The sequence below is a fragment of the Cupriavidus sp. HMR-1 genome, from assembly GCF_000319775.1.
In the GTDB taxonomy this organism is placed as follows: Bacteria; Pseudomonadota; Gammaproteobacteria; order Burkholderiales; family Burkholderiaceae; genus Cupriavidus; species Cupriavidus metallidurans.
In genome coordinates this window covers 57226-113617 of the sequence record NZ_ANKP01000049.1, presented here as the reverse complement: position 1 = coordinate 113617, position 56392 = coordinate 57226, and the positions used below count along the sequence as shown (strand labels likewise).

The window sequence follows — 56392 nt, the reverse complement described above, 5'->3', positions numbered from 1 at the left end:
CGCTGCTGCAGCGCCCGGCCTGGCACCAGCGCGTGCATGACGTGGTCATCGCGCCGCTTGCACAGGCCCTGACCGAACGCGCGGCCCACCAGGCCGCCACCGCCGCGCAAACGCGCGTCGAATTCTTCACGATGGCCCGCGGAGAGGATTGAGATGCCATCCACCCAGTCAATGACCACCGCCCCCGCCACCTCGCTGCTGCCGGGTTTCGATAACCCCGTGGACGACGCGCAACAGGTGTTCCGAGCGGCGCTCGAAGCATTCGCCCATCCGGGCCGCCTGGAAACGCTGCCCGTGACGAGTGGCCAGCCCGAGGGGCTGTCCCCGGCGCTGACCGCCCTCCTGCTGACGCTGGCGGACCCCGACACCCCGGTCTGGCTGCCCGCCGATGTGCCCGCTGCCGCGCGCGCGTTCCTGCGCTTCCATTGCGGCTGCCCGCTCGTGGACAACCTGGGCGAAGCCACCTTCGTCTGCATCCCCGCCGGCCATGCGATGCCCGCGCTCGCCGATTGCGCGCAGGGCTTGCCCGCCTACCCGGACCGCTCCGCCACGCTGCTCGTGGAAGTCGCCTCGCTGCACGCGGGCGACACGCTCACGCTGCACGGCCCCGGCATCGAAACCACGCAATCGCTGTGCGTGACCGGCCTGCCCGCGGACTTCCGCGCAAGCTGGCGCGCCAACAACACGGGCTTTCCGCTCGGCGTGGACCTGCTGCTGGCCAGCGGCGACGAATTCTGCGCGATGACGCGCACCACGCACGTGGAGGACTGAGATGTACGTAGCCGTCAAAGGAGGCGAACGCGCCATCCTGAACTCCTACCAGATGCTCGACGCCTATCGTCGGGGGGACACGTCGGTACCGGAAATCACACTCGAACAGATCCGCGAACAGATGCCGCTGGCGGTATCGCGCGTGATGGCCGAGGGTTCGCTCTATGACCCACGCCTGGCCGCGCTCGCGCTCAAGCAGGCTGCGGGCGATCAGATCGAAGCGATCTTCCTGCTGCGGGCCTATCGCACCACGCTCGCGCGCTTCGGTTATACCCAGGCGCTGGATACCGGCAAGATGCGTCTGCAGCGCCGGATCTCGTCGACGTTCAAGGACGTGCCCGGCGGGCAAGTCCTCGGGCCGACCTACGACTACACGCAGCGTCTGCTCGACTTCACGCTCGAAGCGGGCCGCGACCCCGCGCCGCTAGCGCCCTCGCCGGAACCGCTGGCCCCGAACATGCCGCGCGTCACCAGCTTGCTGGAAGCCGAATCGCTGGTGGAAGCCGACGCGATTCCTCCGGGCGACCCCGCCCCGCCGGACCTGACGCGCGAACCGTTGACGTTCCCCGCCGAGCGGCCCGCACGCCTGCAGAACCTGGCGCGCGCCGATGAAGGCTTTCTGCTGTCGATGGGCTACTCCACGCAGCGCGGCTATGGCAATTCGCACCCGTTCGCCGGCGAGATTCGCTATGGCAGCACCGAAGTCGAGATGTTCATCGAGGAACTCGGCTTCACCATCACCATCGGTGAAGTGGAAGTGACCGAATGCCAGATGGTGAGCCAGTTCGCCGGCAACGCCGACGAAGCGCCGCGACTCACGCGTGGCTACGGGCTCGTGTTCGGCTACAACGAGCGCAAGGCGATGTCGATGGCGCTGGCCGATCGCGCGATGCGCGCGGAAGAGCTCGGCGAGGCAGGTGACGCACCGGCCAACGATATCGAATTCATGCTGTATCACAGCGACAACGTCGAAGCGTCCGGCTTCGTGCAACACCTGAAGCTGCCGCACTACGTGGACTTCCAGGCCAACCTCGAACTGCTGCGGCGGCTGCGCGCCGAGCAACAGGGCGCGGCCACCGATGCGCCGGCCGAAGACCAACCCCAGGAGGAGTCGCTGGCATGAACGCCACCGCTACAGTCGCGCGCGACGAACACTACAACTTCGCCTATCTGGACGAATCGACCAAGCGAATGCTGCGCCGGGCGCTGCTCAAGGCCGTTGCGATCCCCGGCTACCAGGTGCCGTTCGGCAGCCGAGAAATGCCACTGCCGTATGGCTGGGGCACGGGCGGCATCCAGGTGACCGCCGCGATCATCGGCCGCCAGGACGTGCTCAAGGTCATCGACCAGGGATCGGACGACACCACGAACGCGATCAACATCCGCCGCTTCTTTGGCCGCGTGACCGGCGTGCAGACGACCGAACGCACCACCGACGCCACCATCATCCAGACCCGTCACCGCATTCCTGAAACGAAGCTGAGCGCAGGCCAGACGATGGTCTACCAGGTACCCATTCCCGAGCCGCTGCGCTGGCTGGAGCCGAGCGAAACCGAAACGCGCACGATGCACGCGCTGGCCGAATATGGCTCGATGCACGTGAAGCTCTACGAAGACATCGCCCATCACGGCCATATCGCCACCACTTACGACTACCCCGTGATCGTCAACCAGCGGTACATGATGCGGCCTTCGCCGATCCCCAAGTTCGACAACCCGAAGCTCGACCGTAGCCCCGCGTTGATGCTGTTTGGCGCCGGGCGCGAGAAGCGCGTCTATGCCGTGCCGCCGTACACCACGGTCAAGAGCCTCGACTTCGTCGATCATCCGTTCACCGTGGAAAAGTGGTCGAGCTGCTGCGCGCAATGCGGCGCCACCGACAGCTATCTCGACGAGATCATCACCGACGATGCCGGCACGCGCATGTTCGTGTGCTCGGACACCGAGTACTGCGCCGACCGCCAGGCCGCGCAGGCTGTGAAGCAGGCCGCAGGAGGTGCCCAATGAACGCAACGCCTCTGCTCTCCGTACGCGACCTGACGCACACCTGGGACGGCGTGCATGGCTGCCACGATGTCAACTTCGATCTCTATCCGGGCGAAGTGCTCTGCGTGGTCGGTGAATCGGGCTCGGGCAAGAGCACGCTGCTGCAAGCCCTGTCGATGCAGGTCAAGGCGCAGCGCGGCAGCGTCAGCTACGACATGCGCGAATCGGGGCTGACCGATCTGGCCGGACTGTCGAGCGCGCGGATGCGTCTGCTGGCCCGCACGGACTGGGGCTTCGTGCGGCAGCACGCCCGCGATGGCCTGCGGATGCAGGTGAGCGCCGGCGCCAATATCGCCGAGCGCCTGATGGCCGTCGGCAATCGCCACTACGGTGACCTGCGCGAGATCGCGGGCGCCTGGCTCGAGAAAATGGAAATCGACCTTGCCCGACTGGACGATGTGCCGACCACGTTCTCGGGCGGGATGCAGCAGCGTCTGCAGATCGCGCGCAACCTGGTCACACATCCACGCCTGGTGTTCATGGACGAGCCGACCGCATCGCTCGACGTCTCCGTGCAGGCCCGGCTGCTCGACCTGATGCGCCGCCTGGTCACCGACCTGGGCCTGGCCGCGATCCTCGTCACGCACGACCTGGCCGTGGCGCGCCTGCTCGCGCACCGCACGCTGGTCATGCAGGGCGGCCGCGTGGTCGAACAGGGCCTGACCGATCAGATCCTCGATGACCCGCAGCATCCGTACACGCAGTTGCTGGTCTCCTCCATCCTGCAGGGATGATCATGATGCAATCCAACAACCAGAAACTGATCGAGGTCCGCGGCCTCGGCAAGATGTTCACGTTGCACAACCAGGGTGGCATTCGCCTGCCCGTGCTGCGCGCCATCGACTTTGACGCCTCGCGTGGCGAATGCCTCGTGCTGTCCGGCCGTTCCGGCACCGGCAAGAGCACGCTGCTGCGCTGCCTCTACGGCAACTACCTCGCGACCGAAGGCACGATCCGCCTGCGCGACACGAGCGAGGCCAGCGAGCCATGGGTGGAACTGACCAACGCCCCGGAGCAGCGCGTGCTCAAACTGCGCCGCGATGTGATCGGCTATGTCTCGCAGTTCCTGCGTGCGATCCCACGCGTCTCCGCGCTCGACGTGGTAGCCGATCCACTGCAGCAACGCGGCGCCAGCCACGAGGAAGCCCGCGCCCGCGCCGCGACGCTGCTTGAACGGCTGAACCTGCCACGCCGCCTTTGGGATCTGCCACCCGCCACGTTCTCCGGCGGCGAGCAACAACGCGTGAATATCGCGCGCGGCCTGATCGGGGGCCATCCGATCCTGTTGCTCGATGAGCCCACTGCATCGCTCGACGCCGACAACCGGGCGGTGGTGATCGAACTGATCCGCGAAGCGCTGGCCGAGGGCCGCTCGCTAATCGGCATCTTCCACGACGAGGCCGTGCGCGATGCGGTGGCCACGCGGATGCTGCCGCTGCAGCCGGCTACGGCGCTTGCCTGAACCTGAACTGGAACCGGACATGCCTACCACTTACCTCACGCACGCGACGCTGGTACTACCGGATCGCGTCCTGCACGACAGCGCAATGCTGATCGCCGATGGCCAGATCGCCGCCATCGAGCCAGCTTCCGCCCCGGCCGACGCCGAGGTCATCGACCTGCGCGGCCACACCGTAATGCCCGGACTGATCGACGTCCACTGCGACGCCATCGAAAAGGAAGCCGAGCCACGCGCCAATGTGCTGTTCCCGCTCGACTTCGCAGTGGCGCAAGTCGACCGCCGCAATGCCGCGGCCGGCATCACCACGCCGTACCACGCGTTGTCGTTCGCCAGCAACCAGTTCGGCGTGCGCAACAACGAGACCGCCGCGACGCTGGTGCGCACCGTGGCCGCGTATCGCGCGCACAGCCTCGTCGACAATCGCATCCACTGCCGCTATGAAGTCACCGATAACGCCGCCGTGCCGGTGCTCGAGATGCTGATGGCCGAAGGCGTGGTCGACCTGCTGTCGGTCATGGACCACTCGCCCGGCCAGGGCCAGTTCAAGACGCTCGATGCTTACCTGTCGTACATGATGGGCAATCACGGCATGAGCCGCGAGGAAGCCGCCGATGCGGCTGCGAAGAAGTCGGCCGAGTTGGCCGGCGCGACCGAGCGCGTCAACCGTCTGGTCTCGAAGGCGCACGAACTCGGCATCCCCACGGCCAGCCACGACGACGACTCTCCACAGCGCATCGCCGCGATGCACGCGCTGGGAGTTCGCATGAGCGAGTTTCCGATCAACGTGGAGACGGCGCAGGCCGCCTCGGCCCACGCGCTCCCGACGATCCTCGGCGCGCCGAACGTGCTGCGCGGCAAAAGCCAGAGCGGTTCGATGCGTGCGATCGATGCGATTCACGCCGGCGTCGGCCACATCCTCTGCTCGGACTACCAGCCGTCCACACTGATCGCGGCGGCATTCGCCGCATCGCGCCTCGCCGATCTTCCGCTCGACCGGGCGCTGGCGCTGGTCACGTCCAATCCGGCAGATGCCTGCCTGCTGGACGATCGCGGCCGGCTGGCGCCGGGCAAGCGCGCCGACGTCATCGCCGTGGGCAGCATTGCCGGGCAGCCGATGGTCACCCATACATGGTCAGCCGGACGCCTGGTGTTCGCGGCGGGATATCCGATGGTGCAGCCTGCCGCATCACGCGCCGCCGAGATGCGAGCGGTGGCCTGAAATGTGATCGGCCAATGAGAGGCCTCGCCCTCTCCCCCAGCCTCTCGCCCGCAGGCGGGAGAGTTGCGGGGCAAGAGGGCGGGTGCCCCCCGACGCGGACACATCCGTTGAGTATAGGTTCCGCTCCACCACCCATACGCTAGGACTTCCACGGAACATATCCTGCTGGCCTTTGCAGCGGCATCCCCTACAGTAGATGAGCGGGTCGCGTGAAGGGGGCCAATATGACGTTAAGAAATGCAATGCCAGCCATGCTGGCTGTTTTTTTGTGCGCCGCCTGCGTCGAAGCGTTCGCTCCGAAAGGGCCGCCCACCTACACCGGCCAGCTTCCCGCTCCCTACGCCTCGAAGACCCCCGAAATCGCCGTGCGCGCCACACCGATCGCGGCGCACGAGATCGACATCTCCGGCATCTGCCGACGCACCGAGGAAGATGGTTTCCGCGAGGACGCGACAGTGCGTGTCTCGCACAATGCCGTGGAATCGCTGACCTGGAAGCTGTGGGTATCGCGCCGTGGCTGGTGCCACTTCGACCTGTCGGAATTCAAGCAGGTACAGCAGACGCCACACATCGAACTGCATGCGATAGATGGCAGCGGCTGCACGCTGATGGTGTGGCAGGACCCGCGCCGTATTACGCTGGCTCATGCCCGATGCGAGAAGCACTGCACGCCGGGCATCTACGACCAGGCGTGGCCTGTGCTGTTCGACCCTAAGAACGGCGGCTGCGCGCAGATCCGCTGAGCCCCTGAACCGCTGAGCCGCCGAATCGCCCTACTTGGCCTTCGGCACGCGCCCCATCAGGAAGAACTGCTCGTTCGGACGCATGCCGATGGTGTTGGCCATGCGGTTGGAGAGCCCGAAGAACGCCGTGATGGCGGCGATGTCCCACGCGTCCTCGTCGTCAAACCCATGGGCGCGCAGTGCCTCGAAATCGGCTTCGCCGATCGTATGCGAGTCCGTGCAGACCTTCATCGCGAGGTCGAGCATGGCGCGCTGGCGCGGCGTGATATCTGCCTTGAGGTAGTTCACCGCGACCTGATCGGCCACGAGCGGCTTCTTCTCGTAGATGCGCAGGATGGAACCGTGGGCCACCACGCAGTAGAGACACTGGTTTACGCCCGACGTGGCCACCACGATCATCTCGCGGTCGCCCTTGGTCAGGCTGCCGGTCTCCTTGAGCATCAGCGCATCGTGATAGGCGAAGAACGCGCGGCACTCGTCGGGACGATGGGCCAGGGCCAGGAAAACGTTGGGAACGAAGCCGGCCTTCTCCTGGACTTCGAGCACGCGCTGGCGGATGTCGTCCGGCAGGTTTTCGATGGCGGGAACCGGATATCGGCTGATGGGTTGGGTCATGTCTGTCTCCTCAGCGGGGTATGTTCCCCTGTTGGTACATGCCCGGCCGTGACCCCACGTCACGGCCGTTGAATCACGAACAGCTTATGCCTGTGACGCGAACTGAATGCGATGCAGGCCCGCGTACAATCCGTTCTTGCCGATCAGCTCGGCGTGGCTGCCCTGCTCGGCTACGCGGCCCTGCTCCAGCACCACGATCCGGTCGGCGTTCTCGATCGTCGACAGGCGGTGTGCGATCACCAGCGTGGTGCGACCGACCATCAGCGATTCCAGCGCGGCCTGCACCTGACGCTCCGACTCTGAGTCGAGCGCCGAAGTCGCCTCATCGAGGATCAGGATCGGCGCATCCTTGTAGATCGCTCGCGCGATGGCCAGACGCTGGCGCTGGCCGCCAGACAGCTTCATGCCGTTATCGCCGATGTTCGTTTCGAGCCCTTCCGGCAGGCCCTTGACCACGTCGGTCAGGTAGGCAGCCGCCAGCGCGCGTTCCACGCGGGCCATGTCGATTTTCTCGCGCGGATGCACGCCATAGGCCACATTGGCGGCCACGGTGTCGTTGAACAGCACCACATCCTGGCTGACGAAGGCGATCTGGCGACGCAGGTCGGCCAGCGCGAAGCGGTCGATCGGCTGACCGTCGAGCAAGATGTGACCCTCGGTCGGATCGAAGAAGCGCGGCACCAGGTTCACGAGCGTGGTCTTGCCGCTACCCGACGGCCCCACCAGCGCCACGACCTCGCCCGGCGCAGCACGCAGGCTGACACGGTTCAGCGCGGCGCGCGCGGCATCGCCATAGCGGAAGCCGACGTTGTCGAACACCAGATCGCCACGGGCCCGCTCCAGCGGCAGGCCACCGTTCTGCGGCTCGATCGGCTCGTCGATCAGGCCGAAGATCATCTCGGCCGCGGTCAGGCCGCGCTGCAGCGGCTGGTTCAGGTCGGCCAGATGCTTGAGCGGCGAGATCAGCAGCAGCATCGCCATCACGAAGCCGGTGAAGCCACCGATCGTGGTCTGGTTGCCCTGCGCCTGGATCATCGCGATCGTCAGGATCACGGACAGCGCCAGCGATGCCAGGAACGCCGTCACGGGCTGATTCAGGCCACCGGCCACGGCCATACGCATCGAGTAGCCGCGCAGCCGCTCGGCCATCGCCTCGAAACGCGACATTTCGTACGCTTCGCCACCGTGCAGCTTGACCACCTTGAACCCGCCCACGGATTCCTCCACCACATAGGCGGCGGTGTTGGTCAGCGCCTGATGCTCACGGTTCAGGCGACGCAGGCGGCGGTTGACCTTCGACATCACGAAGCCGATCGCCGGCAGCAGCACTGCCACCACCAGGGTCAGCTTCCAGTTCGTGTAGAACAGGTAGATCAGCAGCGCCACCACGGTCAGCGAGTCACGCACCAAGGTGATCAGCACGCCGGTGAGGATCTGCATCACCTGGTTCACCTCGAAGATCACGGCATTGATCAGCGAGGCAGCGGTATTGCGGTGGAAGAACAGCGCCGGCGCGTGCAGCATCCGGTCGAACATCTGCATCCGCATCTTCAGCAACACGCCGTTCGAGATCTGCGAAAGCAGGTAGCCAGAGGCGAACTGCGCCAGGCCGCGCACCAGCGCCACGCCCACCAGCAGCGCGGGCACATGCCAGAGCTTGCCGGCGTAGCTGCCGCCGAAGCCCTTGTCGAGCAGGTCGTTGACGACCTTCGGAATAATCCCTTCGCTGGCCGCCACCAGGCCCATGGCGATGATGGCCAGCACGAAGTTGCGCTTCTCGGGCTTCAGATAGGCCCAGACGCGCTTGAGGGTATCGGATTCCTGGGGCGTTTGTTGTTTGTTGTCGGTCACGTTCGCTCCACTTGCCAACGGGAAAGGGACGCCGGGGCGACTGCCGCTAGAATGGCGGGCAGCGTCGGCGTGCGGAATCCCATTGCAAGCATCTCTATGAAAATCTCTGTCGTACTGATCACTAAAAACGAGGCACACAATATCCGGGAGTGCCTCGAGAGCGTCTCCTGGTGCGACCGCGCGATTATAGTGGACTCCGGCAGCACGGACGGCACGGTGGAAACAGCCCGCGCCATGGGCGCGGAGGTCCACCAGACCGCGACGTGGCCCGGCTTCGGTCCACAGAAAAACCTCGCCCTGTCCAAGGCACAAAGCGAGTGGGTACTCTCCATCGACGCCGACGAGCGCGTCACGCCGGAACTGCGCGATGAGATCCTGGCAGCCATCGCATCGGGTCAGGCCGACGCCTACGACATGCCCCGCCTGTCACGTTTCTGCGGCCGCTTCATCCGGCACAGCGGCTGGTACCCCGACCGCCTGACCCGCTTGTTCCGCGTGGGAAAGGCCAGGTTCACCGACGACCTCGTGCACGAAAACGTCGTCACCGACGGCCCGATCGCGCACCTCCGGAATCCGCTGCTGCACTACACCTACGACGACTTCTCGCAGGTGCTGCGCAAGGTCGACCAGTATTCGACGCTGGGCGCCACGCAGGCATTCCAGCGTGGCAAGACCGCCACGCCGGCCAGCGCGTGGCTGCATGGCAGCTGGGCATTCCTGCGCACCTACCTGCTGCGTCGCGGATTTCTGGACGGCCCGCAGGGCTTGGCCATCGCGTTGATGAACGGTCAGGCCAGCTACTACAAGTACATCAAGCTGTGGCTGCTGCAACAGCCGGCACGCCAGCCCGCCGCATCAGGCGATCCGCAAGCACGCTGAACGCCTGGGCCGTCGGCCTGAAGCCCATCTGCTCGATATGGGTCGCTGCGTGGGCCAGCAGTGACTCGCGCAGCGCAGCGTCCTGCAGGCCACGCCTGATCGCCGCCGCAAGCTGCGCGGCATCGCCCACCGGCACCAGCAGCCCGGCGCGGCCATCGTCGAGGATCTCGCGCGGCCCCGTCGGACAATCGGTGCTGACCACCACCTGCCCTACCGCCAGCCCTTCGAGCAGCACATTGGGCAAACCTTCCATCTTCGAGCTGAACGCCAGGAGCCGTGACTGGCGAATCCAGGCATGGGGGTTCGACTGGAAGCCAGCAAAGGTCACGCGATCGGCGATACCGAGCGATGCGGCCAGCGCCTCGAGTTGCGGCCGCGATGCGCCATCGCCGACCAGCACCAGATCCTCGTCGATACCTTCCTTCGCAAGCTGCGCATAAGCGTGCAGCAGCGTCGTGAAATCCTTTTGACTCTCCTCGAGCCGACCGACGGACACGATGTACGGTCCCGCCGGCTGCGCAGAAGCATCGAGCGGCGCGTTCGCCCTGGCGCGGATGCTGTCGAGGTCGATGGTGTTGTAGAGCCGCACGAGCTTGTCCGCCACATCGGGAATCAGCGCCCGCGCATCGTTCAACATGCTGTCGGTCAACATCACCACGGCCGCGTAGTCGGTGCGGCACTGGTGCCGAAGCTTGCGCAGCTTGCGCCGATGACCCCGCTCCAGGTGCGCCACGCTGAAGTGCTGGTATCCCATCATCGGGACCGGCAGCGGACCGGTGATGCGCGACAGCGACATGTCGTAGTCGACCACCACGTCATAGCCCTGCGCCAGCACCTGCCGGAAGCGGCGATTCATCAGCGGCTTGCGCACGGGCGGCAGCAGCACTTCCTCATAGATCTTTCCAAGCGGCCCGAGCTTGCGCGCCTTCTTGAGCTGGCGGCAATGCGAAAGCCAGCGTTCGGGCGCCAGCACCTGAAGCTTCACGCCGACCGGCAGCCGCGCGCGGAAATGGGTCTCGAGCGCCTCGGACGGATACGTCACCGTCAGGCCGATCTCGAACCCTTCCCGATCCAGCGCGTTGATCAGCGACACCAGCGACGTTTCGATCCCGCCGTGCAGGAAGTGCGTGACGTGAAACAGGACGCGCGGCTTGCGCTCGCCCTGCACGACCGGCGCCTTCGTCGGATCAGCCATACAACACGCGCACGGTATCGCCCAGGGCGGTACGCAGGCTCGTCAACGCTTCCTCCGAAGGCGTGATCTGCCATTGGTCGCCCAGCATCGCCTCGCACTGCGCGGTCTTGTTGACATAGCTGATGCGAACCGGCACGCCGGGGGTCTGCGACACGTGGGCCAGGTACGGCGTCAGCAGCTCGCGCAGGCGCTCCGTCGAGGCATTGCCGTTGAAGCCGAGGCACACGGCATCGGCGTAGCGGGCGCGCGCGGCAACGAGGTCCTGCACCGAATCCGCCGTAAAGCGCACGCCGCCTGTGAAGGTGTCGTGGCGCGCATTGCCCTGCGCGATCAGCAGTTCGTCCTCGCGGAACATGTGACGGTTGGCGTCGTACAGCTCGTTGAACACCGTCATTTCGATCTGCGCGGTGCCATCGTCAAGCAGCACGATGATCAGCTTGCCGCGCTGGGTCATCTGGGTACGGATGCCGGTGATCACGCCGGCAATCACCTTGCCGCGCACGTCGCGGCCGTAGCCACCGCCATTGCCCTGCACTTCCTTTTCGAGCGCGGCAAGCGTGCCCTTGACGAACCGGCGCACCTCGTCGCGCGACGCATCGAACAGGTGACCGGAGAAGTAGTAGCCGAGCGCCTGCTTCTCTTCCTGCAGCGTGCGCTTGGGCGTCCAGCGCGGCTCATCCACCAGTTCGGGGCGATGCGACGCGCCGGCGTCATCCATCAGGTCGAACAGCGACACCTGGTTGGCCGACTCGGCCTTCTGGTCGGCCGCCTCCATCGCGATCGATACCGAGGCCAGCAACTGGGCGCGATTGTCGTTGAGACTGTCGAACGCGCCGGCGCGAATCAGCGCCTCGATCGTGCGGCGATTGACCTGGCGGCGGTCCACGCGCTCGCAGAAATCAAACAGGTCGTCGAATGGCCGCTCTTCCCGCGCGCGCAGGATGTCCTCGATCGCCCCCTGGCCCGAACCCTTGATGCCACCCAGGCCGTAGCGGATGGTCTTCGCATCGGTCGGCGCGAAACGGTACTCGCTGGCGTTGACGTCCGGCGGCAGCACTTCGATCTTGTTCAGGCGGCAGTCCTCATAGAGGATCTTGACCTTGTCGGTGTCGTCCATGGCCAGCGACATGTTGGCTGCCATGAATTCGGCCGGATGATGCGCCTTGAGCCAGGCCGTGTAGTAAGCCAGCAGCGCGTAAGCGGCCGCGTGCGACTTGTTGAAGCCGTAGCCCGCGAACTTCTCCATCAGGTCGAAGATGTCGTCGGCCTGCTGGGCGGTCAGCCCGTTCTTGTCGGCGCCCTCGCGGAACATGTCGCGGTGCTTGGCCATTTCCTCGGGCTTCTTCTTGCCCATGGCACGGCGCAGCAAGTCGGCGCCACCCAGCGAGTAGCCGCCGATGATCTGCGCCATCTGCATCACCTGCTCCTGGTAGACCATGATGCCGTAGGTCTCCTTGAGCACGGGTTCGACGCGCGGATCGGGATATTCGACCTTCTCGCGGCCGTGCTTGCGGGCACAGAAACTCGGAATCAGGTCCATCGGGCCCGGACGATACAGCGCCACGAGCGCGATGATGTCCTCGAAGCGGTCAGGCTTCGCGTCCTTGAGCATCCCCTGCATGCCGCGGCTTTCCAACTGGAACACCGCCACCGTGTTGGCGCTCTTGAGGATGTCGAATGCGGGGCTGTCGTCGAGCGGAATCTGGCTGCAGTTCCAGTCGGCCTTGCTCGGGTCGAGCCGGCGGATGTACCGCTCGGCCCAGTCGAGGATCGTCAGCGTGGTCAGGCCCAAGAAGTCGAACTTGACCAGGCCGGCCGCTTCCACGTCGTCCTTGTCGTACTGGCTGACCACGCCGCTCATGCCGTCCGTGCCCTGCGTGTAGAGCGGGCAGAAATCGGTCAGGCGGCCGGGGGCGATCAACACGCCACCAGCGTGCATGCCGACGTTACGCGTCATGCCTTCCACACGCTGCGCCAGTTCCAGCAACTGGCGCACTTCCTCTTCCGTGCGCTCGCGTTCGGCCAGCGCCGGTTCTTCCTTCTTCGCTTCCTCCAGCGTGACCAGCTTGCCGGGCTTGAACGGAATCAGCTTGGCCACGCCATCGACAAAGCCGTAACCGAGATCCAGCACCCGGCCCACATCGCGCACGGCCGCCTTGGCGGCCATGGTGCCGAACGTGGCGATCTGCGACACGGCGTCCTTGCCGTATTTCTCCTTCACGTACGTGATCACGCGATCGCGGCCGTGCTGGCAGAAGTCGATGTCGAAGTCGGGCATCGAGACCCGCTCCGGATTCAGGAATCGCTCGAACAGCAGCGCGTACTTGAGCGGATCGAGATCGGTAATGCCAAGTGCGTAGGCCACCAGCGAACCCGCGCCGGAACCCCGGCCCGGCCCCACCGGCACGCCATTGTTCTTGGCCCAGTTGATAAAGTCCGCCACGATCAGGAAGTAGCCCGGGAAACCCATCTTGATGATGGTGCCGGTCTCAAACTCCAGACGCGCGTAGTACTCGGCACGCTTGCTCTCGCGCTCGGCTTCGTCCGGGAACAACACCAGCATCCGCTTTTCGAGACCCTCCTTGGCCATGAACACAAGGTAGTCGTCGAGCGACATGCCATCAGGCGTCGGGAACAGTGGCAGGCGTGGCTTGCCCAGCTCCAGCGTCAGATTGCAGCGCTTGGCGATCTCGACGGAGTTCTGCAGCGCCGACGGGATATCCGCGAACAGCGCGGTCATCTCGTCCTGGGTCTTGAAGTACTGGTCGGTGGTGAACTTGCGCGTGCGGCGCGGATTGGCGAGCAGTTCGCCCTCCGCGATACAGACGCGCGCCTCGTGCGCCGTGAAGTCGTCCGGCGTCATGAATTGCACCGGATGCGTGGCGACAACCGGAAGCTGCATTGACGCGGCCAGTTGCACGGCCTGCGGCACGTAGGCGTCGGTGCCAGGCTGGCCGGCACGTTGCAGTTCGATGTAATAGCGTTGCGGGAACACCCGGGCCCAATGCTCGGCGGCACGGCGCGCCGCCTCGACATTCCCATTGGCCAACGCCTGGCCGACATCGCCACCCATCGCGCCTGAGAGCGCGATCAGGCCGGTGGCCAGCGGCAGGCCTTCCTCGCCCGGCTCCTCGAGCCAGCCGGGCTCGAACTCGGCGCGGCCACGATGCTGGTTGCCAAGCCATGCGCGCGACAGCAGCGTGCACAGGTTCAGATAGCCGATGCGGTCCTGCACGAGCAGCAACATGCGCGCGGGCTTGTCGCGATCTTCGGCATTGGTCAGCCAGACGTCAGCGCCCACTACCGGCTTGACGCCCCCACCACGGGCCTCCTTGTAGAAGCGGATCAGGCCGAAGGCGTTGGCGAGGTCGGTCAGTGCGAGCGCGCCCATCCCATCGCGGGCGGCGGCCTTGACGGCATCGTCGAGGCGGACGATGCCGTCCACGATCGAATACTCGGAGTGCAGGCGGAGGTGTACAAAGCGGGGTGCGGACATAGGGCGCCATTGTACCGGCTCCCCCATCGCCGCACTTGGGGGTTTTTGCGCAGGCGCAATGCGAAGCGCCCCCGAAGAGGTGTCGGGATGCGGCCTGAGGGGCTATAATTTCGCCTTTCCAATCAGGCAGTTATCGAGCACCCTCGTTTCGGGTGCCCGGCCCTGGCAGCGTCACCCATGCAGATCGTCAATATTTCCGCTTACAAGTTCGTCACGCTCGAAGACATCGAGACCCTGCGCCCCGTCATGCGCGAGCGCTGCGACGCGGCCGGCCTGAAGGGCACGATCCTGCTCGCGCCGGAAGGCATCAACATGTTCCTGGCCGGCACGCGTGAGCAGATCGACGAATTCATGGCATGGCTCCACGCCGATGCCCGGTTCGCGGACATCGCGCCGAAGGAAAGCCTGTCGGAAAATCAGCCCTTCAAGCGCATGCTGGTGCGCGCCAAGAAGGAAATCATCACGATGAAGATGCCGCTGATCCGCCCCGAGGCTGGACGCGCGCCTTCGGTGCGCCCCGTGGATCTGAAGCGCTGGCTCGACCAGGGACATGACGACGAGGGACGCCCGGTAGTGATGCTCGATACGCGTAACGCATTCGAGGTGGCGGTTGGCACCTTCGACAAGGCGGTGGAGTACGGTATCGACAAGTTCAGCGAATTCCCGCCAGCCGTGGCGGAGAACATGGCCGAGTTCGAAGGCAAGACCATCGTGTCGTTCTGCACCGGCGGCATCCGCTGCGAGAAGGCCGCCATCCACATGCAGGAAGTGGGAATCGACCACGTCTACCAGCTCGAGGGCGGCATTCTGAAGTACTTCGAGGAAGTCGGCGGAAGCCACTACAACGGCGACTGCTTCGTGTTCGACTACCGGACCGCGCTGAATCCGAACCTGGAACCCGCGGGGCCGGTTCAGTGCTTCGCGTGCCGCGCAGTGGTCACGCCCGAGGAGCAGCAGCACCCGAAGTACGTGGTGGGCAAGAGCTGCCCCCACTGCACCGACACCGCAACTCAGGCCGCGGCCTGACGAAGACCGATGGAGCGGGCGGCGGCGCGGCTCAGGCCGCGAGCAGGTGGTAGAGATTGCGCAGCATGCCCGCCGTCGCGCCCCAGATAAAGCGCTGACCGCCGCCTTCGCGCGGGTAAGGCATGGCGTAGAACATGCGCTCGCCGCCTTCCCAGCGGAACAACCGGCGCTCATGCCGGGCAGGGTCCATCAGGAATGCCAGCGGCACTTCGAAAATATCGGCCACCTCGCGCTCATCGGCACGGAGCGTGAACCCTGAATGCACCAGTCCGACAACAGGGCTGACGTGATAGCCGGTACCGGTGATGTAGTCCGGTAGCGATCCCAGCACTTCGACGTAGTTGCGGGTCAGCCCGATCTCTTCCTCGGTTTCGCGCAACGCCGTGGCGATGCGATTGGCATCGTAGGTTTCCTGCCCGCCTCCCGGAAAACTGATCTGCCCGGCATGGGCATTCAGATTCGCATTGCGCTGGGTAAGCAGCACCGTCAGACCATCCGAACGCTCAACCAAGGGCACCAGTACCGCCGCTTCACGCAAGCCGCGGGTCCGGTCGTACACACGGGATTCATCGGTCAGTTCGGGTTCCCACGCCGGTGGCGCAAGCAGACGATGCCGGATGAAATCCGGTCTCATGCGCGGCGTGGAGAGGGGGGCGTGGCGGCTATCGGTCTCGATGATCGGTAGCGTTTCAGGATCGAATGTTGGACGCATAGCGCTTTCAAGTATGACAGAAGCGCGTAATGTTGCACGGCAGCAAGAACGCTTGGCGTTGCGCCGCCGCCAAACAAAAAGGACACCCGAGGGTGTCCTTCGCAATCCGGCACAGCGCCAGTTACCCGGCGCCTGACAGGGAAAGCTTATTCCGCGGCAACGGCGGCCGGCTTGGCCTTCATCACCAGCTTTTCCTTGATACGTGCCGACTTGCCCGAGCGCTCGCGCAGGTAGTACAGCTTCGCGCGACGCACGTCACCGCGACGCTTCACTTCGATGCCAGCGATCAGCGGCGAGTACAGCTGGAACGTACGTTCCACGCCTTCACCCGACGAGATCTTGCGCACGATGAAGGACGAGTTCAGACCACGGTTACGCTTGGCGATCACCACGCCTTCGTAAGCCTGCACGCGCTTGCGATTACCTTCAACCACGTTCACGTTGACGATAACGGTATCGCCAGGCGCGAATGCGGGGATGGTCTTATTCGCGGTCAGACGCGCGATCTCTTCCTTCTCGATTTGCTCGATGATGTTCATCGTTTTCTCCATAACCATCGTGCCAGCGTTGGATGCCCCAGACACTTGCTGGGCCCCGGCAGAGGATGGGGTTTTCACTTGGCGGGAGCGAACTCCTGCCCTGCTTTCGCCGCCAGTTCCGACAAGAACTTCTCGTCGGCCTTGGACAACAATCCTTGCTCGCGCGCGGCCACGATCAGGTCGGGACGCTTGCGTGCGGTATTGGCCAGCGCCTGCCGGCGCCGCCACTTCTCGATCTCGGCATGATGGCCCCCGAGCAATACATCGGGCACCCGCACACCTTCATATTCTTCCGGCCGCGTGTAATGCGGACAATCGAGCAGGCCATTGACGAAACTGTCCTGGACCGCCGACTGCGCATCGCCCAGCACGCCAGGCAAATGCCGCACCACCGCGTCGATCAGCGCCATCGCCGGCAATTCGCCACCCGACAGCACAAAATCGCCGAGACTGATTTCCTCGTCCACGCGACGATCGATCAGACGCTGGTCGATCGCTTCATACCGGCCGCATAACAGCACCAGGCCGGGCCGTTGCGACAACGCCATGACCTTCTCGTGCGTCAGCGTCGCGCCTTGCGGCGACATCAGCACCACGTGCGGCCTGCCAACACCCGCATCCGACTGCGCCGCGGTGGCGGCGTCGATCGCATCCTCGAGCGGTTTGGCCAGCATCACCATGCCGGGGCCGCCACCATAGGGCCGATCGTCAATCGTCCGGTAGTTGTCCACGGTGAAATCCCGCGGATTCCAGGTACGCAACGCGTAGCGCTGCTGCTTGGCTGCCCGGCTGGTGATGCCCCAGTCGGTCAGCGCGCGAAACATCTCGGGAAACAGCGTGATTACATCGAACTGCATCCGCGCCTCCCCTGACACTTCAGTAATCGAGCCCCCAGTCCACCACGATCCGCCTGGCCGGTGTATCCACCGTCCGCAGGAACGCGTCGACAAACGGGATCAGCCGCTCAGCGGCCTTACCGTCCGGCAGCTCGTAGGCCACCTGAAGGATCTGATGGGCGCCATTGTCGATCAGGCCGGTCACCTCGCCGAGCGATTCGCCCTGCTCGTTGACTACGGCACAACCAATAAGGTCGACCCAGTAAAACTCACCCTCTTCCGCCGCGGGAAAATCCGCGCGCCGGACCCAGACACGACGCCCCTTGAGCATTTCGGCCACACCGCGGTCCGAAACGCCGGCCGGCTGCGCAACCACGGTACCGCTGTGTTCACGCGACTGGGAGATCTTGATGCTGACAGCCTCGGCCGACTGCGCCGGCGCCGACACCACGCCGGCCGGCGGCGCGCGAAGCAGCCACCAACGGCGGGCGTGGAGCAATGCGGAGGCGTCGTCCGCATGTGGCTGGACCTTGATCCAGCCCCGGATACCATAAGCCGCGCCCACATAGCCGACCTCGACCAGATCGTCGGGCAGGCTGTCCGTAAACAACAGCGCGGCGGGCAGTTTTTCCTGCCGGCCGGAGACACCGCCTTGCGTGGCGGCCAGATTCAACGGCTTGCGGCCGGGGGCATTGCCAGTCACTTTAGCGGTGCGTCAGTTCTGCATCGGCGGGCCATACGGGCACGCCGCGCAAGACCTATCAGGCTGCAGCCTTGCCGGCTTGCTTGACCAGGCGGGCAACGGTCGGCGACAGTTGAGCGCCAACGCCTTGCCAGTAGGCCAGACGGTCCTGCACAACGCGCAGGCCCTCTTCCTTGTCGGAAGCCAGCGGGTTGTAGAAGCCAATACGTTCGATGAAACGGCCATCGCGACGGTTGCGCGAATCGGTAGCAACGATATTGAAGAACGGGCGCTTCTTGCTGCCGCCGCGAGCCAGACGGATTACGACCATGTTAATTCCTCGAAAAAACGGGAGCGTGCGAACACGAAACGCAAGAGTATAGCCCACTTCCCGAGCCCAAACAAACACTTAGGACTTTCCCGCCCTGTTCGGCTCCATCGGTGCGCTTTTGACGCAACATGCGGCCAGCCAGACCGTGGCGAAAACCGTGAACCGGAGGCATGACATGCGGCCAAATCGGCACATTGCGAATTACCTCGCGAAATTCCTCTGCAGGCTGGCGCTACTGGGTGCCGTCTGGTCTGCGGCGACGGCGCAGGCCGCCCTGCCGATCGACGAGATCCGGCTGCCGCCGGGCTTCAAGATCGAAGTGCTCAGCGACGCCGTGCCCGGCGCGCGAGCCATGACGCTGTCGCCGAAGGGCACGTTGTTCGTGGGCAGCCGCGCGGAGGGCAAGGTATATGCGTTGGAGTCGCCGCTCGGCCCACATCCGAAGACGCGCGTCATCGCGTCCGGACTCACGATGCCCGTGGGCGTCGCCTTTCGCGATGGCGCATTGTATGCCTCATCGACGTCGCGCATCGTACGGCTCGACAACATCGAGGGCCGTCTTGACGACCCGCCGCGCCCGGTCACTATCAGCGACAAATTCCCGACCGAAACCCATCACGGCTGGAAATTCATTGCATTTGGACCTGACGGGTATCTCTACGTGCCCGTCGGCGCGCCATGCAATATCTGCGCGCCGGATGAGAACCGCTACGCGAACATCATGAAAATGAAGCCCGACGGTTCCGACCTGCGCGTGGTGGCCCGGGGCGTGCGCAACACGGTTGGCTTCGACTGGCACCCCATCACGCACGAACTGTGGTTTACGGACAATGGGCGCGACTGGCTCGGCGACGACCAGCCCGACGACGAACTGAATCGATTGACGCGTGAAGGCGAGCACTTCGGCTTTCCGTATTGCCACGCCGGCACAATTGCCGACCCGGAGTTCGGAAAACAGCGCCCGTGTTCGGCGTTCACTCCGCCAGTCGCCAAGCTGGGGCCACATGTGGCCGCGCTCGGGATGCGCTTCTACACCGGCACGCAGTTTCCGCCGGAATACCGCAAGAACAACATCTTCATCGCCGAGCACGGTAGCTGGAACCGATCCACTGCCATCGGCTACCGGATTGCGCGGATCGTGCTCGATGATGATGGGCGCGTCATTCGCCAGGAGATCTTTGCCGAAGGATGGCTGCGCGACGGCAAGGCGTGGGGTCGCCCGGTCGACGTGCAGGTGGCAAGCGACGGTTCGCTGTTGGTTAGCGACGACAAAGCCAATGCGATTTATCGCATCCGCTACGCGCCCTGAAACCGCTTCGATACCGCGCCAATGCTGGCCTGGCGCGGCATCGAAGTAGACGCGCCAAAGCTGACAAATTTGACGAAACAATCCGTTACACCGGTAACGGGATTGGCATTGGCGGTCACACGGCCCCTGCGTACCATGAACCCAACTCCTGACTTCTCTCAGCAACAGGACCTTGGGATTCCGCATGTTTACCCGCCCCCTCCTGCGCCTTATGGTGGCTGGTACCGTGGCTGTTGCCAGCCTTGGCGGCAGCATTGCAGTCAGCCACGCGCAAGTCGCCTTCTGGCATCACAACCGCACCGATCGCACGGTGCAGGCGGTGCGTTCTGCCAACGGATGGGAGATCGCCAGCGTGCGGGCGGAAAATCGCGATCATGTGCAGGCACAGATTGATCGCATGGAAGCAAGGGCCCGTAACGACGACCGTCTGAGCGGGCGCCCCGCCAGCCCCGGCGGGCGCGACGACGAGCAACGCGCACGCCAGCCCGGTGGCGGCGATCGCAACAGCCCCGGCGAAGCCACGCTCCGAAATGCCGAAGCACACCCCGGCAATGTTGGCCCGGGATGGCAGGCGCGCGGACGGGACGGCGGACGCTAGCCGCGACGATGGCTTGTCACGTAACCGGAACTTCCACGCGCTCCCCTTTGTCTCTACATTTGTGCGTGCTGATTGACGCCGCACAGGCTGCCGCCCGGCGCTGTCCGGAGTCGCACAGCGTGCCGTCGTTGCGCAGACGGCAACCGACCTGACCTGCCTCTGCCCGGTACCCACTGATCGACACCAAGGTCGGGCGCAGCCTCCACAAGACATCCCTGTCGAGGTTCATCATGTCCCCGCTTTTTTCGGACCTGGCCCGGCACGCGGGCCATTTGTCATTGTCAGTGCTGTTCATGCTGCTGCTGACGCTCGTGCTGTACAGCGAAACGCATATCTCCGTGCTGGTATCCGGCGTTCTGGCCTCCGTCTGGCCGTTCTGACCACTGGGGTATCGGTCCGGGCCCGGCGTACAATGTGCGACCACTGCCCGCCATGGCGGCCATACCGTCTCCGTCCCCATACCGATGCCTGCAGCCAGCCAAGCCCCCGCCATCGCCACTGAAGCCCGCAACACACGCGGCAAATCGAAACTGGCCACCGTTGCGCTGGCCTTCCTGCTCGGCAGCCTTGGAGCGCATCGCTTCTATCTGAAAGGGCTGGGCGACAAGTTCGGCTGGGTCCACCTGCTTTGCACCGTAGCAGGCGTGCTCGGTATCGCCTCGCTGATCCTCGGCACGGGCAATACCGCACTGAACTGGGTCTTCGCAGTGGCCGGCGGCGCGTCCCTTATCAGCGCCTTCCTGACGGCCATCGTGTTCGGGCTGCGCCCCGACGACAAGTGGGATGCGCAATACAACCCTCATGGCACGCCCACGCGCTCGGGCTGGCCCGTGGTCATCCTGATCATCTTCTCGCTGATGATCGGCACCGGCCTGCTGATGGCAGGGCTTGCCATCAGCTTCCAGACGTTCTTCGAATCGCAAGTCGAAGCAGCCAAGGCGCTCTCGCAGGAATAGCCGACGGCCTGGCCCCACTTCGCGCGCCAACGATGCCGTTCGACCTGACCGATATCGCGGTCTTCGTGCGCGCGGCGGCGCTCGGCAACCTGTCGGCGGCCGCACGCGATCTGGGACTGTCGACATCGACTGCCAGCGCCCGGCTCCAGCGCCTGGAGGATCGGCTAGGCACCCGCCTGCTACATCGCACAACGCGCCGCCTTTCGCTCACCGGTGATGGCGAGCAGTTCCTGACTCATGCCGAGCCATTGCTGGCCGCATCGGAGGTGGCCGCGCAATCCGTGGGCCGAGGCGCGGAGGTTCCACACGGCCCGTTGCGTGTCACGGCGCCTGCCTCGTTTGGACGCCAGCATGTCTCGCCGGCGATCCCCGCCTTCCTGTCCACCTACCCGGGCATCACACTGGATCTGCGCCTGAGCGACCAGATCGTCGGTCTCGTCGATAGTGGGATCGACGTCGCGCTCCGCATGGGCGCGCTCCCCGATTCCTCGCTGGTCGCCAGGCCGCTCGCACCCAGTCATCGCGTGATCTGCGCATCGCCGGAATACCTCGCGCGGCACGGCACCCCTCGGCACCCGGAAGACCTGCGCAATCACAACTGTCTGATCCTTGGCGATCAATCGACCTGGCGCTTCGATACCCCAGTCGGCGAAAGCGCGGTGAGCGTGCGGGGCACGCTACGCGCCGATAACGGCGAGGTGATTCGCGACGCGATCATCGCGGGCATGGGCATCGCGCTGAAGTCGACCTGGGATGTGGCGCCATACCTGCGCCGCGGCGAGTTGGTCACCGTGCTGGATGAGTACCCGATATTGCCGGTCGTCTCGATCTGGGCGGTCTATCCGAGCCGGCATCTGGTTCCCGCCAAGACACACGCCTTCGTCGACTTCTTTGCCAACTGGTTCGGCTCCCCGCCCTACTGGGATCGCGACGACGCACCTCCCTTGGCCACACCTACCGTCTGACCGGATCTGAAGCCCGTCGGAGGTTCAATCCCCAGGGCGCACATTCCATCAGGGCGCTGAGCAGGGCACTGGTATCTCGCCGGCAATACTGTATATTTATACAGTATTGGAGATTGTACGAGTCAAGAGCCCCCATGACGTCACTACCCGATGGTTTCCGCAAGGGAAGAGGCGCGCTGTCCAACACGGAATCGCGTTTCGACAGCCTGTCCCGAGAGGCGGATGCGGCCATGCTTGCCGATCTGGAAGCCTTGCACGGCGAGTCTCCCGCGCCACGGACAACGATCGCGATCGAGCCAGCCAGGACGATCATCTCGCGCAACCAGTCGCCCGATGTTCCGTTCGACCAGTCGATCAACATGTACCGGGGTTGCGAGCACGGATGCTCGTACTGTTTTGCGCGACCGAATCATGCCTACCTGGGCCTGTCGCCCGGCCTCGACTTCGAGACGAAACTGTTCGCCAAGCCAAATGCCGCTACGCTGCTCGAGCAGGAACTCCGCAAGAAACACTACAAGCCGAGCGTCATCGCGCTCGGCACCAACACCGATCCGTACCAGCCGATCGAGCGGAAATTCGAGCTCACGCGCGGCATTCTGGAGGTGCTGGAACGCTTCCAGCACCCGGTGGCCATCACGACCAAGTCGTTCCTGGTGACGCGAGATATCGACATCCTTGCCCGCATGGCCCGCAACGGGCTGGCGCGCGTGTTCATGTCCGTCACGACGCTCGATGCCGATATCGCCAGAAAGATGGAGCCGCGCGCCAGCACTCCAGCCAAACGGATCGAAGGCATCCGGTTGCTGGCCGAGGCCGGCGTGCCGGCCGGGGTGCTCTTCGCCCCGGTGATACCGGCGCTCACCGACTACGATCTGGAAAACGTGCTGAAGGCCTGCAGCGAAGTCGGGGCAACGTCGGCTGGCTTCGTCATGCTGCGCCTGCCGCTAGAGGTTCGTGGCATCTTCATCGAATGGCTCGAGCAGCATTTCCCCGGCCGCAAGCAGCATGTGCTGAGCATCATCGAGGACATGCGTAACGGGAAACACAACGACGCGGCATTCACGAGCCGGATGCGCGGGACGGGCATCTTTGCCGATCTGGTCCGCAAGCGTTTCGAGCTCGCGTGCCGGAGGTTTGGGCTCAATCAGGAACGCCATTCGCTGCGCACCGATCTGTTCCGCGTGCCGCCCGAGGACTCGCCGCAGGGCTCTCTTTTCTGAGCCGGCAGGCCTGGAGCCGCGTCAGCCTGGCTGACTGCGCTCCTTCTCGTCCACGGCGATCGCCAGCGTCTCCTTGATCTCTTCCATCACCACGTAGCTTTTCGACTGCGCCGCGCCCGGCAGTTGCAGCAGGATGTCGCCGAGTAGCCGGCGATATTCGCCGATCTCGCGGATGCGTGCCTTGATCAGGTAGTCGAAATCGCCCGATACCAGGTGGCACTCGAGCACCTCGGGGATCCGCAGCACCTCGCGCCGGAACTGCTCGAACATGTTGCCCGACTTGTTCCCAAGAGAGATCTCGACGAAGACCAGCAGCGCGCTGCCGAGCAGCGTCGGGTTCAGCCGCGCGTAGTACCCCATGATGACCCCGTCGCGTTCGAGCCGCTTCACCCGCTCGATGCACGGCGTGATGGTCAGCCCAACGGCCTCCGCCAGCTCCTTCATCGAAATCCGGCCGTCAGCCTGCAGGACCCCCAGAATCTTCCGATCCAGCCGATCCAGCGCACGTACCGGCTGACGACTCGTTCTCATGATTTTTTCCTGTTTTACGGATAAATTCGGTAACTATGACTGCCTTGAAGTCAATAGTATAGAAGCGAATTCTCCCACACATCCATTCCGCAGTAGAGAGCCCCCGACATGCGCGTTCTAATTCTTGGCAGTGGCGTTATCGGCGTCACCAGTGCGTGGTATCTGGCCCGCGCCGGTCACGAAGTGATCGTGGTAGACCGCGAAGGCGGCCCCGCCCTTGGCACCAGCTTTGCTAACGCCGGCCAGATCTCTCCGGGCTATGCGTCGCCGTGGGCAGCACCCGGCGTTCCGCTCAAGGCGATCAAGTGGATGTTCCAGGAGCACGCACCGCTCACGATCAAACCCGACGGCACGCTGTTCCAGCTCCAGTGGATGTGGCAAATGCTGCAGAACTGCACTGCCGACCGCTATGCGGTGAACAAGGAGCGCATGGTGCGTCTGGCCGAGTACAGCCGGGATTGCATCCGCGCGCTGCGCGCGGATACCGGCATCAGCTATGAAGGCCGCCAGCAGGGCACGCTCCAGGTGTTCCGCACCGACGCGCAATTGGAAGCCGCGTCGCGCGACATCGCCGTGCTCGAGGAAGCCGGCGTGCCATACGAATTGCTTTCGCGCGAAGAACTCGCCGCGAGCGAACCGGCGCTCGCCGCCGTCGGCCACAAGCTGGCCGGTGGCTTGCGCCTGCCGAACGACGAAACCGGGGATTGCCAGCTGTTTACGGAACGGCTGGCAGCCATGGCTGAATCGATCGGCGTGCAGTTCATCTACAACCGCTCGATCGACGGCCTGCTGACGCAAGGCGATGCGGTGACCGGCGCGATCGTCGAAGGGCAACCGATGATGGCCGATGCCGTGGTGGTGGCGCTGGGCAGCTGGTCCACGCCGTTCGTGAAGCACGTGCTGCCGGGCCTGTCCAACCTGCCCGTCTATCCGCTCAAGGGCTTCTCGATCACGGTGCCGCTCACCGATGCATCGAAGAGCCCGGTGTCGACGGTGCTCGACGAGACGTACAAGGTGGCGATCACGCGCTTCGACGACCGCATCCGCGTGGGCGGCATGGCGCAGATCGTCGGCTATGACCGCTCGCTCGATCCGAACAAGCGCCGCACGCTGGAACACGTGGTGAACGACCTGTTCCCGGGCGCGGGCGATGTGAGCCGTGCCACGTTCTGGACCGGCCTGCGCCCGATGACACCCGATAGCACTCCGGTGGTTGGCCCCGCTGGCATCCGCGGCCTCTGGCTCAACACGGGTCACGGCACGCTTGGATGGACGATGGCCTGCGGCTCGGGCCAGTTGCTGTCCGATTTGGTCTCGGGCACGCGCCCGGCAATCCGTGCCGACGACCTCTCGGTGGATCGCTACCGCAAGCAGCCGCGCACACACCACTTGCCACGGCCGCTACCGGCCTGATCCTTCGGCACGGTGACGAAAAAAAGGGCGACCCCGAGGGGTCGCCCTTTTCATTGCCTTGATACCCGGTGCGCCGGATCAGAACTGATCCGCCGTCAGCGCGTTGGCCGGAGCGCCACCGTCCACAATCGCGGCGCGCAATGCCGATGCCTGGGACAGGATGTGCTGGCCGAAGAAATGCGCCGTCGCGATCTTTGCGTCGTAGAAGGCTGGATCTTCCGCGCGCTTCGCATCGGCAACCAGCATGGCACGGCCGAACTGCCAGCCCGAGAACACGATGCCGCACAGCTTCAGGTACGGCACGCTACCGGCGAACACGGCATTCGGGTCCGCCTTCGCGCTGCCGATGACGAACGCCACCACGGCCTCCAGCGCTTCACGCCCCTGCTTCAGTTGCGCCTGCACCGCCGTGAACGCGTCACCGCCGTGCTTGCCCAGCGCCGCTTCGGTCTCGGCGATCTGCGCGCAGATCGCGCGTGCCATGGCACCGCCATCGCGCACGGTCTTACGGCCAATCAGATCGTTCGCCTGGATCGCGGTCGTGCCTTCATAGATCGGCAGGATGCGCGCGTCGCGATAGTGTTGTGCCGCGCCGGTTTCCTCGATGAATCCCATGCCGCCGTGAACTTGCACGCCCAGGCTGGTCACGTCGATCGACAGCTCCGTGCTCCACCCCTTCACCACCGGCACCAGGAACTCGTACAGCGCCATGTTCTGACGACGCACGCCCTCATCCGGATGCTGGTGCGCGACGTCGCTCGCGGCGGCGGCCACGTAGGCCACCGAGCGAGCGCCTTCGATCAGCGCGCGCATCGTCATCAGCATCCGCTTGACGTCCGGATGATGGATGATCGTCACGGCCTCGCGGGCCGAGCCATCGACCGGACGGCTTTGCACGCGCTCCTTCGCGAACGCCACGGCCTGCTGGTAAGCACGCTCGGACACGGCGATGCCTTGCATGCCCACCGAGAAGCGTGCCGAGTTCATCATGATGAACATGTACTCAAGCCCGCGGTTCTCCTCGCCAACCAGCGTGCCAATGGCGCCACCGTGATCGCCGAACTGCAGCACGGCTGTGGGGCTGGCCTTGATACCGAGCTTGTGTTCGATCGACACGCAATGCACATCGTTGCGCTCGCCCAGCGAGCCGTCCGCATTGAGCAGGAACTTCGGCACGATGAACAGCGAAATGCCCTTCACGCCTTCGGGCGCGTTCGGGGTGCGTGCCAGCACGAGATGGACGATGTTCTCCGCCATGTCGTGCTCGCCATACGTGATGAAGATCTTGGTGCCGAAGACCTTGAACGTGCCATCGCCCTGCGGCTCCGCGCGGGTCCGCACGGCGGCCAGATCCGAACCGGCTTGCGGTTCAGTCAGGTTCATCGTGCCGGTCCACTCGCCCGAGATCAGCTTCGGCAGGAAGGTTTCCTTCTGGGCATCCGATCCGGCAGTCAGCAGCGCCTCGATCGCGCCGTCAGTCAGCAACGGGCAGAGCGCGAACGACAGGTTCGCGGCATTCAGCATCTCGTTGCACGGCGTGGCCACCAGCTTCGGCAGACCCTGGCCGCCGAAATCGACCGGATGCAGCACGCCCTGCCAGCCGCCTTCGCCAAACTGGCGGAACGCGTCACTGAAACCCGGCGTCGTGGTCACCACGCCATCCTTCCAGCTGCTCGGGTTCAGATCGCCCGCGCGGTTCAGCGGCGCCACGACCTGTTCGTTGAACTTCGCGGCCTCTTCCAGCACGGCCTGTGCCGTATCGGGCGTAGCGTCTTCATAGCCGGGCAACTGGCTGATGCTTTCCAGGCCCGCCAGCTCGTTCATGACGAACTGCATGTCCTTGAGCGGTGCACGATAGGTCATTAATGTCTCCAGCGTTTGCAAAAAAGCCGCTCGCGGGCGATACCCGGAACGGCTTCATTCTTCTTGTTCGATCGACCGGCTTTCCGCCGGCCGATCAGGCCATAAGCCCGGTGTTACCTATCAGCCCAGTGCGGCCACCAGCTCCGGCACCACGGTGTTCAGGTCGCCCACCAGACCGTAGTCGGCCACCGAGAAGATCGGGGCTTCGGCATCCTTGTTGATCGCGACGATCACCTTGGAGTCCTTCATGCCGGCCAGATGCTGGATCGCGCCGGAGATACCGACGGCGATGTACAGCTGCGGGGCAACGATCTTGCCGGTCTGACCAACCTGGTAGTCGTTCGGCACGAAGCCGGCATCGACTGCCGCGCGCGATGCGCCCAGCGCAGCGCCCAGCTTGTCGGCCAGCGGCGTCAGCACCTTGGTGTAGTTCTCGCCCGAACCCACGCCACGGCCACCCGAGACGATGATCTTGGCGGCGGTCAGTTCCGGACGATCGCTCTTGGTCACTTCACGCGACACGAATTGCGAGATGCCAGCGTCAGCCACGACCGGAATCGTGTCCACGGAAGCCGAGCCACCTTCGGCAGCGGCGGCGTCAAAGCCGGTACCGCGCACGGTGATGACCTTGATCTTGTCCGACGACTTCACGATGGCGATGGCATTGCCAGCGTAGATCGGGCGCTCGAACGTGTCGGGCGAGTCAACCTTGGTGATGTCCGACAGTTGTGCCACGTCCAGCTTGGCGGCCACGCGCGGCAGGACGTTCTTGCCCGAGGCGGTAGCCGGAGCCAGGATGTGCGAGTAGTCGCTGGCCACGGCCAGGATCTGCTCGGCGAGGTTCTCGGCCAGGCCGTCACCGAAGTACGGTGCGTCGGCCAGCAGGACCTTCGACACGCCGGCGATCTTCGCGGCGGCATCGGCGGCAGCCTTGGCGTTCGAGCCGGCCACCAGCACATGGACATCGCCGCCGCATTGGGCAGCTGCCGTCACGGTGTTCAGCGTGGCGGCCTTGATCGATTGATTGTCGTGTTCAGCAATGACGAGTGCAGTCATGTTCTATCTCCCCCGCGCTCAGATAACCTTGGCTTCCGTCTTCAGCTTCTGCACCAGCGTGGCCACATCCGGGACCATCACGCCAGCACTGCGCTTCGCGGGCTCGACGACCTTCACGGTCGACAGACGCGGCTTCACGTCGACGCCGAGATCTTCCGGCTTGACGGTTTCCAGCGGCTTCTTCTTGGCCTTCATGATGTTCGGCAGCGTGACGTAGCGCGGCTCGTTCAGGCGCAGGTCGGTGGTCACCACGGCCGGCAGCTTGATCGACACGGTCTCCAGACCGCCGTCCACTTCACGGGTCACCGATGCCTTGCCGTCAGCCAGCACGACCTTCGAGGCGAAGGTGGCTTGCGGCATGCCGGCCAGCGCGGCCACCATCTGGCCGGTCTGGTTCGAGTCATCGTCGATGGCCTGCTTGCCCAGGATCACCAGTTGCGGCTGCTCCTTGTCGATCAGGGCCTTGAGCAGCTTGGCCACGGCCAGCGGCTGCAGGTCTTCGTTCGACTCGACCAGGATGCCGCGGTCGGCGCCGATGGCCATCGCGGTACGCAGGGTCTCCTGGCATTGCGCCACGCCGCACGACACGGCAATCACCTCGGTGACGACGCCGGCTTCCTTCAGGCGCACGGCCTCTTCCACGGCGATTTCGTCGAACGGGTTCATGCTCATCTTCACGTTGGCCAGGTCGACGCCCGTGCCATCCGACTTCACGCGGACCTTGACGTTGTAGTCCACCACCCGCTTGACTGCGACGAGTACTTTCATGCGCTCACTCCACTGATAGCTGATAGTCCAAAATTTTTTGAATCGCTCGCCATTATAACCACCGGGGTGGCGGCGCTTTTGATTTTCGAACGATCGTACTATTTTATAGGCAAAGAATTGCCGGGCATAGCCGGCAACTCAGAAAATTTTCACGCCATTGTGCCGCAGGATGCCCTGCGCGCACAGGGTTTGGATGAAAACCTCGAAAAGATCACCACGCAGTGATCACAGAATCCTTGAACGTAGCCTGGATGTACTGCTTGATTTCCGGCGAGTGGTACGCCTTCACGAGCTTGGCCACCCACGGCTTGTTCTTGTCGGCCTCGCGGATCGCGATCAGGTTGGCGTACGGGCCCTTCGGACCTTCCATCGCAATCGCGTCGCGGGTGGGCGACAGGCCAGCCGATTCCGCGTAGTTGCCATTGATCGCGGCAGCATCAAGGTCGTCGAGCGAGCGCGGCAGCTGGGCGGCGTCGAGCTCCACGAGCTTGATCTTCTTCGGATTCTCGACCACGTCGAGCGGCGTCGCCTTCAGGCCGGCGTCGGGGCGCAGCTTGATCAGGCCCTTGCTTTGCAGCAGCAGCAAGCCGCGACCACCATTCGTCGGATCGTTCGGCACGCCGACGCGGGCCCCCTGCTTGAGCTGGTCAAGCGACTTGATCTTCTTCGAGTAGACCCCCATCGGGAACGTCACCGTGAAGGCCACGTTCGTGAACTTGTAGCCACGGTCCTTGATCTGTGCCTCGAGGTACGGCAGGTGCTGGTAGCTGTTGGCATCCAGATCGCCGGCAGCCAGCGCGGCGTTCGGCTGGATGTAGTCACTGAACTCCACCACCTGGATGGTCAGACCATCCTTGGCTGCCACCTTCTTCACCTGCTCCATGATCTGGGCGTGCGGGCCACCCGTCACGCCGACCTTGATCGGCTTTTCCTGCGCGAATGCGCCAGCCGACACCACCACACCCAGCGCGACGATGGCGCCCTTCAGCACGTTACGACGTTGCATGTTTTACCCCAAGGTTTCCCTGTGAATTGCTTTGCGTTGCTTTGATTGATTTGAGCGGCCGTTGTATCAGCGATGGCTGATGCGGCGGACCAGCCAGTCGCCGAAACTCTGCACGGCTTGCACGAACACGATCAGGATCACCACCACGGCAACCATGACTTCCGTGATGTAGCGCTGGTAGCCGTAGCGGATGCCGAGGTCACCCAGCCCGCCGCCGCCGATCGCGCCGGCCATGGCCGAATAGCCAACCAGGCTGACGAACGTGATGGTCAGACCGGCCACGATACCGGGCATGGCCTCTGGCAGCAGCACCTTCCAGACGATCTGGCCCGTGGTGGCACCCATCGACTGCGCGGCCTCCACCAGCCCCTTGTCGACCTCGCGTAACGAGGCTTCCACCAGACGGGCGATAAACGGGATCGCCGCGATCGTCAGCGGCACGACCGCAGCCGTGGTGCCGATCGAGGAACCGACGATGAAACGCGTGAACGGGATCACCACCACGAGCAGGATGATGAACGGGATCGAACGCACAGCGTTGACGACCACGCCGATCGTGCGATTGAACAGCGGGTGCGACAGCACGCCGCCACGATTCGTCAGATGCAGCAGCACGCCCAGCGGCACACCCAGCAGCGAGCCAACCACGCCAGAAATCGCCACCATCAGCAGGGTCTCGCCGAACGACGACAGGAACAGGTCAAACATCTCAGACCACATGTTCGATCTCCTCCACCACTACGCCTTGCGACTGCAGATAGTCCATGGCCGCGCGTACATCGGCCAGTTCGCCCGTGGCCATGATTGCCAGCGAGCCAAATGCCTGGCCCTGGATCTCATCGATATGGCCATGCAGGATGTTGAAATCGAGCCCGTGCTGGCGGATTGCCTGGGCCAGTACCGGCTGATCGACGTTTTCGCCCGTAAAAGCAAGGCGATAGACGTGATCGCGCCCATTGCCAAGACGGCTTTCCACGCGCTTGAGCACGCTCACCGGCAGTTCCTGGGCAATGACGTCGCCGATCATCGCGCGCGTGACTTCGTGCTGCGGACGCAGGAACACGTCGATCACGCGACCCGATTCCACCACCTGGCCGGCCTCGAGCACGGCCACGCGGTCGCAAACCTGTTTGATCACTTCCATCTGGTGCGTGATCATCACGATGGTCAGGCCGAGCTCGCGATTGATCTGCTTGAGCAGGTCGAGAATCGCGCGCGTGGTTTCTGGATCCAGCGCCGAGGTTGCTTCGTCCGACAGCAGCACCTTCGGCTTGCTGGCCAGGGCCCGCGCAATACCGACGCGCTGCTTCTGACCGCCACTGATCTGGGCGGGATAGCGGTCACGCAGCTTCGACAGCCCGACCAGTTCGAGCAGCGGTTCCACCGTCGACGCGATCTCCTGCTTCGACTTGCCGGCCAGCTCGAGCGGCAGTGCCACGTTGTCATAGACCGTGCGCGACGACAGCAGGTTGAAGTGCTGGAAGATCATGCCGATCTCGCGGCGGGCCTCGCGCAGCGCGCCCTTGTCGAGCGCGGTCAGATCCTGGCCGGCGACGATCACGCGGCCGCTGGTGGGCCGGTTCAGCAGGTTGATGGCGCGCACCAGCGTGCTCTTGCCGGCGCCGCTTCGGCCGATGATGCCGAAGATCTCACCGGAGGCGATGGAGAGGCTGACGTCCCTCAGCGCATGAACTTCCCCCGACCCGCCGGGGAACCGCTGCGAGAGTCCTTGCAGTTCAATCATGGAAAGTAAAAAGAAAACGGCAACATCGCGGGGTCCCCTGCGTTGTTGCCGCACTTTATTTTTGTGAAGCGAACATTTTATGCGATCCGCTTCATACCTCAAACGAGATTTTTTCGATGGCTTTATGCGCTGGCGTCATATAGACGCCTTCATAAGTGGCGCATTTGTCACCTTCAGGTCTCAACCAGCACCTTCAGATGGGCGAATACGCTTCGCGCCAGGGCGCTAAGGTTGTACCCCCCCTCCAGGCAACTCACGATGCGGCCCTTCGCATGAGCGCGCGCCACGTCAACGAGCTGCTGCGTGATCCACGCATAGTCCTGCTCGACCAGCCCCATCTGTCCGAGATCATCCTCGCGGTGCGCATCGAAGCCGGCGGAGATAAACAGCATCTCGGGCTTGAATTCGTTGAGCCGCGGCAGCCAGATCGTTTCCACGACCTCGCGCACGGCCAGGCCGTTGGAGTACGCGGGCAGCGGGATGTTCGACATGTTCGGCGCGAAGTGCTCCGTGCCGCTGTACGGGTAGAACGGGTGCTGAAAAAAGCTGCACATCAGCACCTGCGGGTCGTCGCGGAAGGCCGCCTCGGTGCCGTTGCCGTGGTGCACATCGAAATCGACGATCGCCACGCGCGACAGGCCGTGCGCCGTCAGCGCATGTCGTGCCGCGATCGCCACGTTATCGAAGAAACAGAATCCCATCGCGCGATCGGGCTCGGCATGATGGCCCGGCGGACGCGCACAGCAGAACGCGTTCTCCAGTTCGCCGGCAATGACGGCATCCGTGGCAGCCACCGCCGCACCAGCCGCATGTCTGGCAGCGGTGAGCGTGTGCGGGTTCATCAGGGTATCGGGATCGATCGGGTGGTAGCCGGTGGCGGGACTCATCGCGACAAGGCTGGCCACATATTCGGGTCGATGCACGCGCTCGATTTGCGCGTCGGTGGCAGCCGGCGCCTCCCGCCGGTCCAGCAGGCCATCCATCCCATGCGAAATCAGATGGTCCTCGATAGCCTGCAGGCGTTCCGGGCATTCAGGATGGAAATGCCCCATCTCATGCATCAGGAACGACGGATGCGTGTAGTAGCCCGTTGACATTATTCGTTATGGGTCAAGTTCGTCTCCAGACGCTACGTTAGCACATGACGTGCCCCGCGCTTCTACGCCTGTTGGCTGTCGTGTACGGCACGCCGGAATACGCCCTCGACGAGGCGTCGCGTACATCGCATCCGCTATACTCGGTGCGACTTGCAAAGGACAACATGACCGACCACCAGCGCACCCTGCGCCGCCCGCTGCTGGGCGCCGCACTCACCGCTGCCGCATTGGGCCTGTGCGGCATTTCTCCTCGGCTTCTCGCCGCCGGCAAGCGCCGCGTGAGCGTCCGGGAAGAGGAGATCGAACCGGGCCGCTATCAGAATCATCCGCAAACCCGCGCATTCATCGACGAGATGGTGGCCAGCAACGGCTTCCAGCGGGCCGAACTCGAGGGCTGGTTCAGCCAGGCGGTCTATTCCACGACGGTCGCACGGCTGATCATGCCGCCGACCACCCCGGGCAAGAAAAGCTGGCGGGCGTACCGGTCACGCTTTATCGAACCGATCCGCATCAACGCCGGCGTGCGCTTCTGGCAGCAGAACCGCGAGACGCTGCGTCGCGCCGAGGCCGAGTTCGGCGTGCCGGCATCGGTCATCGTCGGCATCATCGGGGTGGAGACGATCTACGGGCGCGATATGGGCAACTTCCGCGTCCTGGACTCGCTCTCGACGCTGGCGTTCGACTACCCCGACACCCCGAACCGTGAGGCGCGCACCAAGCTCTTCCGGAATCAGCTCGCCGACTACCTGCTCTGGTGCCGCGACACCAAGACCGACGTATTTTCGGTGCTGGGCTCCTATGCCGGCGCAATCGGCATCCCGCAGTTCATGCCCACGAGTCTGCGCGAGTACGCGGTCGACTATGACGGCGACGGGCATATCGACCTGCGCAATAGCCCGACCGATGCCATTGGCAGCGTCGGCCGATTCCTGCAACTGCATGGCTGGGAACAGGGACGTCCGGTGGTCTGGCAGATCGCCAACGACGATGGCAGCCGAGGCGTTGCCGCGGCCGCGGCCGACGGCGAACCGTGGCCGACACGCACGCTCAACCAGCTCACGCGCGCCGGACTGCGCGTGGACGAACCCATCGACGTCGCCCGCGAAGGCGAAACAGGCGTGTTGATCGCCGATCTCCCAACGCCTGACCAGCCGACCGAATATGTGATCGGCCTGCGCAACTTCTACGTGCTGACGCGGTACAACCGGAGCTTCTTCTACGCGCTGACGGTGTATCAGCTTGGTGAGGCCGTGAAGGCCGCCATGGCCTGAACGCCCAGCGGCAACAGCAAAGAAAAAGGCCCCGCGGCGCAAGCCTGCGGGGCCTTTCTTTCAGGGCAGGTCCGGGCGATCAGGCCGGGAACACGCCCGTCGACAGATAGCGGTCGCCGCGATCGCACACGACGAACACGATCGTCGCATTCTCGACCTCTTCGGCAATCCTCAGCGCCACGCACAGGGCGCCTGCGGCAGAGATACCTGCAAAGATGCCTTCCTCACGCGCCATGCGGCGAGCCATATGCTCCGCATCGGCCTGCGTCACGGGCTCCTGGCGATCAATGAACTTCGGATCGTAGATCTTCGGCAGATACGCTTCCGGCCATTTGCGGATACCCGGGATACGCGAGCCTTCAGCCGGCTGCGCGCCAATGATCTGGATCAGCGGGTTCTTTTCCTTCAGATAGCGTGACACGCCGGTGATCGTGCCCGTGGTGCCCATCGCCGAAACCAAGTGGGTCACGCGACCGTCAGTGTCTTTCCAGATCTCCGGGCCAGTCGTCTCGTAGTGCGCCAGCGGATTGTCCGGATTGGCGAACTGGTCGAGGATCACGCCCTTGCCGTCACGCTCCATGGCATCGGCCAGATCGCGGGCATATTCCATGCCACCCTTGACCGGCGTCAGGATGATTTCAGCGCCATACGCCGCCATGCTCTGGCGACGCTCGAGACTCAGGTCCTCGGGCATGATCAGGACCATGCGATAGCCGCGGATAGCCGCGGCCATGGCCAGCGCGATGCCGGTATTGCCGGAAGTTGCTTCGATCAGCGTATCGCCGGGCTTGATGCGGCCACGGGCCTCGGCATGGCGGATCATCGACACCGCCGGACGGTCCTTGACCGAACCTGCCGGGTTGTTGCCTTCGAGCTTGCCGAGAATCACATTGCCGCGTGCCTCGATCGCGGTGCCGGGAATGCGTTGGAGTCGGACCAACGGCGTGTTGCCGATGGTGTCTTCAATCGTTTTATAAGCCATGGGTGCGGTGTCGGTCGGTTTTTCGCAGGCCATTGTAATGCACCCAACTTATCCGCACCGGCGGCCGGGCCATTTCCAGGCACCCAGCCGGCGGGATTCCCTGTGGCAGATCAATGCGTCAGGCCCTGCTCCTGCGTCCGGCCCTTGCCGAGCAGGTGGTACAGCAGGATGGCGCCAAACGTCGCGGTACCGATGCCGCCAAGCGTCAGGCCGCCCAGCTTCAGGGTCAAATCGCCGGCAGCCACCGTCAGCGTGGCGCCCACGGTAATCAGATTGCGCGAGCTCGAGAAATCGACGTGGTTCTGCACCCAGATGCGGCCGGCCGTCGCCGAAATCAGGCCGAACACGACGATGGTCAGGCCCCCGATCACCGGCCCCGGGATCGTCAGGATCAGCGCACCGAACTTCGGCGAGAAGCCGAGCAGGATAGCCACGGCGGCCGCCACCACGAAGATCAGCGTCGAATAGATCTTGGTCACCGCCATTACGCCCATGTTCTCGGCGTAGGTGGTCACGCCGGTGCCGCCCCCCGCCGCCGACAACATCGTTGCCACACCGTCACCGATGAAGGCGCGGCCGATGTACGGATCGAGGTTGCGGCCGGTCATGACGCCGATCGCCTTGATATGCCCGAGATTCTCCGCCACGAGCACGATGGCCACGGGCGCGATCAGCAGCATGGCATTGGCCTGGAATACCGGCGCCGTGAACTCCGGCATGCCCAACCAGTTCGCCGCCACCACTCCCGAGAAGTCGATGGCCTTGCCCAGCCCCATCAGGTTGGTGGCAACGTAGTAGGCAAGATAGCCGGCCAGTCCGCCCAGCAGCACCGGCAGGCGGCCAAGCATACCTGGCGCGCGCACGGCGATCAGGCCGACAGCCAGCACCGTCAGCAAGCCCACCCAGGTATCGAGCGGCGCGGCGCTGACCGCCTTGACCGCCACCGGCGCCAGGTTCAGCCCGATTGCCGCGACGATCGCGCCAGTCACGACCGGCGGCATCAGCTTTTCCACCCAACCGTAGCCAACTGCCTGCACGACGAGGCCGATGATCGTATATAACGCGCCCGCCGCGATGATGCCGCCCAGCGCCAGGGGAATATTGGGATTCGGACCACTACCCGCATAGCCAGTGGCCGCGATAACAACGGCGATGAACGCAAAGCTCGAGCCGAGATAGCTCGGCACGCGACCGCGAACAAAAAGGAAGAACAGCAGGGTGCCGATGCCCGAGAACAGGATGGCGATATTAGGATGGAAACCCATCAGGATCGGCGCGATCGCGGTCGACCCGAACATCGCCACCACGTGCTGGATACCCGCCAGCAGCGTCTGTCCGGCGGGCAGGCGCTCGTCGGGGCCGATCACGCCCTCGGTCTTGAGCCGCCACTTCGGAAAAAAACCTTCCCCCCCAGCATTGTCCTGGCCATTCGCCATGTTGTTCTCTCCCTTTTCAGCGGCGGCCCGGCTCACATCAGGCACGCCAGTTGGTTGGTCTTGTTCGATGGTTTTGTCGGATTGCACGGCCCGGCGACCACTGTCGGCAGTGGCGTTGCGCATGATACTCCGCACCCCGGGCCGTGCAAACGGCACCTCGTACCGCAAGCACAACGCATACCAGCCTGCGATTGTTGACCCGGGTGCGGATCCGCTGGCGTCAGCGGGCGGCAGCCTTGGGCGCTGGCCGGGCATCCTTGCGCGCGACGTCCGGCGCCTTGCCGAAGCTCAACCCCGCTGCCTGCAAGTTGGCCACCGATTTCGGCCCGATGCCAGGGACCCGATCTACCAGGTCGTTGGCATCCTTGAATGCACCGTTCTTGCCGCGCTCATCGGCGATACGCTTGGCGGTGGCCGGCCCAATGCCCCTGACCGTGGCAAGCGCCACTTCGTCGGCACTGTTGACATCGACATCAGCATAGGCCGGGCTCATGGCCAGGATCGACATCGAAAGCCCGATTGCGGCGCCCACGCGGCGCGCGGTACGCATACAGCGATGCAGCGAGATTTCAGGGAGGGAAAGATCGAACGTCCTGCGCATCAGAAAGACTCCTGTTCATTGGTCTGGTTGATGCCCGGCCGCCGGGTGGCGACGGGCAAACGCAGGATAGGAGTCCGAGCAGGTGTCGGAAGGGTCTGGACACGAAGGTTCACAACCTTCGCGCCATTGTGTGTCGAATCAAAATAACCGCGTTGCAGTCCGCGGCTTCCACGCAACAGGGGACGACGAACGCACCCTGCAAACGAACCTTAGGCGCTTCGCTCCAGCAGCCACTTGCAGTACCGGCTGACGCCTTCCTGCACGGTCAGGAACTGGTCGCTGTAGCCCGCCCCACGCAGGCGCGATACATCCGACTGCGTGAAGCATTGATACTTGCCGCGCAGGGCATCAGGGAACTTGACGTACTCGACCAGCCCTTCCTGCACCATTTCGTCGAGCGAGAGCGCCGGCTTGCCTTCCGACTCGCGCAGCGCATTGACCACCGAGACGGCGATGTCGTTGAACGGCTGCGACCGGCCTGTACCGAGGTTGAAGATGCCGGACTTCTCGGGATGGTCCAGGAAGTACAGATTGACCTTGACCACGTCCTCCACGGACACGAAGTCCCGGCTCTGCGTACCCGGCGCGTAGCCGTTGTACTCGCCAAACAGCTTGACCGTGCCTTCGGCGCGGAACTGATTGAAGTGATGGAACGCCACCGACGCCATACGGCCCTTGTGGAATTCGCGCGGCCCGTAGACGTTGAAGTAGCGGAAGCCCACGATCTGCGAATGGGCGGAAGACAGGCGACGGCGCACCACCTGGTCGAACAGGAACTTGGAGTAGCCGTAGACGTTCAGCGGCTTTTCGTAGTCACGGTCCTCGCGAAACATCGTCGAAGCGCCATAAGTGGCCGCCGACGACGCGTACAGGAACTGGGCGCCCTGCTCCAGGCACGCCTCCAGCAAGGCGAGCGTGTAGCGGTAGTTGTTCTCCATCATGTAGCGACCGTCGGTCTCCATCGTGTCGGAGCAGGCGCCTTCATGGAATACCGCGCGAACATTGCCGAAATCGCCGCGCGCGAAGCGGGCGACGAAGTCGGTCTTGTCCAGGTAGTCGGCAATCTCGCAGTCGACGAGATTGTTGAACTTCTCGGCACGGGTCAGGTTGTCCACGGCGATGATGTTCGTCTCGCCGCGCTCGTTCAGGCCCTTGACGATGTTGCTGCCGATAAAGCCGGCAGCGCCGGTCACGATGATGGTCATGGCGGATTCAGGCTCGGTGGCGCCGCTCAGGCAGCGCCGAACAATTCGGAATAAGTAACAACGGCGGTACCCAGCTTGCCGACAACGATGGCGCCGGCACGATTGGCGTGCTGAACCGCTTCCTTGAGCGGCACGCCCGCGCCGAGCATGGTGGCCAGCGTGGCGATGACAGTGTCACCGGCCCCCGATACATCATAGACCTCGCGCGCCTGCGCCGAGACATGCAGGACTTCGGCCTCGGTGTAGAGCGTCATGCCCTCTTCCGAGCGTGTCAGTAGCAGCGCCTCGAGTTGCAGCTCGCGCCGCAGGTTCTGGGCGCGGATCGTCAGGTCCGCCTCGGTCTTCCAGGCACCCACCACGGCACGCATTTCCGCGCGGTTCGGCGTGATCAGCGTGGCGCCGCGATAGCGCGAGTAGTCATCCCCCTTGGGATCGACAAGCACGGCCCGCCCGGCGGCGCGGCCTGCCTCGACCATGCGGCCGACATGCGTCAACCCGCCCTTGCCGTAGTCGGACAGCACCAGCACCTTGTAGTCGCTGATCAGCGTGCCGAAGCGTTCCTGCACCGACGCCAGCACTTCGCTGGCCGGCGCATTTTCGAAATCGACACGCAGCAGTTGCTGCTGGTGGGCCACCACTCGCAGCTTGATCGTCGTGTTCAGGCTGGCATCGCGATGCAGGTACGGCTGCACGTGACTGGCATTGAGCAGCGCCTCAAGCGTGCGGCCGGGTTCGTCGTCACCGACGACCCCCAACATGCCAACCTTCGCGCCCAGCGCGGCGGCGTTGCGCGCCACGTTGGCGGCGCCGCCCAGGCGCTCGTCGCTGCGCTTGATCTGCACCACCGGCACGGGGGCTTCGGGAGAAATGCGTTCGACATCGCCGAACCAGTAGCGGTCCAACATCATGTCGCCCACTACCAGCACTTGCGCTTGTCGGATCTGATCCAGCGAAATCGGGTTCTTGCTCATGAACTTCCCTTTGCGCCCTGGCCGCGCCCAACTGGGACGCGGCTCGATCGGGCTCTCACGGATACGCGGATTGAACGGGTCAGCGCGCCGAGCTCGAGCGCCCGATCGCGTGGTACTCGATGCCGGCCTCGGCCATGGCATCGGGTTCGTAGAGATTACGACCATCAATAATGACAGGCGTTTTGAGCATGTTACGAATTTGCGAGAAATCCGGGCTGCGGAACACCTTCCATTCGGTCACGATCACGAGTGCGTCGGCATCCTTGAGCACGTCCATCTGGGCATTGCAGAACTGGATGCGCGCCATGGCGTCCGGAATATCGGCCAGATCGAGCTCGATCACGCGACGCGCCTCTTCCATCGCCACCGGATCATGCACGCGCAACGACGCGCCGCGCGAAATCAGCTCGCGCGCCAGCACGCGGGACGGCGCCTCGCGCATATCGTCGGTATTTGGCTTGAATGCCAGACCCCAGACACCAAACGTCTTGCCTGTCAGATCCTCGCCAAAACGCTTGATGATCTTGTCGCCAAGCACCTGCTTCTGGGAATCGTTGACGGCCTCCACGGCCTCCAGCACGCGCATCGGCTTGCCGTGGGCGCTAGCCGTGCGCATCAGCGCCTGCACGTCCTTCGGGAAGCACGAACCGCCATAGCCTGCGCCGGCGTACAGGAAGCTATAGCCAATACGCGGATCCGAACCGATGCCGAGGCGCACGAGTTCAATGTCCGCACCGACCTCGTCGGCCAGATTGGCCAGCTCGTTCATAAAGGAGATACGCGTGGCCAGCATCGAGTTCGCGGCGTACTTGGTGAACTCGGCCGAACGGACATCCATATAGAACGTGCGCTCGTGGTTACGATTGAACGGCGAGTAGAGCTGACGCATGATCGCCTGCGCATGGCGGCCCGCAACGTCGGGCGCGCAGCCCAGCACGATACGGTCCGGACGCATGAAGTCTTCCACGGCCGCGCCTTCCTTCAGGAACTCGGGGTTCGACACCACCGAGAACTGCAGGTCTTCCAGACCGCGCGCGGCCAGTTCCTCGCGAATCACGGCGCTGACGCGATCGCCTGTGCCAACCGGCACGGTCGACTTGTCCACCACCACCTTGAAGCCGGTCATATGCCGGCCGATATTGCGGGCCGCTGCCAGCACGTACTTCAGATCCGCCGAGCCGTCTTCGTCCGGCGGGGTACCCACGGCGATGAACTGTACGTCGGCATGTTCGACGCTGGCGGCAACATCGGTCGAGAACGTCAGGCGGCCGGCCGCACGGTTGCGGTCAATCAGCTCTTTCAGGCCTGGTTCGTAGATCGGCACGCCGCCGGCATTCAGCAGCGCGATCTTCTTTTCGTCGACATCGAGGCAGAACACGGAGTTGCCGAGTTCGGCCAGACAGGCGCCGGTCACCAGACCGACATAGCCGCTACCGATAATCGTGACTTTCATTGCGGAAGCTCCAGAATAGTAATGATCTTGATCGCCCGGGGCATTGCGTGTAGCGGCTTAGCCCAGCGCTTCGGAGCGGCGTGGCGCATACGTTTCCCAGCGGTTGCAGCCAGGGCATTGCCAGTAGAAAAGGCGGGCACGGAAGCCACATTCACGGCAGGTATAACGCGCCAGATTGCGAGTGCGCAGTTGCAGCAGATCGCGGATGGCGGCCGTTTCCTGCGCCTGCGGGGCGACCACGGCATCCCCACCACCTTCGGCGGATTCGGCTGACTGCTCCTGCGCCGCCTGGTTCTCGGCGGCCTGTGCCTCGAAATACTTGGTCAAGGCGAGCAGCGTCGGCTGGCGACGCAGTTGCTCGCGCATCAAAGCAGCCGCGGCCACGGGGCCGTTCACTTCAAGTTCGGTGCGATACGCCGTATCGAGCAGTTCGGGGGCCAGGTTGCCCTTCAGTAGGCCGTGCAACCACTCCAGTGCCTTGCCCTGTTCGCCGAGCGTCGCATACGCCTTCACGACCTTGTCGGCGACGAGCGGCACATAGGCGGCATCCTGCGCTTCGATCGCTAGCCATTGCTTGAGCGCGCCTTCAGTGTCACCGCCTGCGGCGGAGACGTCGCCAAGCAGGATCGGCGCACGCACATTGGCGGGATTCTCCTGCATGGCACGGCGCAGCCATTCCACCGCATCTTCGGGACGCTTCTTCAGCAGCGCATCTTGGGCCAGCTCGCAGCAGAACTGGGCGATCTGTACGCGATAGTCCTGCTGGTCGAGTGCTTGCAGTTCGCGTGCCGCTTCGATGGCTTTCTGCCACTCCTTCTCGACTTCATACAGTTCGAGCAGCACACGCTTGGCCGAGGCCGCGTAGGGACCGGACATCAGCCGGCGCAGCGACTCTTCCGCACGGTCTAGCAGGCCGGCGCGCAGGAAGTCCTGCCCCAACTCATATAGCGCGTGTTCGCGTTCGGGCTCCGGCAGATCGGGACGCGTGGCAAGGTTCTGGTGCACGCGAATCGCGCGTTCGGTTTCGCCACGGCGGCGAAACAGCGCGCCGAGCGCGAAGTGAAGCTCGGTGGTTTCCGGATCGAGGCGCGCCACTTCGACAAAGGCGTCGATGGCCTGATCCGGTTGTTCGTTCAGCAGGAAATTGAGGCCCTTGAAGTACGAGCGCGGCAAGGCACCCTGCTCGCTGATGAGCTGGCGCAGATCAAAGCGTGCCGCCATCCAGCCTAGGCCAAAGACAAGTGGCAACGCCAGCAGCCACCAGGTTTCAAACATCATGGGTCAGACTTTCGGACCGACTACGTTATAAGGAACGCCGGGCTTGGCCTCGGGCGGCACTGCCTCGGCGGGCGACGTTGCCCGCGCTTCGCCAAGCGCCCGTCGCAAGCGCCCTGCCTCCATGCGCTGTCGCATCAGTCCTGGCGCCACGGCAGCCAATGCCGCGACGATGCCCAGGGCAAATGCTGCCAGCAGGATCAGGATCAGCGGCGCATGCCAGACCGCACCGAAGAACAGTTGCAGGGATGCATCGCCAGTGTTTCGCAGGGCCAGCACGAACAACAGGACGAACAGGACAATGCGGAAAATCCAGGCGACGAGTTTCATGCGGTCAGAGCCATCGAAATTGGATCGGAATCGTCAGGATATGCAGGAAACGCATCCGGACATCTCCGGCGACGGATTCCCGGCATTGTAACGGAATCACTTATGACAAACGGTAACCATTGGTCGCATCGCGACTAGGTCGGCTCAACAGTTGCGCAACAAAAAAGCGCCCCCGAGGGAGCGCTTTCCAACAGACTTCCAGTCAGGCCAGCAAGCCTTCCAGTCCGATCAGGACCGTACCAGATTGAGCTGACCATCATCGTGCAACGACGCCGGCGATTGCGAGCCAAGCTGCGATTGCCCGGATTTGCCGTGCGGGGCATGACCGTTGCCGTTCATGCCGCCGCCCTGCGCCACCGTACGATCGACGCGTTCGCGCAACTCCTTGCCAGCCTTGAAGTGCGGCACCCGTTTCTCGGGCACCAGCACTCGTTCGCCGGACTTGGGGTTGCGGCCCACGCGGGGCGGCCGCTTGTTCAAACCAAAACTGCCGAAACCTCGGATTTCGATGCGATGGCCATCGGCCAGCGCCTCGGACATCGCGTCGAGAATCGTTTTCACCGAGATGTCCGCATCCCGCAGCAGCAACTGCGGAAAGCGGGCAGCCAGTTTTTCGACGAGCTCTGACTTGGTCATGGGCGGTCTCGCTGCGCGCGGCGCGGCTCGATATTACTGGTTGTCCTGGCCGAGCTTGGCCTTCAGCAGTGCGCCGAGGTTGGTCGTGCCAGCCGTGCCGGTGTCAGCCTGGAACTTCTGCATCGCTTCTTGCTGCTCTGCGGAATCCTTGGCCTTGATCGACAGGTTGATGTTGCGCGACTTGCGGTCGACGTTCACCACCAGGGCGGTGATCTGCTCGCCTTCCTTCAGCACGTTGCGGGCGTCTTCCACGCGATCGGCGGAGATTTCCGAAGCGCGCAGGTAGCCTTCCACGTCGTCAGCCAGCTGCACCACGGCGCCCTTCGCGTCAACGGCCTTGATCGTGCCATTCACGAGCGAGCCCTTGTCGTTGGCCGAGATGAAGTTGTTGAACGGATCGCCCGACAGTTGCTTGATGCCCAGCGAGATGCGTTCCTTGTCGACGTCGATGCCCAGAACGACAGCTTCCACTTCGTCGCCCTTCTTGTACTTGCGCACGGCTTCTTCGCCCGACTCTTGCCACGACAGGTCGGACAGGTGCACCAGGCCGTCGATGCCGCCAGGCAGACCGATGAACACGCCGAAGTCGGTGATCGACTTGATCTGGCCGGTCAGCTTGTCGCCCTTCTTGTGGTTGCGGCTGAAATCGTCCCACGGATTGGCCTTGCACTGCTTCATGCCCAGGCTGATACGACGCTTGTCTTCGTCGATATCCAGAACCATGACTTCCACTTCGTCGCCCAGCTGGACAACCTTCGACGGAGCCACGTTCTTGTTGGTCCAGTCCATTTCGGACACGTGCACCAGACCTTCGATACCGGCTTCGATCTCGACGAACGCGCCGTAGTCGGTCAGGTTGGTCACCTTGCCGAACAGGCGGGTGCCTTGCGGGTAGCGGCGCGAGATGCCCACCCACGGATCTTCGCCCAGTTGCTTCACGCCCAGCGAGACGCGGTTCTTTTCCTGGTCGAACTTGAGGATCTTGGCGGTGATTTCCTGGCCAACCGACAGCACTTCGCTCGGGTGACGCACACGACGCCATGCCAGGTCGGTGATGTGCAACAGGCCGTCGATACCGCCGAGGTCCACGAACGCGCCGTAGTCGGTGATGTTCTTGACGATACCGTTGACGATCGCGCCTTCCTTCAGCGTTTCCATCAGCTTCTGACGCTCTTCGCCCAGCGTGGCTTCCACCACGGCGCGGCGCGACAGCACGACGTTGTTACGCTTGCGGTCGAGCTTGATGACCTTGAATTCCAGGGTCTTGCCTTCGTACGGCGTGGTGTCCTTGATCGGACGCACGTCGACGAGCGAACCCGGCAGGAAAGCACGGATGCCGTTGACCATGACGGTCAGGCCGCCCTTGACCTTGCCGGTCACGGTACCCGAGATGATCTCGCCGTCTTCCAGCGCCTTCTCGAGGTTCAGCCACGATGCCAGGCGCTTGGCCTTGTCGCGGGAAAGGATGGTGTCGCCATAGCCGTTCTCGAGCGCGTCGATGGCCACGGACACGTAGTCGCCGGCCTGCACTTCGAGTTCGCCCTGGTCGTTCAGGAACTCCTCCACCGGCACAAATGCCTCGGACTTGAGGCCGGCGTTGACGACCACGAAGTTGTGGTCGATGCGCACGACTTCAGCGGAAATCACTTCGCCAGCCTTCATATTGGAGCGGGCGATCGATTCCTCGAACAGTGCGGCAAAGGATTCGTTAGTTTGCAGGTCGGACATAAACGTAATTTAGCAATCCGCAGTACGCGGGCCGGCGCGACTATCGCGCTCAGTCTGCCTTGCGCAGCGGGGTCAAGTTGAACAACCGGTACCGGACGGGTTGGGTTCCGATACAGGTCCAGGTTGGCGCCTAGTGGTTTTAATCACCGCACTGCGGCGAACCACTCCAGCACCTGCGCCACCGCCTCTTCCACCGTCATTTCTGACGTATCGAGGCGATAAGCGCCTTCAGCGGGACGCAGCGGCGCGGCGGCACGGGTGCGATCCCGCGCGTCGCGTTCCTCAAGGTCACGCAAAAGGTCTTCGATATTAGCAGAAATTCCCTTATCAATCAATTGTTTATAGCGCCTACGAGCGCGGGCCTCCACGCTTGCGGTCAGGAACACCTTGAGCGGGGCATCCGGGAAGATCACCGTGCCCATGTCGCGGCCGTCGGCCACCAGGCCCGGGAGCTTGCGGAAGCCGCGCTGGAGTGCAGTCAACGCATCACGCACGGGCTGGTGCACGGCGATCGCGGACGCGCGGTTACCGATGGCTTCGAGGCGAATCGTCTGACTGACTTCCTCGCCGGACAGCCATACCCGGTCCGGGCCGAACTTGACATCGAGACGCGCGGCCATTTTTGCAAGGGTGTCGACGTCCTGCACGCCAACGTCTGCACGGTCGCTCGCCAGCGCCACGAGACGGTACAGCGCGCCGCTGTCGAGTAGATGAAAGCCGAGAGCATCCGCCACTTTGTGCGCCACGGTACCCTTACCGGATGCCGTCGGGCCATCAATGGTGATGACATCAACGATAGTCATTGATTATTACCAACGTAAAAACTATTAATTTCTAGAATCAATTGATACTCATTATCATTTGACTCATGGTTGCGCGGCTACCGGCCTTCCCTCTCCCGGCTCCCCCACAAAAGCGGTCGCGCAACCGCCCTGAATTCCCAAACGCGAGGCAATCTACCATGGCCAAGACCCTGACCTTCGGCATCATGCATCTGGGCATCGCTTTCAGCGTGACCTACGCCCTGACGGGCAGCCTGGCCATCAGCGGCGCGATTACATTCATCGAGCCCGCCGTGAACACGGTGGCTCACTACTTCTTCGACAAATTCTGGGAGCGCCGCGAACGCCAGGCCAAAACCCATGCAGCAACCCCCGAAGCAAAGACGGCGGCCCGTTACGCCGCCGCCTGATCATGGCCTCCCGGGCTGAGTGACCGCTTACCGCGCCACTCCGGCAAATACCTCGAAGTACTCGGGGAACGTCTTTGCCACACAGCCGGGGTCGTTGATCTTCACGGGCAACGGGCCGAATGCGGCCAACGAGAAACACATGGCCATCCGATGGTCATCATAGGTGCCAATTCCAGCAGCCGGGGTCTGCCACGTCGTCGGTGAGGCCGGCGGCGTCACTTTCAGGTAGTCAGCCCCCTCCTCCACCTCGGCGCCAAGCTTGCGCAGCTCCGTCGCCATCGCCGAGATGCGGTCCGTTTCCTTGACCCGCCAGCTGGCGATGTTGGTCAGCGTGGTGGTGCCCTCCGCGAACAGCGCGGCCACGGCCAGCGTCATCGCTGCATCAGGAATGTGATTGCAGTCGAGCTCGATGCCGTTGAGTCGGCCGTCGTCACGCTCGGTGCCGCGCACCTCAATCCAGTTGTCACCGGCCATCACGTTGGCGCCCATCCGGTTCAGCGCATCGGCAAACCGAACATCGCCCTGGATACTCGCCATGCCCACACCTTCCACGCGTACCGGGCCACCGCCGATGGCGCCCGCCGCCAGGAAGTACGATGCCGTGGACGCATCGCCCTCAACGTAAATCTCGCCCGGCGAACGGTACCGCGCGCCGGCCGGCAGGATAAAGCGCTCCCAGCCCTGTCTCTCAACGGCAATACCAAAGCGTGCCAGCAAGTTCAACGTGATCTCGATATACGGCTTCGAAATCAATTCGCCGACCACTTCTATCTCGATGCGACCCGATTGCGCCTGGGCCATTGGCAACGTCATCAACAGCGCGGTCAGGAACTGGCTCGATACATCGCCGCGCACACGGATCGGTGCATCAATGCGAATCTGCGCCGGGTTGATCTGCAAAGGCGGGTAGCCGGGCGTGCCCAGGTAATCCACCGATGCGCCGACCTGCCGCAGGCCATCGACCAGATCGCCGATCGGCCGCTCATGCATCCGCTGCACGCCGCTCAACTTGTACGTACCGCCTTGCAGCGCCAGTGCGGCGGTCAACGGCCGGATCGCGGTGCCGGCATTACCCATGAACAGTTCTGCCGCCTTGTTCGGGAAGTTTCCGCCCACGCCGGACACGATGCAGTCGTTGCCCTCGCGCCGCCACGCCACGCCGAGTACCTTGAGCGCTTCGAGCATGACGCGCGTGTCGTCGGAATCGAGCAGGTCGCGGACGCGCGTCTCGCCGGTGGCGAGCGCCGACAGCAGCAGCACGCGATTGGAGATGCTCTTGGAGCCGGGCAGGCGCACCGTGCCGGAAGCACGGGTCAGGGGACCGAGGGTCAGTTGTTCCATGTTTTCTGCAGCATGGCCGTTGCGCGCCGCGCGCGCTGGCGGCATCAGGGTTCGACGTTGTTGGCAGCCGTCCGTGCGGCGCCCCATTTCAGGCGTGTGTCGCTGGCACGCGCGAACAGCCGTTCGAGCGCCGCGCCATCGCCTTCCTTGATCTTGGTCTTCAGATGCGCCAGCACGGACTCGTAGATACTGATCTCGCGCAGCAACGCATCCTTGTTGGCGATGCAGATATCGCGCCACATCTCTGGCGACGACGCCGCGATGCGCGTGAAGTCGCGGAAGCCACCGCCCGCAAAGTCCAGCTTCAGTGCCGCGTCCTCCGCGTTGGCCACCTGGGCCACGAGCGCGTACGACAGCAGATGCGGCAGGTGGCTGACCGACGCAAACACGGCATCGTGTTGCACGGCCGACATCACGTGGCAATCAGCACCCGTGGCTTCCCACATGGCGCGCACAGCGGCCACGTCCGCCCGCGAGTTTTCCTGCAACGGGCAAAGCACCACCTTCTTGCCTGCGTAGAGGTCGTCGAGCGCAGCCTCCACGCCGTTCAATTCACGGCCCGCGATCGGATGGGCGGGCACGAACTGGGCAACCTTGTCGCCGAGCGCGGTCTTGGCCGCCATGATGACGTCGGACTTGGTGCTGCCTGCGTCGGTCACGATCGTGCCCGGCTGCAGATGTGGTTCCAGCGCGTGGAGCAGTGCGAAATTCTGCGCCACGGGCGCGCACAGCACCACCAGACTTGCGCCTCGCATCGCGTCCTCAAGCGATGCGGCCTCGTCGATGACGCCGAGCGCCTTGGCCTTGTCCAGCGACGCCGCAGAACGGCCTACACCCACGACCGTCCCCACCACGCCCGCGCGCTTGAGCGACAGCGCCAGCGATCCGCCAATCAGGCCGACGCCGACAATCACGACTTTCGAAAAATGCAATGCGCTCACGGTTTCAGACATGCTTGAGTTTCACTTCAGGGCCTGTTCCAGCGCCGCGATAAACGCGTCGTTCTCTTCCGGCAGACCGATCGTCACGCGCAGCCACTGCGGCAGGCCATAGTTGGCCACGGGGCGCACGATCACACCTTGCTTCAGCAGCGCCAGATTGACCCGCGCGCCAGCGCCATCGTCGCCACCCACGCGAACCATGACAAAGTTGCCGGACGATTTCACGTACTCGAGCCCACTCCGCTCGAACGCTTCCACCAGCCGCGCCTTGCCCTGACGATTCAATTCGGCGCTGCGTTGCAGAAACGCCGTATCGTCGAGCGCTGCCACAGCAGCAGCCTGTGCGAGGCTGTTGACGTTGAACGGCTGTCGCACACGGTTCAGCAGATCGGTAAGCTGGGGCTGTGCCACGCCATAGCCGACCCGCAGCCCCGCCAGCCCATAGGCCTTCGAGAACGTCCGCGACACCATCAGGTTCGGATACTTGCGCACCCAGGCAACCGATTCGTACTGCTGGCCCGCATCGAGATACTCGTTGTAGGCCTCATCCAGCACAACCACCACATGCGGCGGCACCTTGGCCAGAAAAGCCTCGATCTCGGCGGCGGACACGAATGTGCCTGTCGGGTTATTCGGATTGGCGATGAAGACGAGCTTGGTGTCGGGCGCAATCGCCGCAGCCATCGCATCGAGATCGTGCCCATAGTCGCGCGACTTGACCTCGATGGCGCGCGCGCCAACTTCCTGCGTAGCCAGTGCGTAGACCGCAAACGAGTACTCGGCGTAGACGATCGACTCGCCATTGCGCACCAATGCGTGCGCGGCCAGTTCCAGAATGTCGTTGCTACCGTTGCCGAGCGTCAGCCACTCGGCCGGCACATCGTATTTCTCCGACAGCTTCGCCTTCAGCTCGAAGCCGTTGCTGTCCGGATAGCGGCCCAGATCCTCCGTCGCGGCGGCGATAGCCGCCTTTGCCGAGGCCGGCATGCCAAGCGGGTTCTCGTTCGACGCCAGCTTGACGATGCGCGCCTCGTCGAGTCCGAATTCGCGAGCCACTTCCGAGATCGGCTTGCCCGCGATATACGGCGAGATCTTGCGCACATAGGACGGACCAAAGTAGTCAGCCGCGTTCTCCTGCACTGCCATGTCTGTCTCCTCGCTGCCGTTATTTGCTGGATGGGTACGAGCCCAGCACCTTCAGGTACGCGGCATTGCGACGCAGCGTCTCGATCGCCCGCGTCACGGCCGGTTCGTGCTGATGGCCTTCCACATCCACGTAGAAGTAGTACTCCCACGCGCCGCTGCGCGCCGGGCGCGACTCAAACCGGCACATCGACACGCCATTCTCGGCCAGTGGCGCCAGCAGTTGATACACGGCGCCCGCCTTGTTCGGCACCGACAGGATCAACGAGGTCTGATCGCTGCCAGAAGGCTCGGTCTCATAGCGGCCGATCACTGCGAAACGGGTGCGATTGTGCGGATCGTCCTGGATGTGCGAACGGATAATGTGCAGGTGATAGCGATTGGCCGCCGATTCACCGGCAATCGCCGCAACGGTAGGGTCCTCACTGGCCATGCGCGCGGCCTCGGCATTGCTGGACACAGCCTGGCGCTCCAGATGCGGATAGTTCGCGGACAGCCAGTTCTGGCACTGCGCGAGCGCCTGCGCATGAGCACGCACGACGGTCACACCCTTCATGTCCGGCGTGGATGCCATAAGGTTGTGGTGGACCTTCAGCGCGATCTCGCCACTGATCTTGAGCGACGTCTGCAGGAACAGATCGAGCGTGCGCGACACCGCGCCCTCGGTCGAGTTCTCTACCGGCACCACGCCGTACTCGACGGTACCGGCCTCCACGGCGCGGAACACCTCGTCAATGCTGGGGCACGGCACGCCCGTCACCTCGTGGCCGAAGTGCGCGTAGAGCGCCTGCTCGGAAAACGTTCCGGCCGGGCCCAGGAAGGCGATCTCAAGCGGCTTTTCCAGGCCGCGGCACGCGGACATCACCTCGCGCCAGATCGATGCCACGCTTTCGTCGAGCAGCGGTCCGGGGTTGGCGCCCTGCACCTTGCGGATCACCTGCAACTCGCGTTCGGGACGGAATACCGGGGCGCCGTACTTCTTCTTGACCTCGCCCACGTCGAGGGCGAGCTGGGCGCGACGATTGAGCAGCGCCAGCAGTTCACGGTCGACGGTGTCGATCTGGGTGCGCAGTGGCGCCAGATCGGCCGACAACGCCTGCTCCTGCGCGCTGGGTCCAGGAGCGTCCTGGCGCCCGGCTTCCTGTGCGGGGGCATCGGCGGCGGGGGACTTGTCTTGCTCTGTCATATCAAGGCCTGGCGGGCCGCGCGAAAAGGCGGCCTCGGAAAGTCTGGGGCGAAGCCACGCCGCGCGCATGGCTGTGCGCGGCGCGACGCTTTGACCGCCGTCAGGCGGCGGTACGCTCGAATTCGCGCATGAACTCGATCAGCGCGGTAACACCCTCGAGCGGCATCGCGTTGTAGATGCTTGCACGCATTCCGCCCACGGACTTGTGGCCCTTGAGCTGTACCAGGCCGTTCGCGCGCGCCTGGGTCAGGAACGCTTCGTTGCGCGATTCGTCGCGCAGGAAGAACGGTACGTTCATGCGCGAGCGGCAGCTGGGGTCGATTTCGTTGCGGTAGAAGTCGCTCTGGTCCAGGAAGTCGTAAAGCGCGCGCGCCTTGGCGATATTGCGCTGCTCGATCGCGGGCACACCTCCCTGAGCCTTGAGCCACTTGAACACGAGCCCGGCGATGTAGATCGCATAGGTGGGCGGCGTGTTGTACATCGAATCATATTCGGCCACGAGGCGCCAGTTGAACGCCGACGGGCACAGCGGATGCGCGAAACCGATCAGGTCTTCGCGCACGATGACGATCGTCACACCGGCCGGGCCGATGTTCTTCTGGGCGCCGCCATAGACCACCTGCACGCGCGACCAGTCGATCGGGCGCGAAAGGATGTGGCTCGACGCATCGGCCACGACGATGCGGCCCTTGTCGTGCGTGCCGGTCTGGCCAATGTCGGGGATCTCCTGGAACTCCGTGCCAACGATCGTCTCATTGGTGCACAGGTGCACGTACGCGGCGTCGTCCGACAGCTTCCACGATGCCACATCCGGGATCTTGTGCCACTTCTGGTCCTGGCTCGAAGCCACGATGTTGACTTCGCTGTAGCGACGCGCTTCCTGCTCGGTCTTGACGGACCACGTGCCGGTCACGACGAAATCGGTCTTCGGCTTTGCTGCGTTGATGCGACTGGCAAGATTCAACGGCACGATGCCGTTCTCGCCGATCGCACCGCCTTGCAGGAACAGGATGCGGAAATTCTTGGGCACCTGCAGCAGTTCGCGCAGGTCAGCCAGCGCCTCGTTGTGAATTCCTTCGAACTCACGGCTGCGGTGGCTCATCTCCATCACAGATACACCCGTGCCGCGCCACGACAGCATTTCCTCGGCGGCCTGATGCAGGACTTCAGTCGGCAGGGCGGCCGGACCAGGCGAGAAATTGAACACGCGCTCGGCCAGGGAACGTTGCAGGCCGACGAGGGCGGGATTCTGGGGATCGTTCATGGAGGGAAGATGGAAAAATGGCTGCCGGTTTGAACCAAGCAGCCATTATCCCTCAAACCCACGCCCCTTGGACACCATGGGTGCCGGCCAGGGGCGGCGTGAGCGGCAGACCAGCCCGGGAGAATGCCCCACAGGCCAGCCACCGATCACCTGCGGATCACTTGCCGATCACTTCGCAGCGGCGGCGATTTCCTTCTCGGCGGCGTCACGCATCGACTTGCCAACCTGCGGGCCGTACTTCTGCATCATCGAACCCCAGATTTCCTGAGTGGCCTTGCCCTGGTTGGCCATGAACTTCTGGCCGGTCGGCGACTTCAGGAACGTGGTCAGGTCCTTGATTTCCTGCGTGGAGTAGTACTTGCCGAAGGCGTCGTAGTGAGCCTTGAGGGCGTCCTGCTTGAACGCATCGGTCGAGAAGGCCGTGCCGGCGCCATCGACCATGCGCTGTACAGCGCCGTTCTTCTTGAGCTTCTCGACAGCAGCTTGCTTCTGTTTGTCGTTCAGCGTCTTGTTCTCAACCAGCACCTGCTCCAGCACCAGCGGCGCTTCCTGCTTCGCGCCCTGCTGCCAGTTGTCGGCCTGACCCTTGACAGCCTGATCGGCCTGCATGACGGTCAGCAGTTCCTTGATGGCCGCGGTCTTATCCTTGTCGTCCGCCTGTGCATGCGCGGCTTGCGCCAGCATCATCATCGGAGCAACTGCAGCCAGAATAGCGATACGTCGATAGGTTTTGAGCATTATGACTCCCTGGAAAATAAGTCCGGATTAGTCCGCACGGCCGTCTGGCGAGTTCCGACCGTGGTTCCAATGTTGCAACAAATTACGAATTCGCATCCGCGTCAGTGGCTCCGGCATCGGTGGCGCCCGCGGCATCATCAGCCGCTTCGCCCTCCTCTGCCCCCGAGCCGTTGTCCGCGTCGCTTTCCACGATGCGCTGCAGACCCGACAGCTTGGTGCCCTCGTCGACGTTGATCAACGTCACACCCTGCGTAGCACGACCCATCTCGCGGATTTCGGCCACGCGGGTGCGAATCAGCACGCCGCCGGTCGTGATCAGCATGATTTCATCTTCGGGCGAAACCAGCGCCGCAGCCACCACGCGGCCATTGCGCTCGCTCGTCTGGATCGCAATCATGCCCTTGGTGCCACGTCCGTGTCGAGTGTATTCGGAGATCGGAGTGCGCTTGCCGTAACCATTCTCGGTTGCAGTCAGGACACTGCCCACCGGAGACATGTCTCCCTCTGCCACCGACGATTCCGTTTCCGCGGATTCGGCCGGCGCAACCAGCATGGCGATCACGGCCTGACCTTCATCGAGGTTCATGCCGCGGACACCACGCGCCTGCCGGCCCATCGGACGCACGTCGTTCTCATCGAATCGCACGGCCTTGCCGGCGTCGGAGAACAGCATCACGTCGTGCTGACCGTCGGTCACGGCGGCACCGATCAGGAAGTCGCCCTCGTCGAGATCCACGGCGATGATGCCCGCCTTGCGCGGATTCGAGAAATCAGTCAGCACGGTCTTCTTCACCGTGCCACGCGCCGTGGCCATGAAGATGAAGTGCTCGGCATCGAACTGGCGCACCGGCAGGATGACGTTGATCTTCTCGCCGTCGGCCAGCGGGAACATGTTCACGATCGGCCGTCCACGCGAATTGCGCGAGCCCTGCGGCACCTCATAGACCTTCAGCCAGTACAGCCGGCCCCGGTTCGAGAAGCACAGAATGTAGTCGTGCGTGTTTGCGACGAACAGCGTGTCGATCCAGTCGTCTTCCTTCGTCGCCGTCGCCAGCTTGCCGCGCCCACCACGCTTCTGCGCGCGGTACTCGGAAATCGGCTGGCTCTTCATATAGCCGGAATGCGACAGCGTCACGACCATGTCCTGCGGCGTGATCAGGTCCTCGGTATCGAGTTCAGTCGCGTTCAGCTCGATCTGCGAACGGCGCTCGTCACCGAATTCCGCCCGGATCGCTCCAAGCTCGTCGGTGATGATCGTCGCGATGCGCTCCGGGCGGGCCAGGATGTCGAGCAGATCGGCGATCAGGCCCATGACCTCGCGGTACTCCTGGACAATCTTGTCCTGCTCGAGCCCCGTGAGGCGTTGCAGGCGCATTTGCAGGATTTCCTGAGCCTGACCGTCGGACAGGCGATACAGGCCATCCGGCTGCATGCCGAACACCGCCGGCAGACCGTCCGGGCGGTACGATGCGCGGCCGCCCGCAGTGTCGCTTTCGGCACGTGCCAGCATTTCGCGCACCAGACCCGAATCCCAGGGCTTCGACATCAGCTCCTGCTTCGCGATCGGCGGCGTCGGCGCAGCCTTGATGATCGCGATGAACTCGTCGATGTTGGCCAGCGCCACGGCCAGGCCTTCCAGCACATGACCGCGCTCGCGCGCCTTGCGCAGTTCGAACACGGTGCGGCGGGTGACCACCTCGCGCCGGTGCGACAGGAACGCATCCAGCATCTGGCGCAGGTTCAGCAGGCGCGGCTGGCCATCGACCAGGGCCACCATGTTCATGCCGAAGGTGTCCTGGAGCTGGGTGTTCTTATATAGGTTGTTCAGAACGACCTCGGGCACCTCATTGCGCTTGAGTTCGATCACCACACGCATACCTGACTTGTCAGATTCGTCGCGGATGTCCGAAATGCCTTCGACCTTCTTCTCGGTCACCAGCTCGGCAATGCGCTCGAGCAGTGTCCGCTTGTTCACCTGGTACGGCAGCTCGTCGACGATGATCGCCTGGCGCTGGCCCCGGTCGATGTCCTCGAAGTGCGTGCGGGCGCGCATGACCACACGGCCGCGGCCGGTGCGGTAGCCTTCGCGCACACCCTGGATGCCATAGATAATGCCGGCGGTCGGAAAATCGGGCGCCGGCACCAATTCGATCAGTTCATCGACGGTGGCATCGGGATTACGCAGCAGATGCAGACAGGCATCGACAACCTCATTGAGGTTATGCGGCGGAATATTGGTGGCCATGCCGACCGCAATACCCGACGAACCATTGATCAGAAGATTCGGAATACGTGCCGGCAAAATGCCAGGCTCTTTCTCCGAACCGTCATAGTTCGGTTCGAAATCGACAGTTTCCTTGTCAATATCCTGAAGCATTTCATGGGCAATCTTCGACAGGCGGATTTCGGTATAACGCATTGCCGCCGCGTTATCTCCATCCACCGAACCGAAGTTGCCCTGACCGTCGACCAGCATGTAGCGCAGGGAGAAATTCTGCGCCATACGCACTATCGTGTCGTACACCGCGGTATCGCCGTGCGGGTGATATTTACCAATCACATCGCCGACGATACGGGCCGACTTCTTGTACGGCCGGTTCCAGTCGTTGTTGAGCTCATGCATCGCAAAGAGCACGCGCCGGTGTACCGGTTTCAGGCCGTCCCGAACGTCGGGAAGCGCGCGCCCCACGATTACGCTCATTGCGTAATCCAGGTATGAGCGGCGCATTTCCTCTTCCAGCGAGACCGGAAGGGTTTCTTTGGCGAATTGATCCATTGCGACGTGGTTTATGCGGCGGGTTTAGGCAAATGGGACTCCGATTCCCGCATGACGGAGACCGGCATACGGCATCGGGCGAACATGGCATTCTATCATGCACGCACCCCCCTTCCCGACCCTGCGGGAACCCCTCGCTCCCGCCCCTCGACGGCGCTTTCAGCGACCACCCCCTCACCCGGCAACCCCATATGGGACAAGGCTTTGCGGGCGCCGCAAGGCGGATGTTGCACAAACACCACAGGCCCAAAACCGCTTGGTTGAATCGAATATATTTACTTCTTAGGAAACGAGCCTTGTGGCACAATTCCCCAGCGAAGAGCCAGACGTTGTTCGAAGTGGATCATGCTCCACGTCGAGAATGTTATACTCCGAAGAATGTATGACTTGTTTTCGTCCATTTGCTCGCAGTAACCCTGCGGTGATCTCATCCTGAGAGGAGAAATATGAAAAAATTTGCCAAGCTCGCGCTCGTTGCAGCTACCGCAGTAATGGCTGCATCCGCTCAAGCCCAGTCCGTCCCCTATGAAAAGAAGGCAGTGAACGACAACTGGGGCAACGGTACGAGCGAGTACGTGTGGAAGAATGGCACGAACGAGCTCTGCTGGCGCGACAGCTCCTGGACCCCGGCAACGGCCAATGCACAGTGCGATGGCGCGCTGGCTCCGGCTGCTGCGGCTCCGGCCCCGACCCCGGTGGCACCGCCGGTTGTGTCGAGCGAGAAGGTCACTTTCGCTGCTGACACCCTGTTCGACTTCGACAAGGCTGTTCTGAAGCCCGAAGGCAAGGCCAAGCTGGACGACCTGGTTTCGAAGCTGCAAGGCATCACCCTGGAAGTGATCATCGCTGTTGGTCACACCGATTCGTTCGGTTCGGACAAGTACAACGATCGCCTGTCGATCCGTCGTGCTGAGTCGGTCAAGGCCTACCTGGTGAGCAAGGGCGTTGAAGCCAACCGCGTGTACACCGAAGGCAAGGGCAAGCGTCAGCTGAA

General features: G+C 63.7%; 55 protein-coding genes (1 of these 55 cut by a window edge). 20 read left to right on the top strand and 35 right to left on the bottom strand.

What is annotated here, in order from left to right; all coding sequences use genetic code 11:
* The 8 genes from D769_RS07685 to D769_RS07650 all read left to right on the top strand — a co-directional run.
* Window positions 1–152 (top strand): phosphonate C-P lyase system protein PhnG (locus tag D769_RS07685; protein WP_040010929.1); only part of this gene is annotated, 152 nt, incomplete at its 5' end.
* Window position 153: 1 nt separating this feature from the next.
* Window positions 154–771 (top strand): phosphonate C-P lyase system protein PhnH, encoded by a 618-nt coding sequence (gene phnH, locus D769_RS07680; RefSeq protein WP_008643731.1) that lies wholly within the window; start codon window positions 154–156, stop codon window positions 769–771.
* Window position 772: 1 nt separating this feature from the next.
* Window positions 773–1894 (top strand): carbon-phosphorus lyase complex subunit PhnI, encoded by a 1122-nt coding sequence (locus D769_RS07675; RefSeq protein WP_008643730.1) that lies wholly within the window; start codon window positions 773–775, stop codon window positions 1892–1894.
* Entirely contained in the window at window positions 1891–2778 is an 888-nt protein-coding gene (locus D769_RS07670; protein ID WP_008643729.1) for an alpha-D-ribose 1-methylphosphonate 5-phosphate C-P-lyase PhnJ, read from the top strand. The genes D769_RS07675 and D769_RS07670 overlap by 4 nt, the downstream gene beginning before the upstream one ends.
* Window positions 2775–3551 (top strand): phosphonate C-P lyase system protein PhnK, encoded by a 777-nt coding sequence (gene phnK / locus D769_RS07665; RefSeq protein WP_008643728.1) that lies wholly within the window; start codon window positions 2775–2777, stop codon window positions 3549–3551. The genes D769_RS07670 and phnK overlap by 4 nt, the downstream gene beginning before the upstream one ends.
* 2 nt (window positions 3552–3553) lie before the next feature.
* Window positions 3554–4279 (top strand): phosphonate C-P lyase system protein PhnL, encoded by a 726-nt coding sequence (gene phnL, locus D769_RS07660; protein WP_040010934.1) that lies wholly within the window; start codon window positions 3554–3556, stop codon window positions 4277–4279.
* A gap of 19 nt (window positions 4280–4298) precedes the next feature.
* On the top strand, window positions 4299–5498 hold the full coding sequence (locus D769_RS07655) for an alpha-D-ribose 1-methylphosphonate 5-triphosphate diphosphatase (protein ID WP_008643724.1): 1200 nt from the start codon (window positions 4299–4301) through the stop codon (window positions 5496–5498).
* A gap of 251 nt (window positions 5499–5749) precedes the next feature.
* A complete protein-coding gene (locus D769_RS07650) occupies window positions 5750–6241 on the top strand; it encodes a hypothetical protein (RefSeq protein WP_234706939.1) in 492 nt (163 codons plus the stop codon).
* A gap of 30 nt (window positions 6242–6271) precedes the next feature.
* Here D769_RS07650 and D769_RS07645 read toward each other — a convergent pair whose 3' ends face one another.
* Together D769_RS07645 and msbA are read right to left on the bottom strand one after the other, a co-directional pair.
* Window positions 6272–6856 carry a peroxidase-related enzyme gene (locus D769_RS07645; RefSeq protein ID WP_008643720.1) on the bottom strand — a complete coding sequence of 195 codons (585 nt, stop codon included), beginning with the start codon at window positions 6854–6856 and terminating at the stop codon, window positions 6272–6274.
* An 84-nt stretch (window positions 6857–6940) separates the two neighbouring features.
* Window positions 6941–8707 carry a lipid A export permease/ATP-binding protein MsbA gene (msbA, locus tag D769_RS07640; RefSeq protein WP_008643718.1) on the bottom strand — a complete coding sequence of 589 codons (1767 nt, stop codon included), beginning with the start codon at window positions 8705–8707 and terminating at the stop codon, window positions 6941–6943.
* Between the two features lie 96 nt (window positions 8708–8803).
* Here msbA and D769_RS07635 point away from each other — a divergent pair, with 96 nt between their 5' ends.
* Window positions 8804–9586 carry a glycosyltransferase family 2 protein gene (locus tag D769_RS07635; protein WP_024570704.1) on the top strand — a complete coding sequence of 261 codons (783 nt, stop codon included), beginning with the start codon at window positions 8804–8806 and terminating at the stop codon, window positions 9584–9586.
* On the opposite strand, the gene D769_RS07630 is transcribed toward D769_RS07635, so the two are convergent.
* Both D769_RS07630 and dnaE read right to left on the bottom strand, forming a co-directional pair.
* A complete protein-coding gene (locus tag D769_RS07630; RefSeq protein ID WP_008643712.1) occupies window positions 9519–10781 on the bottom strand; it encodes a glycosyltransferase in 1263 nt (420 codons plus the stop codon). The genes D769_RS07635 and D769_RS07630 overlap by 68 nt on opposite strands.
* The gene (gene dnaE, locus D769_RS07625) at window positions 10774–14277 is read right to left on the bottom strand and encodes a DNA polymerase III subunit alpha (RefSeq protein ID WP_008643711.1); all 3504 of its coding nucleotides are present in this window, start codon (window positions 14275–14277) and stop codon (window positions 10774–10776) included. Before dnaE ends, D769_RS07630 begins: the two co-directional genes overlap by 8 nt.
* A gap of 177 nt (window positions 14278–14454) precedes the next feature.
* Between dnaE and D769_RS07620 the strand changes: the two genes are divergently transcribed.
* A complete protein-coding gene (locus D769_RS07620) occupies window positions 14455–15303 on the top strand; it encodes a sulfurtransferase (protein WP_008643709.1) in 849 nt (282 codons plus the stop codon).
* A gap of 31 nt (window positions 15304–15334) precedes the next feature.
* On the opposite strand, the gene D769_RS07615 is transcribed toward D769_RS07620, so the two are convergent.
* The 5 genes from D769_RS07615 to rpsP form a co-directional block, all read right to left on the bottom strand.
* Window positions 15335–16015 (bottom strand): CoA pyrophosphatase, encoded by a 681-nt coding sequence (locus D769_RS07615; RefSeq protein WP_008643707.1) that lies wholly within the window; start codon window positions 16013–16015, stop codon window positions 15335–15337.
* A gap of 146 nt (window positions 16016–16161) precedes the next feature.
* Entirely contained in the window at window positions 16162–16554 is a 393-nt protein-coding gene (rplS, locus tag D769_RS07610) for a 50S ribosomal protein L19 (RefSeq protein ID WP_008643705.1), read from the bottom strand.
* 74 nt (window positions 16555–16628) lie between these two features.
* Complete coding sequence (gene trmD, locus D769_RS07605; protein WP_008643703.1) at window positions 16629–17411, bottom strand: tRNA (guanosine(37)-N1)-methyltransferase TrmD; 783 nt, start codon at window positions 17409–17411, stop codon at window positions 16629–16631.
* A gap of 19 nt (window positions 17412–17430) precedes the next feature.
* Entirely contained in the window at window positions 17431–18093 is a 663-nt protein-coding gene (rimM, locus tag D769_RS07600; protein WP_008643699.1) for a ribosome maturation factor RimM, read from the bottom strand.
* A gap of 58 nt (window positions 18094–18151) precedes the next feature.
* Window positions 18152–18403 carry a 30S ribosomal protein S16 gene (gene rpsP / locus D769_RS07595; protein WP_008643697.1) on the bottom strand — a complete coding sequence of 84 codons (252 nt, stop codon included), beginning with the start codon at window positions 18401–18403 and terminating at the stop codon, window positions 18152–18154.
* A 175-nt stretch (window positions 18404–18578) separates the two neighbouring features.
* Here rpsP and D769_RS07590 point away from each other — a divergent pair, with 175 nt between their 5' ends.
* The 6 genes from D769_RS07590 (at window position 18579) to D769_RS07570 (ending at window position 23451) form a co-directional block, all read left to right on the top strand.
* Entirely contained in the window at window positions 18579–19712 is a 1134-nt protein-coding gene (locus tag D769_RS07590) for a sorbosone dehydrogenase family protein (protein WP_008643694.1), read from the top strand.
* Window positions 19713–19896: 184 nt separating this feature from the next.
* A complete protein-coding gene (locus tag D769_RS07585; protein WP_008643693.1) occupies window positions 19897–20310 on the top strand; it encodes a hypothetical protein in 414 nt (137 codons plus the stop codon).
* A 230-nt stretch (window positions 20311–20540) separates the two neighbouring features.
* Window positions 20541–20690, top strand: a complete 150-nt coding sequence (locus D769_RS32260; RefSeq protein WP_008643691.1) for a hypothetical protein — start codon at window positions 20541–20543, stop codon at window positions 20688–20690.
* 84 nt (window positions 20691–20774) lie between these two features.
* Complete coding sequence (locus D769_RS07580) at window positions 20775–21266, top strand: TM2 domain-containing protein (protein ID WP_008643690.1); 492 nt, start codon at window positions 20775–20777, stop codon at window positions 21264–21266.
* Window positions 21267–21298: 32 nt separating this feature from the next.
* Window positions 21299–22231 carry a LysR family transcriptional regulator gene (locus D769_RS07575; RefSeq protein WP_008643689.1) on the top strand — a complete coding sequence of 311 codons (933 nt, stop codon included), beginning with the start codon at window positions 21299–21301 and terminating at the stop codon, window positions 22229–22231.
* 134 nt (window positions 22232–22365) lie between these two features.
* The gene (locus tag D769_RS07570) at window positions 22366–23451 is read left to right on the top strand and encodes a PA0069 family radical SAM protein (RefSeq protein ID WP_008643688.1); all 1086 of its coding nucleotides are present in this window, start codon (window positions 22366–22368) and stop codon (window positions 23449–23451) included.
* A 21-nt stretch (window positions 23452–23472) separates the two neighbouring features.
* On the opposite strand, the gene D769_RS07565 is transcribed toward D769_RS07570, so the two are convergent.
* A complete protein-coding gene (locus tag D769_RS07565; protein ID WP_008643687.1) occupies window positions 23473–23982 on the bottom strand; it encodes an Lrp/AsnC ligand binding domain-containing protein in 510 nt (169 codons plus the stop codon).
* Between the two features lie 108 nt (window positions 23983–24090).
* Here D769_RS07565 and D769_RS07560 point away from each other — a divergent pair, with 108 nt between their 5' ends.
* Window positions 24091–25395, top strand: a complete 1305-nt coding sequence (locus D769_RS07560; protein WP_008643686.1) for a D-amino acid dehydrogenase — start codon at window positions 24091–24093, stop codon at window positions 25393–25395.
* Between the two features lie 78 nt (window positions 25396–25473).
* Here the strand turns inward: D769_RS07560 and D769_RS07555 are convergent, their stop codons facing one another.
* The 7 genes from D769_RS07555 to D769_RS07525 all read right to left on the bottom strand — a co-directional run bounded on the left by D769_RS07555 (window position 25474) and on the right by D769_RS07525 (window position 32929).
* Window positions 25474–27258, bottom strand: coding sequence for an acyl-CoA dehydrogenase (locus D769_RS07555; protein WP_008643685.1), 1785 nt, complete (start codon window positions 27256–27258; stop codon window positions 25474–25476).
* A gap of 120 nt (window positions 27259–27378) precedes the next feature.
* Complete coding sequence (locus D769_RS07550) at window positions 27379–28314, bottom strand: FAD-binding protein (RefSeq protein WP_008643684.1); 936 nt, start codon at window positions 28312–28314, stop codon at window positions 27379–27381.
* 18 nt (window positions 28315–28332) lie between these two features.
* A complete protein-coding gene (locus tag D769_RS07545) occupies window positions 28333–29082 on the bottom strand; it encodes an electron transfer flavoprotein subunit beta/FixA family protein (RefSeq protein WP_008643682.1) in 750 nt (249 codons plus the stop codon).
* Between the two features lie 211 nt (window positions 29083–29293).
* Window positions 29294–30088: a MetQ/NlpA family ABC transporter substrate-binding protein gene (locus D769_RS07540; protein ID WP_008643677.1), complete on the bottom strand. Its 795-nt coding sequence runs from the start codon at window positions 30086–30088 to the stop codon at window positions 29294–29296.
* 66 nt (window positions 30089–30154) lie between these two features.
* Entirely contained in the window at window positions 30155–30808 is a 654-nt protein-coding gene (locus D769_RS07535) for a methionine ABC transporter permease (RefSeq protein ID WP_008643675.1), read from the bottom strand.
* On the bottom strand, window positions 30798–31832 hold the full coding sequence (locus D769_RS07530; protein ID WP_008643673.1) for a methionine ABC transporter ATP-binding protein: 1035 nt from the start codon (window positions 31830–31832) through the stop codon (window positions 30798–30800). Before D769_RS07530 ends, D769_RS07535 begins: the two co-directional genes overlap by 11 nt.
* Window positions 31833–32005: 173 nt before the next feature.
* Window positions 32006–32929 (bottom strand): histone deacetylase family protein, encoded by a 924-nt coding sequence (locus D769_RS07525; protein ID WP_008643671.1) that lies wholly within the window; start codon window positions 32927–32929, stop codon window positions 32006–32008.
* Window positions 32930–33093: 164 nt separating this feature from the next.
* Here D769_RS07525 and mltB point away from each other — a divergent pair, with 164 nt between their 5' ends.
* Window positions 33094–34200 (top strand): lytic murein transglycosylase B, encoded by a 1107-nt coding sequence (gene mltB, locus D769_RS07520; protein WP_035881564.1) that lies wholly within the window; start codon window positions 33094–33096, stop codon window positions 34198–34200.
* A 79-nt stretch (window positions 34201–34279) separates the two neighbouring features.
* Here mltB and cysM read toward each other — a convergent pair whose 3' ends face one another.
* The 11 genes from cysM to cmk all read right to left on the bottom strand — a co-directional run bounded on the left by cysM (window position 34280) and on the right by cmk (window position 45620).
* Window positions 34280–35182, bottom strand: coding sequence for a cysteine synthase CysM (gene cysM, locus D769_RS07515; RefSeq protein WP_008643668.1), 903 nt, complete (start codon window positions 35180–35182; stop codon window positions 34280–34282).
* Between the two features lie 110 nt (window positions 35183–35292).
* Window positions 35293–36618, bottom strand: coding sequence for a solute carrier family 23 protein (locus tag D769_RS07510; protein WP_193750032.1), 1326 nt, complete (start codon window positions 36616–36618; stop codon window positions 35293–35295).
* A 220-nt stretch (window positions 36619–36838) separates the two neighbouring features.
* Window positions 36839–37219 (bottom strand): helix-hairpin-helix domain-containing protein, encoded by a 381-nt coding sequence (locus D769_RS07505; protein WP_008643665.1) that lies wholly within the window; start codon window positions 37217–37219, stop codon window positions 36839–36841.
* A 209-nt stretch (window positions 37220–37428) separates the two neighbouring features.
* Window positions 37429–38424: an ADP-glyceromanno-heptose 6-epimerase gene (rfaD, locus tag D769_RS07500; protein WP_008643664.1), complete on the bottom strand. Its 996-nt coding sequence runs from the start codon at window positions 38422–38424 to the stop codon at window positions 37429–37431.
* A 26-nt stretch (window positions 38425–38450) separates the two neighbouring features.
* A complete protein-coding gene (gene rfaE1 / locus D769_RS07495; RefSeq protein WP_008643663.1) occupies window positions 38451–39395 on the bottom strand; it encodes a D-glycero-beta-D-manno-heptose-7-phosphate kinase in 945 nt (314 codons plus the stop codon).
* A gap of 79 nt (window positions 39396–39474) precedes the next feature.
* Window positions 39475–40848 (bottom strand): UDP-glucose/GDP-mannose dehydrogenase family protein, encoded by a 1374-nt coding sequence (locus D769_RS07490; protein ID WP_008643662.1) that lies wholly within the window; start codon window positions 40846–40848, stop codon window positions 39475–39477.
* A gap of 57 nt (window positions 40849–40905) precedes the next feature.
* A complete protein-coding gene (gene lapB / locus D769_RS07485; RefSeq protein WP_008643661.1) occupies window positions 40906–42126 on the bottom strand; it encodes a lipopolysaccharide assembly protein LapB in 1221 nt (406 codons plus the stop codon).
* A 3-nt stretch (window positions 42127–42129) separates the two neighbouring features.
* Window positions 42130–42453, bottom strand: a complete 324-nt coding sequence (locus D769_RS07480) for a LapA family protein (RefSeq protein ID WP_008643660.1) — start codon at window positions 42451–42453, stop codon at window positions 42130–42132.
* 228 nt (window positions 42454–42681) lie between these two features.
* Window positions 42682–43089 (bottom strand): integration host factor subunit beta, encoded by a 408-nt coding sequence (locus D769_RS07475; protein WP_008643659.1) that lies wholly within the window; start codon window positions 43087–43089, stop codon window positions 42682–42684.
* A 33-nt stretch (window positions 43090–43122) separates the two neighbouring features.
* The gene (gene rpsA, locus D769_RS07470) at window positions 43123–44817 is read right to left on the bottom strand and encodes a 30S ribosomal protein S1 (protein ID WP_008643658.1); all 1695 of its coding nucleotides are present in this window, start codon (window positions 44815–44817) and stop codon (window positions 43123–43125) included.
* A gap of 143 nt (window positions 44818–44960) precedes the next feature.
* Window positions 44961–45620 (bottom strand): (d)CMP kinase, encoded by a 660-nt coding sequence (cmk, locus tag D769_RS07465; protein ID WP_008643657.1) that lies wholly within the window; start codon window positions 45618–45620, stop codon window positions 44961–44963.
* Window positions 45621–45778: 158 nt separating this feature from the next.
* Here cmk and D769_RS07460 point away from each other — a divergent pair, with 158 nt between their 5' ends.
* A complete protein-coding gene (locus D769_RS07460; protein ID WP_008643656.1) occupies window positions 45779–46009 on the top strand; it encodes a DUF2061 domain-containing protein in 231 nt (76 codons plus the stop codon).
* Window positions 46010–46036: 27 nt separating this feature from the next.
* Here the strand turns inward: D769_RS07460 and aroA are convergent, their stop codons facing one another.
* The 7 genes from aroA to gyrA all read right to left on the bottom strand — a co-directional run bounded on the left by aroA (window position 46037) and on the right by gyrA (window position 55398).
* A complete protein-coding gene (aroA, locus tag D769_RS07455; RefSeq protein WP_008643655.1) occupies window positions 46037–47350 on the bottom strand; it encodes a 3-phosphoshikimate 1-carboxyvinyltransferase in 1314 nt (437 codons plus the stop codon).
* 44 nt (window positions 47351–47394) lie between these two features.
* The gene (locus tag D769_RS07450; protein ID WP_008643654.1) at window positions 47395–48303 is read right to left on the bottom strand and encodes a prephenate dehydrogenase/arogenate dehydrogenase family protein; all 909 of its coding nucleotides are present in this window, start codon (window positions 48301–48303) and stop codon (window positions 47395–47397) included.
* 9 nt (window positions 48304–48312) lie between these two features.
* The gene (gene hisC / locus D769_RS07445) at window positions 48313–49437 is read right to left on the bottom strand and encodes a histidinol-phosphate transaminase (RefSeq protein WP_008643653.1); all 1125 of its coding nucleotides are present in this window, start codon (window positions 49435–49437) and stop codon (window positions 48313–48315) included.
* Window positions 49438–49456: 19 nt separating this feature from the next.
* Window positions 49457–50620, bottom strand: a complete 1164-nt coding sequence (gene pheA / locus D769_RS07440; RefSeq protein WP_040010928.1) for a prephenate dehydratase — start codon at window positions 50618–50620, stop codon at window positions 49457–49459.
* A gap of 100 nt (window positions 50621–50720) precedes the next feature.
* Window positions 50721–51884: a 3-phosphoserine/phosphohydroxythreonine transaminase gene (serC, locus tag D769_RS07435; protein ID WP_008643651.1), complete on the bottom strand. Its 1164-nt coding sequence runs from the start codon at window positions 51882–51884 to the stop codon at window positions 50721–50723.
* A 168-nt stretch (window positions 51885–52052) separates the two neighbouring features.
* Window positions 52053–52622: a DUF2059 domain-containing protein gene (locus D769_RS07430; protein WP_008643650.1), complete on the bottom strand. Its 570-nt coding sequence runs from the start codon at window positions 52620–52622 to the stop codon at window positions 52053–52055.
* A gap of 82 nt (window positions 52623–52704) precedes the next feature.
* Window positions 52705–55398, bottom strand: coding sequence for a DNA gyrase subunit A (gyrA, locus tag D769_RS07425; protein WP_008643649.1), 2694 nt, complete (start codon window positions 55396–55398; stop codon window positions 52705–52707).
* Between the two features lie 446 nt (window positions 55399–55844).
* Here gyrA and ompA point away from each other — a divergent pair, with 446 nt between their 5' ends.
* Window positions 55845–56392 carry the 5' portion of an outer membrane protein OmpA gene (gene ompA / locus D769_RS07420; protein WP_008643648.1) on the top strand. It continues 106 nt past the right edge of the window, so the window shows 548 of its 654 coding nt (coding positions 1–548); the start codon lies at window positions 55845–55847; its stop codon lies off the right edge, out of view.

What these genes read in the sequence shown, in the direction of transcription:
- rplS (WP_008643705.1), bottom strand. Translation starts at nt 16,554, where the DNA reads ATGAACATCATCGAGCAAATCGAGAAGGAAGAGATCGCGCGTCTGACC.
- pheA (WP_040010928.1), bottom strand. Translation starts at nt 50,620, where the DNA reads ATGACAGAGCAAGACAAGTCCCCCGCCGCCGATGCCCCCGCACAGGAA.
- serC (WP_008643651.1), bottom strand. Translation starts at nt 51,884, where the DNA reads ATGAACGATCCCCAGAATCCCGCCCTCGTCGGCCTGCAACGTTCCCTG.
- rpsP (WP_008643697.1), bottom strand. Translation starts at nt 18,403, where the DNA reads ATGGTCGTAATCCGTCTGGCTCGCGGCGGCAGCAAGAAGCGCCCGTTC.
- rpsA (WP_008643658.1), bottom strand. Translation starts at nt 44,817, where the DNA reads ATGTCCGACCTGCAAACTAACGAATCCTTTGCCGCACTGTTCGAGGAA.
- aroA (WP_008643655.1), bottom strand. Translation starts at nt 47,350, where the DNA reads ATGGAACAACTGACCCTCGGTCCCCTGACCCGTGCTTCCGGCACGGTG.
- D769_RS07550 (WP_008643684.1), bottom strand. Translation starts at nt 28,314, where the DNA reads ATGACTGCACTCGTCATTGCTGAACACGACAATCAATCGATCAAGGCC.
- D769_RS07565 (WP_008643687.1), bottom strand. Translation starts at nt 23,982, where the DNA reads ATGAGAACGAGTCGTCAGCCGGTACGTGCGCTGGATCGGCTGGATCGG.
- D769_RS07580 (WP_008643690.1), top strand. Translation starts at nt 20,775, where the DNA reads ATGCCTGCAGCCAGCCAAGCCCCCGCCATCGCCACTGAAGCCCGCAAC.
- D769_RS07675 (WP_008643730.1), top strand. Translation starts at nt 773, where the DNA reads ATGTACGTAGCCGTCAAAGGAGGCGAACGCGCCATCCTGAACTCCTAC.
- cmk (WP_008643657.1), bottom strand. Translation starts at nt 45,620, where the DNA reads ATGACTATCGTTGATGTCATCACCATTGATGGCCCGACGGCATCCGGT.
- D769_RS07560 (WP_008643686.1), top strand. Translation starts at nt 24,091, where the DNA reads ATGCGCGTTCTAATTCTTGGCAGTGGCGTTATCGGCGTCACCAGTGCG.
- D769_RS07505 (WP_008643665.1), bottom strand. Translation starts at nt 37,219, where the DNA reads ATGCGCAGGACGTTCGATCTTTCCCTCCCTGAAATCTCGCTGCATCGC.
- D769_RS07575 (WP_008643689.1), top strand. Translation starts at nt 21,299, where the DNA reads ATGCCGTTCGACCTGACCGATATCGCGGTCTTCGTGCGCGCGGCGGCG.
- D769_RS07545 (WP_008643682.1), bottom strand. Translation starts at nt 29,082, where the DNA reads ATGAAAGTACTCGTCGCAGTCAAGCGGGTGGTGGACTACAACGTCAAG.
- D769_RS07650 (WP_234706939.1), top strand. Translation starts at nt 5,750, where the DNA reads ATGCTGGCTGTTTTTTTGTGCGCCGCCTGCGTCGAAGCGTTCGCTCCG.
- dnaE (WP_008643711.1), bottom strand. Translation starts at nt 14,277, where the DNA reads ATGTCCGCACCCCGCTTTGTACACCTCCGCCTGCACTCCGAGTATTCG.
- D769_RS07570 (WP_008643688.1), top strand. Translation starts at nt 22,366, where the DNA reads ATGACGTCACTACCCGATGGTTTCCGCAAGGGAAGAGGCGCGCTGTCC.
- rfaD (WP_008643664.1), bottom strand. Translation starts at nt 38,424, where the DNA reads ATGACCATCATCGTGACCGGCGCTGCCGGCTTTATCGGCAGCAACATC.
- D769_RS07635 (WP_024570704.1), top strand. Translation starts at nt 8,804, where the DNA reads ATGAAAATCTCTGTCGTACTGATCACTAAAAACGAGGCACACAATATC.
- D769_RS07630 (WP_008643712.1), bottom strand. Translation starts at nt 10,781, where the DNA reads ATGGCTGATCCGACGAAGGCGCCGGTCGTGCAGGGCGAGCGCAAGCCG.
- gyrA (WP_008643649.1), bottom strand. Translation starts at nt 55,398, where the DNA reads ATGGATCAATTCGCCAAAGAAACCCTTCCGGTCTCGCTGGAAGAGGAA.
- D769_RS07590 (WP_008643694.1), top strand. Translation starts at nt 18,579, where the DNA reads ATGCGGCCAAATCGGCACATTGCGAATTACCTCGCGAAATTCCTCTGC.
- mltB (WP_035881564.1), top strand. Translation starts at nt 33,094, where the DNA reads ATGACCGACCACCAGCGCACCCTGCGCCGCCCGCTGCTGGGCGCCGCA.
- D769_RS07655 (WP_008643724.1), top strand. Translation starts at nt 4,299, where the DNA reads ATGCCTACCACTTACCTCACGCACGCGACGCTGGTACTACCGGATCGC.
- D769_RS07460 (WP_008643656.1), top strand. Translation starts at nt 45,779, where the DNA reads ATGGCCAAGACCCTGACCTTCGGCATCATGCATCTGGGCATCGCTTTC.
- D769_RS07540 (WP_008643677.1), bottom strand. Translation starts at nt 30,088, where the DNA reads ATGCAACGTCGTAACGTGCTGAAGGGCGCCATCGTCGCGCTGGGTGTG.
- cysM (WP_008643668.1), bottom strand. Translation starts at nt 35,182, where the DNA reads ATGGCTTATAAAACGATTGAAGACACCATCGGCAACACGCCGTTGGTC.
- D769_RS07670 (WP_008643729.1), top strand. Translation starts at nt 1,891, where the DNA reads ATGAACGCCACCGCTACAGTCGCGCGCGACGAACACTACAACTTCGCC.
- lapB (WP_008643661.1), bottom strand. Translation starts at nt 42,126, where the DNA reads ATGATGTTTGAAACCTGGTGGCTGCTGGCGTTGCCACTTGTCTTTGGC.
- D769_RS07490 (WP_008643662.1), bottom strand. Translation starts at nt 40,848, where the DNA reads ATGAAAGTCACGATTATCGGTAGCGGCTATGTCGGTCTGGTGACCGGC.
- rfaE1 (WP_008643663.1), bottom strand. Translation starts at nt 39,395, where the DNA reads ATGAGCAAGAACCCGATTTCGCTGGATCAGATCCGACAAGCGCAAGTG.
- phnH (WP_008643731.1), top strand. Translation starts at nt 154, where the DNA reads ATGCCATCCACCCAGTCAATGACCACCGCCCCCGCCACCTCGCTGCTG.
- D769_RS07585 (WP_008643693.1), top strand. Translation starts at nt 19,897, where the DNA reads ATGTTTACCCGCCCCCTCCTGCGCCTTATGGTGGCTGGTACCGTGGCT.
- D769_RS07535 (WP_008643675.1), bottom strand. Translation starts at nt 30,808, where the DNA reads ATGTGGTCTGAGATGTTTGACCTGTTCCTGTCGTCGTTCGGCGAGACC.
- D769_RS07480 (WP_008643660.1), bottom strand. Translation starts at nt 42,453, where the DNA reads ATGAAACTCGTCGCCTGGATTTTCCGCATTGTCCTGTTCGTCCTGTTG.
- D769_RS07555 (WP_008643685.1), bottom strand. Translation starts at nt 27,258, where the DNA reads ATGACCTATCGTGCACCGCTCAAGGACATGCAGTTCGTCATGAACGAG.
- hisC (WP_008643653.1), bottom strand. Translation starts at nt 49,437, where the DNA reads ATGGCAGTGCAGGAGAACGCGGCTGACTACTTTGGTCCGTCCTATGTG.
- D769_RS07615 (WP_008643707.1), bottom strand. Translation starts at nt 16,015, where the DNA reads ATGCGTCCAACATTCGATCCTGAAACGCTACCGATCATCGAGACCGAT.
- D769_RS07430 (WP_008643650.1), bottom strand. Translation starts at nt 52,622, where the DNA reads ATGCTCAAAACCTATCGACGTATCGCTATTCTGGCTGCAGTTGCTCCG.
- D769_RS07530 (WP_008643673.1), bottom strand. Translation starts at nt 31,832, where the DNA reads ATGATTGAACTGCAAGGACTCTCGCAGCGGTTCCCCGGCGGGTCGGGG.
- D769_RS32260 (WP_008643691.1), top strand. Translation starts at nt 20,541, where the DNA reads ATGTCCCCGCTTTTTTCGGACCTGGCCCGGCACGCGGGCCATTTGTCA.
- phnK (WP_008643728.1), top strand. Translation starts at nt 2,775, where the DNA reads ATGAACGCAACGCCTCTGCTCTCCGTACGCGACCTGACGCACACCTGG.
- trmD (WP_008643703.1), bottom strand. Translation starts at nt 17,411, where the DNA reads ATGCAGTTCGATGTAATCACGCTGTTTCCCGAGATGTTTCGCGCGCTG.
- D769_RS07620 (WP_008643709.1), top strand. Translation starts at nt 14,455, where the DNA reads ATGCAGATCGTCAATATTTCCGCTTACAAGTTCGTCACGCTCGAAGAC.
- phnL (WP_040010934.1), top strand. Translation starts at nt 3,554, where the DNA reads ATGATGCAATCCAACAACCAGAAACTGATCGAGGTCCGCGGCCTCGGC.
- D769_RS07645 (WP_008643720.1), bottom strand. Translation starts at nt 6,856, where the DNA reads ATGACCCAACCCATCAGCCGATATCCGGTTCCCGCCATCGAAAACCTG.
- D769_RS07475 (WP_008643659.1), bottom strand. Translation starts at nt 43,089, where the DNA reads ATGACCAAGTCAGAGCTCGTCGAAAAACTGGCTGCCCGCTTTCCGCAG.
- D769_RS07450 (WP_008643654.1), bottom strand. Translation starts at nt 48,303, where the DNA reads ATGTCTGAAACCGTGAGCGCATTGCATTTTTCGAAAGTCGTGATTGTC.
- D769_RS07510 (WP_193750032.1), bottom strand. Translation starts at nt 36,618, where the DNA reads ATGGCGAATGGCCAGGACAATGCTGGGGGGGAAGGTTTTTTTCCGAAG.
- D769_RS07525 (WP_008643671.1), bottom strand. Translation starts at nt 32,929, where the DNA reads ATGTCAACGGGCTACTACACGCATCCGTCGTTCCTGATGCATGAGATG.